Annotated in this window: 55 protein-coding genes and 1 tRNA gene (2 of these 56 running past the window's edge); 40 read left to right on the top strand and 16 right to left on the bottom strand. The window is 55.9% G+C overall.

Annotated elements, in window-relative coordinates; genetic code table 11:
- Together lptF and lptG are read left to right on the top strand one after the other, a co-directional pair.
- On the top strand, positions 1 to 1123 hold the 3' portion of the coding sequence (gene lptF / locus QGM61_RS07145; RefSeq protein ID WP_281132466.1) for an LPS export ABC transporter permease LptF. Its footprint begins 8 nt before the window's first position; 1123 of the gene's 1131 nt are visible here — the last part of the coding sequence; its start codon lies beyond the left edge, outside the window; its stop codon occupies positions 1121 to 1123.
- On the top strand, positions 1120 to 2193 hold the full coding sequence (lptG, locus tag QGM61_RS07140; protein WP_281132465.1) for an LPS export ABC transporter permease LptG: 1074 nt from the start codon (positions 1120 to 1122) through the stop codon (positions 2191 to 2193). The genes lptF and lptG overlap by 4 nt, the downstream gene beginning before the upstream one ends.
- Positions 2194 to 2230: 37 nt before the next feature.
- Here lptG and QGM61_RS07135 read toward each other — a convergent pair whose 3' ends face one another.
- Positions 2231 to 3778 (bottom strand): alpha-isopropylmalate synthase regulatory domain-containing protein, encoded by a 1548-nt coding sequence (locus QGM61_RS07135; protein WP_281132464.1) that lies wholly within the window; start codon positions 3776 to 3778, stop codon positions 2231 to 2233.
- Between the two features lie 86 nt (positions 3779 to 3864).
- On the opposite strand from QGM61_RS07135, the gene QGM61_RS07130 reads away from it, so the two are divergent.
- Positions 3865 to 4368, top strand: a complete 504-nt coding sequence (locus QGM61_RS07130; protein ID WP_281132463.1) for a hypothetical protein — start codon at positions 3865 to 3867, stop codon at positions 4366 to 4368.
- 4 nt (positions 4369 to 4372) lie between these two features.
- Positions 4373 to 4936, top strand: coding sequence for an RDD family protein (locus tag QGM61_RS07125; protein WP_281132462.1), 564 nt, complete (start codon positions 4373 to 4375; stop codon positions 4934 to 4936).
- Positions 4937 to 4952: 16 nt separating this feature from the next.
- Here the strand turns inward: QGM61_RS07125 and leuB are convergent, their stop codons facing one another.
- From leuB to QGM61_RS07110, 3 genes are all read right to left on the bottom strand, one after another.
- Complete coding sequence (leuB, locus tag QGM61_RS07120) at positions 4953 to 6068, bottom strand: 3-isopropylmalate dehydrogenase (RefSeq protein ID WP_237133646.1); 1116 nt, start codon at positions 6066 to 6068, stop codon at positions 4953 to 4955.
- A gap of 120 nt (positions 6069 to 6188) precedes the next feature.
- On the bottom strand, positions 6189 to 6314 hold the full coding sequence (locus QGM61_RS07115) for a hypothetical protein (protein WP_272907265.1): 126 nt from the start codon (positions 6312 to 6314) through the stop codon (positions 6189 to 6191).
- 95 nt (positions 6315 to 6409) lie between these two features.
- Complete coding sequence (locus tag QGM61_RS07110) at positions 6410 to 7765, bottom strand: DASH family cryptochrome (RefSeq protein WP_281132461.1); 1356 nt, start codon at positions 7763 to 7765, stop codon at positions 6410 to 6412.
- A gap of 131 nt (positions 7766 to 7896) precedes the next feature.
- On the opposite strand from QGM61_RS07110, the gene QGM61_RS07105 reads away from it, so the two are divergent.
- A complete protein-coding gene (locus tag QGM61_RS07105; RefSeq protein ID WP_237133648.1) occupies positions 7897 to 8331 on the top strand; it encodes a c-type cytochrome in 435 nt (144 codons plus the stop codon).
- A 122-nt stretch (positions 8332 to 8453) separates the two neighbouring features.
- Here QGM61_RS07105 and QGM61_RS07100 read toward each other — a convergent pair whose 3' ends face one another.
- The 4 genes from QGM61_RS07100 to QGM61_RS07085 all read right to left on the bottom strand — a co-directional run bounded on the left by QGM61_RS07100 (position 8454) and on the right by QGM61_RS07085 (position 11432).
- Entirely contained in the window at positions 8454 to 9419 is a 966-nt protein-coding gene (locus tag QGM61_RS07100; RefSeq protein WP_281132460.1) for an aldo/keto reductase, read from the bottom strand.
- A 108-nt stretch (positions 9420 to 9527) separates the two neighbouring features.
- Positions 9528 to 10154 (bottom strand): DUF938 domain-containing protein, encoded by a 627-nt coding sequence (locus QGM61_RS07095; RefSeq protein WP_237133650.1) that lies wholly within the window; start codon positions 10152 to 10154, stop codon positions 9528 to 9530.
- Positions 10151 to 10540 carry an MAPEG family protein gene (locus QGM61_RS07090; protein WP_237133651.1) on the bottom strand — a complete coding sequence of 130 codons (390 nt, stop codon included), beginning with the start codon at positions 10538 to 10540 and terminating at the stop codon, positions 10151 to 10153. Before QGM61_RS07090 ends, QGM61_RS07095 begins: the two co-directional genes overlap by 4 nt.
- Before the next feature lie 70 nt (positions 10541 to 10610).
- Entirely contained in the window at positions 10611 to 11432 is an 822-nt protein-coding gene (locus tag QGM61_RS07085) for an HAD family hydrolase (RefSeq protein WP_281132459.1), read from the bottom strand.
- Positions 11433 to 11570: 138 nt separating this feature from the next.
- Between QGM61_RS07085 and QGM61_RS07080 the strand changes: the two genes are divergently transcribed.
- Positions 11571 to 12854: an amidohydrolase gene (locus tag QGM61_RS07080; protein ID WP_281132458.1), complete on the top strand. Its 1284-nt coding sequence runs from the start codon at positions 11571 to 11573 to the stop codon at positions 12852 to 12854.
- A 10-nt stretch (positions 12855 to 12864) separates the two neighbouring features.
- Here the strand turns inward: QGM61_RS07080 and QGM61_RS07075 are convergent, their stop codons facing one another.
- Complete coding sequence (locus tag QGM61_RS07075; protein WP_281132457.1) at positions 12865 to 13752, bottom strand: glycosyltransferase family A protein; 888 nt, start codon at positions 13750 to 13752, stop codon at positions 12865 to 12867.
- A 99-nt stretch (positions 13753 to 13851) separates the two neighbouring features.
- Here QGM61_RS07075 and QGM61_RS07070 point away from each other — a divergent pair, with 99 nt between their 5' ends.
- Genes QGM61_RS07070 through QGM61_RS07060 form a run of 3 tightly spaced genes read left to right on the top strand, consistent with a single transcriptional unit; the run spans position 13852 to position 16417 of the window.
- Positions 13852 to 14298: an acyl-CoA thioesterase gene (locus tag QGM61_RS07070; RefSeq protein ID WP_237134632.1), complete on the top strand. Its 447-nt coding sequence runs from the start codon at positions 13852 to 13854 to the stop codon at positions 14296 to 14298.
- A complete protein-coding gene (locus tag QGM61_RS07065) occupies positions 14298 to 15104 on the top strand; it encodes a M15 family metallopeptidase (protein ID WP_281132456.1) in 807 nt (268 codons plus the stop codon). Before QGM61_RS07070 ends, QGM61_RS07065 begins: the two co-directional genes overlap by 1 nt.
- A gap of 29 nt (positions 15105 to 15133) precedes the next feature.
- Positions 15134 to 16417, top strand: coding sequence for a metal-dependent hydrolase family protein (locus QGM61_RS07060; RefSeq protein ID WP_237133657.1), 1284 nt, complete (start codon positions 15134 to 15136; stop codon positions 16415 to 16417).
- Positions 16418 to 16432: 15 nt separating this feature from the next.
- Here the strand turns inward: QGM61_RS07060 and QGM61_RS07055 are convergent, their stop codons facing one another.
- Complete coding sequence (locus QGM61_RS07055) at positions 16433 to 18178, bottom strand: DUF885 domain-containing protein (protein WP_281132455.1); 1746 nt, start codon at positions 18176 to 18178, stop codon at positions 16433 to 16435.
- Positions 18179 to 18325: 147 nt separating this feature from the next.
- On the opposite strand from QGM61_RS07055, the gene QGM61_RS07050 reads away from it, so the two are divergent.
- The 9 genes from QGM61_RS07050 to ccoP all read left to right on the top strand — a co-directional run bounded on the left by QGM61_RS07050 (position 18326) and on the right by ccoP (position 28100).
- Positions 18326 to 18622 (top strand): hypothetical protein, encoded by a 297-nt coding sequence (locus QGM61_RS07050; RefSeq protein ID WP_281132454.1) that lies wholly within the window; start codon positions 18326 to 18328, stop codon positions 18620 to 18622.
- Positions 18623 to 18706: 84 nt separating this feature from the next.
- Complete coding sequence (locus QGM61_RS07045; RefSeq protein WP_281132453.1) at positions 18707 to 21613, top strand: amidohydrolase family protein; 2907 nt, start codon at positions 18707 to 18709, stop codon at positions 21611 to 21613.
- Between the two features lie 4 nt (positions 21614 to 21617).
- Complete coding sequence (locus QGM61_RS07040; RefSeq protein WP_281132452.1) at positions 21618 to 22925, top strand: amidohydrolase family protein; 1308 nt, start codon at positions 21618 to 21620, stop codon at positions 22923 to 22925.
- A 121-nt stretch (positions 22926 to 23046) separates the two neighbouring features.
- On the top strand, positions 23047 to 24168 hold the full coding sequence (locus QGM61_RS07035; RefSeq protein ID WP_317622148.1) for an endonuclease/exonuclease/phosphatase family protein: 1122 nt from the start codon (positions 23047 to 23049) through the stop codon (positions 24166 to 24168).
- Positions 24169 to 24380: 212 nt separating this feature from the next.
- Positions 24381 to 24974: a Yip1 family protein gene (locus QGM61_RS07030; RefSeq protein ID WP_237133663.1), complete on the top strand. Its 594-nt coding sequence runs from the start codon at positions 24381 to 24383 to the stop codon at positions 24972 to 24974.
- A gap of 4 nt (positions 24975 to 24978) precedes the next feature.
- A complete protein-coding gene (gene ccoN, locus QGM61_RS07025) occupies positions 24979 to 26451 on the top strand; it encodes a cytochrome-c oxidase, cbb3-type subunit I (RefSeq protein ID WP_281132451.1) in 1473 nt (490 codons plus the stop codon).
- 5 nt (positions 26452 to 26456) lie between these two features.
- Positions 26457 to 27077, top strand: coding sequence for a cytochrome-c oxidase, cbb3-type subunit II (gene ccoO, locus QGM61_RS07020; RefSeq protein ID WP_281132557.1), 621 nt, complete (start codon positions 26457 to 26459; stop codon positions 27075 to 27077).
- Entirely contained in the window at positions 27074 to 27217 is a 144-nt protein-coding gene (locus tag QGM61_RS07015; RefSeq protein WP_237133665.1) for a hypothetical protein, read from the top strand. The genes ccoO and QGM61_RS07015 overlap by 4 nt, the downstream gene beginning before the upstream one ends.
- Positions 27210 to 28100, top strand: a complete 891-nt coding sequence (gene ccoP / locus QGM61_RS07010) for a cytochrome-c oxidase, cbb3-type subunit III (protein ID WP_281132450.1) — start codon at positions 27210 to 27212, stop codon at positions 28098 to 28100. Before QGM61_RS07015 ends, ccoP begins: the two co-directional genes overlap by 8 nt.
- Before the next feature lie 19 nt (positions 28101 to 28119).
- On the opposite strand, the gene QGM61_RS07005 is transcribed toward ccoP, so the two are convergent.
- On the bottom strand, positions 28120 to 30453 hold the full coding sequence (locus QGM61_RS07005) for a mechanosensitive ion channel domain-containing protein (RefSeq protein WP_281132449.1): 2334 nt from the start codon (positions 30451 to 30453) through the stop codon (positions 28120 to 28122).
- A 280-nt stretch (positions 30454 to 30733) separates the two neighbouring features.
- On the opposite strand from QGM61_RS07005, the gene QGM61_RS07000 reads away from it, so the two are divergent.
- A complete protein-coding gene (locus QGM61_RS07000; RefSeq protein WP_281132448.1) occupies positions 30734 to 31069 on the top strand; it encodes a PadR family transcriptional regulator in 336 nt (111 codons plus the stop codon).
- Complete coding sequence (locus QGM61_RS06995; RefSeq protein ID WP_281132447.1) at positions 31066 to 32001, top strand: hypothetical protein; 936 nt, start codon at positions 31066 to 31068, stop codon at positions 31999 to 32001. Before QGM61_RS07000 ends, QGM61_RS06995 begins: the two co-directional genes overlap by 4 nt.
- Before the next feature lie 41 nt (positions 32002 to 32042).
- On the opposite strand, the gene QGM61_RS06990 is transcribed toward QGM61_RS06995, so the two are convergent.
- Positions 32043 to 32981, bottom strand: coding sequence for a hypothetical protein (locus tag QGM61_RS06990; RefSeq protein ID WP_281132446.1), 939 nt, complete (start codon positions 32979 to 32981; stop codon positions 32043 to 32045).
- 2 nt (positions 32982 to 32983) lie between these two features.
- Positions 32984 to 36124 (bottom strand): TonB-dependent receptor plug domain-containing protein, encoded by a 3141-nt coding sequence (locus tag QGM61_RS06985; RefSeq protein ID WP_281132445.1) that lies wholly within the window; start codon positions 36122 to 36124, stop codon positions 32984 to 32986.
- A 272-nt stretch (positions 36125 to 36396) separates the two neighbouring features.
- On the opposite strand from QGM61_RS06985, the gene QGM61_RS06980 reads away from it, so the two are divergent.
- Together QGM61_RS06980 and QGM61_RS06975 are read left to right on the top strand one after the other, a co-directional pair.
- The gene (locus tag QGM61_RS06980; RefSeq protein WP_237133672.1) at positions 36397 to 36936 is read left to right on the top strand and encodes a YaeQ family protein; all 540 of its coding nucleotides are present in this window, start codon (positions 36397 to 36399) and stop codon (positions 36934 to 36936) included.
- 41 nt (positions 36937 to 36977) lie between these two features.
- A complete protein-coding gene (locus tag QGM61_RS06975) occupies positions 36978 to 37799 on the top strand; it encodes a crotonase/enoyl-CoA hydratase family protein (RefSeq protein ID WP_237133673.1) in 822 nt (273 codons plus the stop codon).
- Positions 37800 to 37832: 33 nt separating this feature from the next.
- Here QGM61_RS06975 and QGM61_RS06970 read toward each other — a convergent pair.
- Positions 37833 to 37919 (bottom strand) — tRNA-Leu (locus tag QGM61_RS06970).
- Positions 37920 to 38050: 131 nt separating this feature from the next.
- Here QGM61_RS06970 and queA point away from each other — a divergent pair.
- From queA to QGM61_RS06950, 4 genes are all read left to right on the top strand, one after another.
- Positions 38051 to 39109 carry a tRNA preQ1(34) S-adenosylmethionine ribosyltransferase-isomerase QueA gene (gene queA, locus QGM61_RS06965; RefSeq protein ID WP_281132444.1) on the top strand — a complete coding sequence of 353 codons (1059 nt, stop codon included), beginning with the start codon at positions 38051 to 38053 and terminating at the stop codon, positions 39107 to 39109.
- Positions 39110 to 39175: 66 nt separating this feature from the next.
- Positions 39176 to 40156, top strand: a complete 981-nt coding sequence (locus QGM61_RS06960) for a malate dehydrogenase (protein ID WP_237133676.1) — start codon at positions 39176 to 39178, stop codon at positions 40154 to 40156.
- A 56-nt stretch (positions 40157 to 40212) separates the two neighbouring features.
- On the top strand, positions 40213 to 41280 hold the full coding sequence (locus tag QGM61_RS06955; protein WP_237133677.1) for a sensor histidine kinase: 1068 nt from the start codon (positions 40213 to 40215) through the stop codon (positions 41278 to 41280).
- On the top strand, positions 41267 to 42088 hold the full coding sequence (locus QGM61_RS06950) for a LytR/AlgR family response regulator transcription factor (RefSeq protein WP_281132443.1): 822 nt from the start codon (positions 41267 to 41269) through the stop codon (positions 42086 to 42088). Before QGM61_RS06955 ends, QGM61_RS06950 begins: the two co-directional genes overlap by 14 nt.
- A gap of 26 nt (positions 42089 to 42114) precedes the next feature.
- Here the strand turns inward: QGM61_RS06950 and QGM61_RS06945 are convergent, their stop codons facing one another.
- Positions 42115 to 42591, bottom strand: coding sequence for an Lrp/AsnC family transcriptional regulator (locus QGM61_RS06945; RefSeq protein WP_237133679.1), 477 nt, complete (start codon positions 42589 to 42591; stop codon positions 42115 to 42117).
- 377 nt (positions 42592 to 42968) lie between these two features.
- On the opposite strand from QGM61_RS06945, the gene leuA reads away from it, so the two are divergent.
- From leuA to QGM61_RS06920, 5 genes are all read left to right on the top strand, one after another.
- Positions 42969 to 44654: a 2-isopropylmalate synthase gene (leuA, locus tag QGM61_RS06940; protein WP_281132442.1), complete on the top strand. Its 1686-nt coding sequence runs from the start codon at positions 42969 to 42971 to the stop codon at positions 44652 to 44654.
- 198 nt (positions 44655 to 44852) lie between these two features.
- Positions 44853 to 45428 carry an RNA polymerase sigma factor gene (locus QGM61_RS06935; protein ID WP_281132441.1) on the top strand — a complete coding sequence of 192 codons (576 nt, stop codon included), beginning with the start codon at positions 44853 to 44855 and terminating at the stop codon, positions 45426 to 45428.
- Complete coding sequence (locus tag QGM61_RS06930) at positions 45425 to 46108, top strand: zf-HC2 domain-containing protein (protein WP_281132440.1); 684 nt, start codon at positions 45425 to 45427, stop codon at positions 46106 to 46108. The genes QGM61_RS06935 and QGM61_RS06930 overlap by 4 nt, the downstream gene beginning before the upstream one ends.
- A complete protein-coding gene (locus QGM61_RS06925; RefSeq protein ID WP_281132439.1) occupies positions 46108 to 47175 on the top strand; it encodes a hypothetical protein in 1068 nt (355 codons plus the stop codon). The genes QGM61_RS06930 and QGM61_RS06925 overlap by 1 nt, the downstream gene beginning before the upstream one ends.
- Positions 47176 to 47334: 159 nt before the next feature.
- On the top strand, positions 47335 to 47721 hold the full coding sequence (locus tag QGM61_RS06920; protein ID WP_237133684.1) for a zf-TFIIB domain-containing protein: 387 nt from the start codon (positions 47335 to 47337) through the stop codon (positions 47719 to 47721).
- Here QGM61_RS06920 and QGM61_RS06915 read toward each other — a convergent pair whose 3' ends face one another.
- Positions 47722 to 48588 carry a PHP domain-containing protein gene (locus QGM61_RS06915; RefSeq protein ID WP_281132438.1) on the bottom strand — a complete coding sequence of 289 codons (867 nt, stop codon included), beginning with the start codon at positions 48586 to 48588 and terminating at the stop codon, positions 47722 to 47724.
- A 125-nt stretch (positions 48589 to 48713) separates the two neighbouring features.
- Here QGM61_RS06915 and iscR point away from each other — a divergent pair, with 125 nt between their 5' ends.
- The 9 genes from iscR to bamB form a co-directional block, all read left to right on the top strand.
- Positions 48714 to 49187, top strand: a complete 474-nt coding sequence (iscR, locus tag QGM61_RS06910) for a Fe-S cluster assembly transcriptional regulator IscR (RefSeq protein ID WP_237133686.1) — start codon at positions 48714 to 48716, stop codon at positions 49185 to 49187.
- A gap of 37 nt (positions 49188 to 49224) precedes the next feature.
- The gene (locus QGM61_RS06905) at positions 49225 to 50391 is read left to right on the top strand and encodes an IscS subfamily cysteine desulfurase (protein WP_281132437.1); all 1167 of its coding nucleotides are present in this window, start codon (positions 49225 to 49227) and stop codon (positions 50389 to 50391) included.
- Positions 50392 to 50453: 62 nt separating this feature from the next.
- Positions 50454 to 50882, top strand: coding sequence for a nucleoside-diphosphate kinase (ndk, locus tag QGM61_RS06900; protein WP_237133688.1), 429 nt, complete (start codon positions 50454 to 50456; stop codon positions 50880 to 50882).
- A gap of 35 nt (positions 50883 to 50917) precedes the next feature.
- Entirely contained in the window at positions 50918 to 52078 is a 1161-nt protein-coding gene (gene rlmN, locus QGM61_RS06895) for a 23S rRNA (adenine(2503)-C(2))-methyltransferase RlmN (protein WP_281132436.1), read from the top strand.
- A gap of 83 nt (positions 52079 to 52161) precedes the next feature.
- Positions 52162 to 53031 carry a RodZ domain-containing protein gene (locus QGM61_RS06890; protein WP_237133690.1) on the top strand — a complete coding sequence of 290 codons (870 nt, stop codon included), beginning with the start codon at positions 52162 to 52164 and terminating at the stop codon, positions 53029 to 53031.
- A gap of 1 nt (position 53032) precedes the next feature.
- Positions 53033 to 54160, top strand: coding sequence for a flavodoxin-dependent (E)-4-hydroxy-3-methylbut-2-enyl-diphosphate synthase (gene ispG / locus QGM61_RS06885; protein ID WP_237133691.1), 1128 nt, complete (start codon positions 53033 to 53035; stop codon positions 54158 to 54160).
- A 34-nt stretch (positions 54161 to 54194) separates the two neighbouring features.
- Complete coding sequence (gene hisS / locus QGM61_RS06880) at positions 54195 to 55487, top strand: histidine--tRNA ligase (RefSeq protein WP_237133692.1); 1293 nt, start codon at positions 54195 to 54197, stop codon at positions 55485 to 55487.
- A 96-nt stretch (positions 55488 to 55583) separates the two neighbouring features.
- On the top strand, positions 55584 to 56252 hold the full coding sequence (locus QGM61_RS06875; protein ID WP_237133693.1) for a YfgM family protein: 669 nt from the start codon (positions 55584 to 55586) through the stop codon (positions 56250 to 56252).
- A gap of 28 nt (positions 56253 to 56280) precedes the next feature.
- Positions 56281 to 57014: the 5' portion of an outer membrane protein assembly factor BamB gene (bamB, locus tag QGM61_RS06870; RefSeq protein WP_237133694.1), read on the top strand. The gene runs 415 nt beyond the window's last position; 734 of the gene's 1149 nt are visible here — the first part of the coding sequence; the start codon lies at positions 56281 to 56283; its stop codon lies beyond the right edge, outside the window.

Genomic DNA, 57014 nt, shown 5'->3' with positions numbered 1-57014 from the left:
GTTTCGCTACCTTGCCCGTCAACTGCTGCAGGTCACTGCGGCTGTCACACTGATCCTGTTGGTAGTGTCCTTCACCTCAAGATTTCTGCAGTATCTGGGCGATGCCGTTGCCGGGCAGATGACAACCGATATTCTGCTGTTGCTGATGTCGTTCCGGCTGCCCGAGTTTCTCACTATCATCGTACCCTTCGCGTGGTTTCTGGCCGTACTGCTCACTTATGGTCGGATGTACGCTGAGAATGAACTGGTTGTCCTGCATGCCTGTGGTTACAGTCGCCGCCGGCTGCTCGGCGTGACTACCCTGATTGCCTTGATGCTGGCGTCGCTGATGGGCCTGCTGAGTCTTTACGCTGCCCCGGCAGGTCTGCAGCAGACCGAACGATTGCGTCAGTCGCAGCAGGAACTGACCGAAATAGACCTGATCGTTGCCGGACAGTTTCAGGAGTTCAACCGCGGACAGCGTGTGACCTACGCAGAAACCATTTCCGAAACCGGCCAGGGCCGCCAGCTGAACAATACCTTTGTGGTGGTCAGAGACCCAACGCCGCCGGAAGGCGAGTCCGGTCTGCGAGTGATGATTGCAGAAACCGCCCGACCCGTGCTCGACGAGCCCAGCGGGCGTCGCTTCATGCTGCTGGAAAACGGTGTGTTTTATGACGGCACGCCAGGTCAGGCAGACTACACCATCACAGACTTTGTGCAGCAGGGCATACTGCTGCCAGAACAGGTCGGCATAGCGCCAGTACTGGAAGAAAAAGCCCTGCCGACACTGGCGCTGCTTGGTTCGGCAGATCCGGCCTATCAGGCGGAACTGCAGTGGCGCATTTCAGTGGTCCTGCTGCTGCCCATTCTGTCCTTGATTGCGGTGCCCCTGAGCAAAGTTGAGCCGCGTCAGGGGCGTTTTGCCAGACTGGTCCCCGCGGCACTGCTGTATGGTGTCTATTTCATGCTGCTGCAGGTGTCCCGTGATGCCATCGAAGAAGGTGAGCTGCCGGTGCTGGTCGGACTCTGGTGGGTACATCTGATGTTTCTTGCCGGCGGTCTGTGGCTGATGCTGCGCGGTCGGCCCAGGGTCAGCCAGGCTTCCCGCCTCGCGCCCGGTCCAGAAGGACAGCCCTCATGAGCATGCTGTCCCGATACGTTACGCGAACGGTGCTTGGCGCAATGCTGATTGTGCTGGGCCTGATTACCACGATTGATCTGATCTTCACGCTGGCTGACGAGCTGGGCAGTACCAATCAGTTTTACACAGCTGCAAATGCCTTTGCTTACGTGATGAAAACCCTGCCTACCAGCGTCTACGAACTGCTTCCCTACATTGCTCTGGGTGGCGCGATTATCGGGCTGGGTGTGCTGGCCTCCAGTCAGGAACTGCTGATCATGCAGGCAGCCGGTGTCAAGACGCACACACTGATAGGCTGGGTGATGATTCCGGTGCTGGGTGTCATGCTGTTTGGCCTGGTCCTGGGTGAATGGGTGGCGCCGACTCTGCAGCAGCAGGCGCAAAGTGATCGTGCCATGACCATGAGCGGTGGTCAGGCGATCAGCAGTGATGAGGGGGAATGGCGCAAGATTGGTGATCAGTTTATTCACATCAATGCCATTGCGCCGGGCGGGCGCGAGCTGTTCGGTATCACCATTTTCTCCCTGAACGTCGAGCGCCGGGTAGCAAGCAGCCGCTTTGCGCAGCGTGGCGAATATGTCGACACCGATGGTCAGTCCTACTGGCGTCTTTATGATGTGCAGCAGACTGTATTCGGCGACACTCAGTTACAGGGCAGTCGCCAGCCGGAGTATCGATGGGACGTTGATATGTCGCCGGAACTGTTAAGCGTATTGCTGGTCAGGCCGGACCGTCAGTCGATCAGCGGTCTGTTCCAGTTTGCACGCTATTTTGACAGCGAGGGTCTCGACAGCAGCAGCTATTACCTGGCGTTCTGGAAAAAACTGATGCAACCCCTGGCGACTCTGAGCCTGGTGCTGCTGGCGGTATCATTTGTATTTGGACCGCTGCGTGAAGCGACCATGGGACATCGAGTGTTTGTCGCCATTGCGATATCGCTGGTGTTTACCATTGTCCAGCGCACCATTGAGCCTGTCACATTATTGTATGGCATCAGCCCGTTCCTGGCGGCATTGCTACCGGTACTGCTGTGTGTGTCGATTGGGGTCGTGCTGCTGCGCAGAGTCTGACTGATCGCCAGCCAGCCAGCTCAGCATCGCTGCCCGATCAGGGGATCAGTGCATGCATACGGATGTTGATCATGCGCAGGGTGGCCTTGACCGCCGCCAGCACCTGGTTGGCGTCCACGCCACGGGTTTTTATCTCCCGCTCCTCAACCCGCCAGGTAATGATACATTCAGTCAATGCATTGGTATTGCCGCCACGTGGAATGTGGACTTCATAGTCGACCAGTGCTGGCATGACAAAGTCGCGCTTCTTGAGGATCTTGCTGATGGCATCGATGAAGGCTGCAAAGCCGCCATTCCCCGATCCTGAAGCGTTGTAGTTCTTGCCCTGAATGGTCACGCGGATACTGGCTGTACTGTCGACATCCAGGCCACTGCTGATGTAGCAGTTCAGCAACTCGATGTAACGGTACTCGCGTCGTTCGAGCACATCTGCAATGATGAACGGCAGATCGTCGGCCGTGATCAAAGCCTTGGAGTCCCCAAGCTTGACGATTTCCTGAAGCACCTTGCGCTGATCTTCGTCGGACAGTTCCAGGCCCAGCTCTTCCAGGTTATTGGCCAGTGAGGCCTTGCCACTCATTTTGCCCAGTGCATAGGTGCGCTTGCGGGCAAAACGTTCCGGACGCAGGGCAGTGATATAGAGCCCGCCTTTCTGGTCACCATCGGCGTGAATGCCCGCGGTTTGAGTAAAGACATCGGCACCAACGATGGGCGCATTGGCGGCAACCCATTTGCCGGAAAAATTCTCGACCATGCGACTCAGCATGGCGATACGGGTTTCATCGATGGACAGTCGGACATCCATTTTGTCTTTTAATACCACGGCGACTTCCGCCAGTGATGCATTACCTGCGCGTTCGCCGAGGCAGTTGATGGTGCAATGAATGGTGTCGACACCGGCCTTCACTGCGGCCATCACGTTGGCAGTGGCCAGTCCGTAGTCATTGTGGGGATGGAAATCGAAGCGTTGATCGGGAAAGCGATCCACCATGTCGGAGAGCGCCTCGAACACTTCATCCGGGGTCATGACGCCCAGTGTGTCAGGCAGCATGAAGTTGCGAATCCCAATATCGCTGACACCGGCCACCAGGCCATAAACATACTCACGGCTGTCTCGGTAACCATTGGACCAGTCTTCCAGATACATGTTTACCTGCAGACCGTTTTCATGCGCGTAGGCCACGGTCCGTCTGATGTCGTCGACATGCTGTTCCAGCGTTCTGCCCAGCTGCTCGCGGCAGTGTTTTTCGCTGCCTTTTGCCAGCAGGTTGATGACCTTGCCGCCGGCATCACGAACCCAGTTGACGCTCAGTGTGTAATCCACAAAGCCGAGCACCTCGACTTTCTCCAGCAGGCCTTCCTGCGCCGCCCAGGCATTAATATCGGCGACTGCCTGTTGTTCACCCGCAGAGACCCGCGCTGAAGCGACTTCAATACGGTCAACACGCAGCGCCTGCAGCAGTGACTTGGCAATCTGCAGCTTTTCCTTGGGCGTGAAGGAAACACTCTGGGTCTGTTCACCATCGCGTAGCGTGGTGTCCAGCAGGCGAATGTGGCGGCGTGTGTCGTTGGCCGAGTCTGTCATGTGTTACGGGTCCCGGTACTGGTCTGGACGAGAGCGGCGATTCTATCAGAGTTTAAGTTTGTGGCGAAATGACCGATAATGAGGACATGATGACAAACAAACTGAAGCTGTCAATTTTCTCCCTGTTCCTGCTGTCCGCGCTGGGTCTGACCCCGGGTGTGGTCCAGGCGCAGAGTATTTCCGGTGGCAGCACAGAACTGCTTGACGAGAAGGAAGTAGCCCGTCTGTGGCTGCCTGCCAGTTATTCGCATTTACAGAATCAGCTGGTTCTTGCAGCACGCCGCGCAGCCCGTCACGAGGATTGTCAGGAAGTGTTGTACGGACGTCTGAATGAGTATCGCACAGAACGTGATGAGCCCTCGTTTACGATCATGTGCATGAAGGATGTGCGCACCACCTTTGATCAGGTGTTTTTTGCCAGTGAGCTCGACGGCGAGTCACTGGATGAGCCGAGGCAGCAACCGACCTCCGAGGAGCTGGAGCAGTTGCGTGGTCTGCTGCAGTCAGTGGCTCCGAATCGACGTGCTCCTGGCAGCGAAGATGACGCGGACGAAGCTGCAGTCGATATGACCCCGCCGGAAGTATTCTGAACCCATGAGCGATTCCCGTCAGGCGCCGGACTCCGGCGCCGCAGTCAAGTCAGGCAAAACCAAAATCGATCGCCGTTTGCTGGATGCAGCAGAAATCGCTGAGCTGCCGCGTGCAGGGCTGCTGCGGCGTCTGGCAGCGCTGTTGTACGATATGTTTCTGGTGGCGGCTATCTGGTTCTGTTTTGGCTACGTCCTGCTGTTTATCTTCGGCTTTTTTGCGGACAACACCAGTCAACTGGTGGACGGCGAGGTGGTTACGCACCCGGTGCTTTCTGCTCTGCAGTTTGTCATGATGGTGAGTACTTCACTGGCGTTCTACGTGTGGTTCTGGTGCCGCAGTGGTCAGACGCTGGGCATGATTGCCTGGCGAATTCGGGTGCTGAGTCTGGATAATCAGCCCTTGACTGCGCGGCAGGCGGTGACACGTTTTGTTGCCGCATGGCCAGCTTTCTGGCTGGCCGGGCTTGGGTATTTTTGGATGTACGTCGACCGGGATCGGGACGCAGTGCATGACAAGCTGTCGGGCAGCAAGGTGATCCTGCTACCCAAACATGCCAGACCGTTCTGACGGTCCGGGCCGCCTGTCAGGCTGAGGGTACAGGCAGCTTTCGCAGTGCCTCGACGACGCGGTCGCCAAATGCCTGGGTATCGATCATTTTGACGTCGCTGCCGGGTTTGGACAGATCCGGAGTCGAGTAGCCGTCGGCAAATACGCTTTGCATGGCGTGCCAGACGTTACGTGATTCCTCGCGCATTCCAAAGCTCATCTCCAGCATCATCGCCACAGACCCGATCATTGAGTAAGGATTGGCGATATTCTTACCCGCGATATCCGGAGCCGAACCATGAGAGGGCTCATAGTAGGCCTTCTCGTCACCGATACATGCTGAGGGCATCAGTCCCAGTGAGCCCAGAATGCCGCCACCCTGGTCGCTGAGAATGTCGCCGAACATATTTTCCATCACCATCACGTCAAATCGACCTGGGTTCAGGCAGAGGTAGGTCGCGGCGGCATCAACCAGAATGTGTTCGATCTTTACGTCCGGGTAGTCCTTGCCAACTTCTTCAATGACCGTGTTCCACAGCACGCTCGACTTCAACACATTGCTCTTGTGGATGTTGTGCAGTACTTTTTTGCGGCTCTGTGCCGTTTCGAAGGCGACTTTGGCGATCTGACGAATCTGTACTTCGTCATACTCCAGAATCTCTTTGACATAACGAATGCCATCGGCCGTTGTGCCCGTTTCCTTCTCGCCGAAGTAAAGGCCACCGACCAGCTCACGGATGATCATGATATCAATGCCGTCACCTATGATTTCTTTTTTCAGTGGCGAGAAATGCGCAAGACCCTGTGGCAGGAATACCGGGCGGAAGTTTGCGTAGGTATTGTAACGACGGCGCAGCGGCAGCAGAGCACCACGTTCAGGCTGCATATCGACCGGGATCTTCTGTGATTCCTGGTGGTTCAGACCAATCGGACCTTTCAGAATGGCATCTGCCTCATCACATACTTTCTGGGTCTGTTCCGGAAACGGGTGGCCGCACTCAAAATAGGCGCTGGCGCCAAAGGGCGTATGGATCAGGTCAAAGGTGACGTCATTGCGCTCGGCAACGAGTTCCAGCACCTTGACCGCTTCGCGCATGATTTCCGGGCCGATTCCGTCACCGTCGAGCAAGGCGACCTTGTAATGTTGAGACATATGAATTCCTGTATATAGATTAGGGCCCGGGCGGGCCTGCGTCCGCACGGGAATTTCAAAAAGGGCGTTAATTTAACACGGCAGGAGGGGGATCGGAAGTTTGCTGACCGGCCCTGCCAATCAGAATAGCTGCATAACCTGGCGGATAAAAATCAGTGCCAGAATTACCACCACGATATACGAGACTGTATCGCTGACCTGAAAACCAAAAAACTTTTTAGGTTTGCCTTCGTTATTTTGTGCCATGTCAGATCCTGCATCCTTGTCATACATGGAGCGTAGATTACACAACATTGTCAATGCTTACTAGCACCGAATGGGGGGGATTTAGGGTAAATCTCCTACGAAACGGGCCAATCTGCTGCATCAACCGAGTCCAGCTGGGTATTTGGCTGCTCAGGTGCCCAGTGCCGCACATAGTCTCCGTGAGGGTCGAACTGGGCCGCCTGCTTTTCAATATTGAAGTGTCGACCACCGCGAGGATCCACACCCACGCCTGCGATATATTGCCAGTTGCCCCAGTTTGACGCGACATCATAATCAACCAGCTGGTGCTCAAACCAGGCCGCGCCATAGCGCCAGTCCATGCCCAGTTCGTTGACAAAGCAACTGGCTGCAATCTGACGTCCCCGATTAGACAGGTAGCCGGTCGCCTTCAATTCCCTCATGCAGGCGTTTACCAGCGGCCAGGGCGTATTGCCATGACACCACTTCTGGTATCGCTCAGGATGCAGGCAGGCATGCGGTGCTTGCTTGCGCAGGCCTTTCAGGCGGTACAGGCTGTCATGCTGTGCCAGCGCCAGCCAGTGAAAGTATTCACGCCAAAGCAGCTTCTGCAGCAGATGCTGACTGGATGCGGTGACACCGTTTTGTTCCTCGTGTCGTTGCAACATGTGTGCAGCACGGCGCACTGACAGACATCCCTGCGAGAGTGCCGCTGATAACCTGCTGGAGTTGTCCCTGCCAGACAGCGCGTTGCGTGTCTCCTTATAGGTCATCGGTAACTCTGATTCGAAGTAACGCCTGGCATGACTGGAGGCAGCCGACTCACCCGGCGGGAAAGCGAGATCCGCGCTATTGTCGGCGCCGGGGCGCTGACCGCCATTGGCTGCCAACGGCGGCAGTGTTGGCAGCCAGGCGGGTAACGGGCTGCTTTCTACAACACGCAGTGGCGGTCGGGGCAGCGAATCAGGCGTCTGAATGGGAAGTTGTGGCGGAAGATTCTGAACCCGCTGGCGAAATGCCGCAAATCCCTGCTTCAGTGTGCTCAGTTCGGTGTCAATCTGTTCGAGCTCATACAACGTATTGTTATCTACCTGCACTACTTGCAGATTGGGGAAACGAGACTGCAGATAGCTCAGAATCCGGCGCTCATCACTGCCATTCTGACGACTGCAGACCAGGCGGTTGACGGGGTGTCGGTCAATCAACTGGCTTAGCTGTTGTTCTGTGTAGCCGTACTTGATATCAAGATATTGACCGCGGTCGCGCAGGGAACGGCCCAGTTCGGCAAGCGACTCGTTCAGGTAGCGCCAGCGATGCAGGCCCATTGAGCTGATATGATAGCGATGTGGCAGAAACCATCGCTGATCAACACAATAAACACAAATTAATGCGTCGCTTTGTGAGGCCCGCAGCAGGGCAGGGTTGTCACTAAGCCGCAAATCATTCGTTATCCAGTACAAAGTTGTCGCCATGTGATCGCGCCCATCGAGTAAATTGGGGTAAAATTGCGCCGCGCGGCAAGATGCAGATCAAACCGGTGAATTTGGGTCTGTTCCGTGCAGATGTAGGGTATCACCGGTGCTTATGAATTTCAGGAGTAATTATGAAGCAAGTGTACATCCCGGTTTTAACTGTATTGGGCACCGTAGCGGTCATTGGAATCGCCTGGATGAATCTGGATCTGCCTAATCAATCACGCGTTCATGCCTGCATTGGCGACTGTTATGAACAGTATGTAGCAGACAACGGTAACATTCTCGATCAGCAGCGTGCTGCCGCTGAGGCGGCTGCCTCAGCCAGTCCAGCAGAGCTTGGTGCGGCTACCTACGCCAGCTGTGCCGCCTGTCACGGCGCCAATGGCGGCGGTGGCATTGGCCCGACTCTGGCTGGTCGCAGCCCGGACTTCATCGTAGAGGCGCTGACAGCCTATAAAAACCGGGAAGAGCGTGGTCCACAAAGTGCAATGATGTACGCGACGGCGGCAGCACTGACCGACGACGAAATGCAGAATCTGGCAGCTTACATCGGGACACTGTAAGTCTGATAAATGCCGGGCGCGATAGCCGTCTGCAGGGCAATTCTGCAGACGGCTAAGCGAAAACCCTCATACCTGTGCCGATCTCTCCCTGGCCGCAGGTCCCTTCGTTAAGCAGCTTCTCGCTATACCATCGGCAGCTCGTCGACGGTCGCAACCATGCGGCGTCGCATGGCTTCATCAGGTAGACGTCCAAGCATCGCGCCGATATTGTCTTCCATATTGCTGGGTCGACTGGTCGATGGCGTGGCGGCGGTGACCGCAGGGTGGCTGAGCACAAATTTCAGGAAGAACTGTCCCCAGGTTGACGCATCGAATTCACTGGCGTACTCAGGGACTGGCCGGTCGCCAACACGCGACCAGAGACGAGTGCGGCCAAACGGCGCGTATACCAGCACGCCTATACCGCGTTCCTGGGCCAGTGGCAGAATCGTTTCCTCAACGTCGCGGTTGTCGACGGCGTAATCGATACCGATAAAATCCAGTGGCTGGCTGCGCATGACCTCAATCAGGTGATCGTATTGTCCGGGGAAGGTAGTAGTAATACCCATGTAACGAATGCGACCAGCCTCTTTGTACTCGCGCAGAATGCCGAGCTGCGTGTCCGGGTCACCCATATTGTGAACCTGGATCAGGTCAATAACAGGTTTGGCTATGCGTTCGAAGGAGGTTTCAATCTGTTCGCGGGCAGCCTGTGGGTTTGCGCTGCCGCCATCCCGGCCGGCGACATTGACTTTGGTTGCCCAGAACAGTGAGTCATTGATACCCAGTTCCTGGGCAATCTGGCCTGCCACTTCCTCCGATGCGCCATAACCGGGAGCGGTATCAAACACACGCCCACCCAAAGAGTGCATCCGCTGCAGTACGTCCCGAACAGCGCTGATATCTTCGCTGCGTGCCACCTGTGCAAATGTGGCGGAGCTGCCCAGTCCGATGGCAGGCAGCATCTGTCCGGAAGATGGAATTGGTCGCATGATGGGTGACGCATTCTGCGCCAGCGCCAGAAAGGATGGCGATAAAGTCAGCGCCGCTCCTGCGCCAAGACTGGTACCCAGGAACTTGCGACGCGAAAGAACACGGTTATTGCTCATCAGACTACTCCGGTTTGTTTGAATGGTTGTTCAGAGACCCGCGCGAGGCAGTTTACCCAGAGGGCTTATACCGCATCAACAAAAACCGGATTGCCCGCCGGATACCAGTCAACTCCGCCGGAAGATGACACTCAGATTGTTGGCAGGCATTTCAACCGTGTCCGCCAGTTCAAGTTGATGCTGGCCTGCCAGCTGCACCACATCTTCAAGGTGCCGCACGCCCCACTGCGGATTTCTGCTTTGCAGGTCGGCATCAAACGCGGCGTTGCTGTCTGCAGTATGGCGGCCGCCACGCTGATAGGGGCCATACAGATACAGAATGCCACCAGCATTCAGCAAGGCCTCTGCATGGCGCATCAAACCCTGTGTCGCTGACCAGGGACTGATGTGAATCATGTTGATGCAGGTGATGAGGTCCAGCGCGACAGGGTCCAGTCCGGCCACTGCCAGTTGCGCTCTGGTCTGGGCAGGCTCGCCACTGATATCCAGCAGAAGTGGAGGCTGCAGCGCGTCGATGCCCTCGTGTTCGCGCCACGCGGCAATGCTCGACAGTGCATCGGGGTTGATATCGCTGGGCCACCATCGCGCAACTGGCAGTTCATGGCTGAAGAAAATGGCATGTTCGCCAGTACCCGCTGCGATCTCAAGAGCCATGTCACCAGATTTTACAAACGACTTCAGAACCTGACAGATTGGTTCGCGGTTACGCAGCGCCGATGGTGCACTCTGCCTCATGCCGGAAGCAGCGCCATAACGGCAGCCACAATGGCCCCGATGACAAGAAACAGATTGGGCAGCATGGTAAGAGCGAATCCAAGGCCACGAGTCTTGGGGTCTTTCACGTAGGCGATGGCATAAAGCTGGCGTCCGATGACAAAAATCAGGCCAAGTATGGCGGCATAAAATGCGCTGATACTGTTGGCAAACATGTAGATAGCCGGCAGAAAGATCACCAGGCTTTCCAGTGTATTCATCTGCACCCGATAGTAACGCTCAAAGGTCGGGTCGCCCTGAACTGCTGGTGCGGGCACATTGTATTTTCCCCGAGCTCGTCCAACCTGTACGCCGAAGACGATGTATTGCAGCAGTGCGACAGCGACGATCAACATTACCCATGCCATGATGGCTTCCCCTGTTGTTATGTAATGGTGGCCCGATCATAAGGTCTGGCACGGGTATTCACAAGCGCAGCTAGAGTCCAAATCGTTGGCGCAGAAATCTGGCGACACCGTCTTCATGGTGATGCCCGATGACAGCCGTGGCGGCGGCTTTGACCGGATCTTTGGCATTGCTGGTGGCGTAACTCTCATCGGCAATGGCAAACATGCTCAGATCATTGTCGCTGTCGCCAAAGCAGATAACCCGGGAGGCGCCCAGTTGCTCACGCAGTGCAGCAATTGCTGCCCCTTTGCTGGCCTCGCTGTGGTGAATGTCAATCCACTTGAGGGACTGGTCTTCCATGGCCGGTCCGGAATAGGCAACCAGCAGTGGTTCATTGGAGATGCTGTCGTTTACGAAGTCGACAGATTCATTTTGACCGATCATGTTAATGTTGGTGATCTGTACGTCGTTCGGCATGGCCTGCAATGGTTTGACCGGCGTCTCCGAGCGGGCAGCGAACACTCCCAGCAGCCTTTCCTCAACCGAGTGTCGCACTGGCGGGTGGAAAATGGCGTGCTGGTGCTGCTTGTTGATGGTATGAACAAACGGCGTCAGATCTGCCTGGTCGGCGGCCGCCAGGATGTGTCTGGCCTCAACAATGGTCAGAAAGTTGCCCAGAGAAATGCTTTCCAGACGTGGATCCCATACCAGCACACCGTTGGTATAGACATGGGGCAGTCCGAAGCCATGATCGGCGATGATATCTTTGGCCGCATGCAGGTTGCGACCGGTCGCTACCGTGTAGGCAATACCGTTGCGTTCCAGCTCGCGCAGAGTGTCGCGCGTGAACACAGATATTCTGGAAGAATTATCCAGCAGCGTACCATCGAGATCAAAAACGAACAGTTCCATAGCAAATACCGGGCTGCGGCCCACCAAGGACTCGCAAAACGATGATTGTAACAAAGCTCGCTGGATTTATCTGCCGCGCAGGGCTACGCTTTCTGGCAGTACCGGCAGATCAACAATGACAACTCAGGAGCCAGAACAATGAAACAGCTCAGTGCAGTGCTATTCCTATTCGCAAGTGCGGTTGTTAGTGCCCAGACACCGGCGCTGCCGGCCAATGTGCAGGGGCGTGTTGATGCCGTCATGCCGCAGGTAGTCGACTGGCGCCGCGACTTCCATCAGCATCCTGAACTTGGCAATCGTGAGTTCAGGACCGCTGGTGTGATCGCATCACATCTGGAATCACTGGGGATGGAGGTCACCACTGGCGTGGCACACACGGGTGTCGTTGGTATTCTGCACGGTGGTCGACCCGGGCCCGTGGTTGCGCTGCGTGCGGACATGGATGCGTTGCCTGTGGAAGAGCAGGTGAATCTGCCGTTTGCCTCACAGGTGCGCACCGAATACAACGGTCAGGATGTCGGAGTGATGCATGCCTGTGGTCATGATAATCACATGGCCATCTTGATGGGTACAGCCTCCGTGCTTGCGGGTATGCGTGATGAGCTGCCCGGTACCGTTATGTTCATCTTTCAGCCAGCCGAGGAAGGCGCTCCCGAAGGCGAGGAGGGTGGTGCCGAACTGATGCTGAAAGAAGGCCTTTTCGACGAGTTGCGCCCTGATGCCGTGTTCGGCCTGCATGTCTGGCCGATTCCGGCAGGACAGATTGCGGTTCGTGAAGGTGGCACCATGGCATCCAGCGACTCCTTCCGGATTCGGGTGCAGGGGCAGCAGACTCACGGCGCAGCCCCATGGGCGGGCATCGACCCGATTGTGATTGCCTCGCAGATCGTACTGGGCCTGCAGACGATTCCCAGTCGCCAGCTGGATGCCACGCTGACGCCATCGATTGTGACCGTGGGGGCCATTAATGGCGGTCTGCGCAGCAACATCATCCCGGATTCAGTAGAAATGATCGGCACACTTCGTACCTTTGATGCCGAGACACGCCGTCAGATCCATCAGCGTGTGGAGCGAACGGCCAAACAGATTGCAGAAAGTGCTGGAGCAAGTGCTGAGGTCGATATTTCGCTGGGTTATCCAGTTACCAATAACGATCCGGCCCTGACACGGCGCATGTCGTCGACACTGCAGCGTGTAGCGGGTGAACGATTTGCCGAGGCATCACTGATTACTGGCGCGGAGGATTTCTCCTACTATGCCAATGAGGTGCCAGGTATGTTCTTTTTCCTGGGTATTGCCGCCGATGACCCTGCCATGGTTTATCCAAATCACTCACCGTTCTTTTATGCCGATGAGCGGGCTTTGCCGGTGGGCGTGAGTGCCATGACGGCGCTGGCACTGGATTTTCTGAACGGAAATTAAGAGCAACGCACTAGCGCCGCAGCCACTGTGTTAGTTTGTGCCAGACACGCAGTGCCGGATAGACGTTGACCACGCTGTAATGAAATGGTCGCTTGACCGGTACTGAGCACTGCAGAAAATCTTCAGCTACTGGCAGTATCAGCAGGTCACGGCTGCGCATGCTGGCCACCTGCTCAGCTGTCATGGGCAAAAATGCTTTGGGCTCGGTGCCCGCCCATCGCTCTGCCAGTTGTACGGCTCGGGTTTTGTGTTTGCCCCGGTAAACGGGAACCTCTGGCAGGAACATTGCGACCGGGTGTGGCCAGATGCCCATTTTGCCAAACAGCGGAGCCGCCTGATCAGCATTGGCCGCCTCGCCTTCTACAAACTGCCAGTCTTTGGCTTTCAACCTTCCCGCATGGGCGATGACGCCGTCCACATAGCTCAGGTCGCGCTGTGTCTTCTTCTCGGGCTGATGACGGAAATACACAGGAAAATTGTCTGCCAGCTGTGTGATGCGTCGGTCGCGTCGATGGCGCCGGCCACGCAAAAACATGGGGTGCAGAAACGCAGCATCCGGGTACTGCGCAAAAAACGCCTCGATGTAGTCCTGATCCTGTTGATCGATATCACGGACCACCTGCATATCATCCTGAATAAAAAACACCAGCTCGCTGCGGCTGTTGTCCAGGGCCAATTGCATATTATTGTAGAGGCCACCATGTCGTGCGCCGTCCTTGACCTGACCCAGCATGAGCTCAACACCGGGCGGTAAAGCCGACAGATAAGCTTGTGTGTCCGGACAGGTGCTGCGATCATCGACAATACAGATGCGGCTGTCTGGTGCGTGTCGCAACAGCGAATCGACACAGTTTTTAAGGAAGTCGCCGCGATTGTAGGAAAATACAAAAATGTCCATGCAGGTCCAGTGATTGGCAGTGATTTTAGGCTGCGGCCATTTTACGGTGAATGGCGCCTAATTGCAGTCCTGCATGAGTAAATACAGGAGTGTTGCATGCTGAAGTGGGACCATCCCGCGCCTTTTATGCACGAATTGACGGTTACCCGTGCCGATATTGATGAGCTCGGGCATGTCAATAACGCAGCCTATGTGCGCTGGCTGGAAGCCTGTGCCTGGCGTCACTCCGAGTCACTGGGTCTGTCATTGGCAGAATATCGCGATCTGGATCGCGCCATGGTCGTGTTGCGTCACGAAATCGATTATCTGGCGGCGGCATACGAAGGCGACGAACTCGTGGTGGCCACCTGGATTGTAGAATCGGACGGGCGGCTGAAGCTGAGCCGGCACTTTCAGATTCAGAAAGCTGACAGGGGTGACACGCTGCTGCGTGCACGCAGTGCATTCGTGTGTATTGAGCTCAGCACTGGCAAGGCCAGGCGCATGCCGCAGGAATTCGTCAGTGGCTACGGCCAGGCGATGGTCAATATCAAAGGAGAGCCTTGATGGCATCTGGAAACAGCAGTATCACTAAATTAAGCCGCCGTGCCGCTCTGGCGGTTGGCATTGCCTGTCTGGGCTCAACGCTGGCACATGCACAATCTGCCCAGCAATTGCCGGATGGATTCAGTCTGTTATCAGAGCTGGCACCGGATATTCAGCAGGATATCCGGTATCGAGGCAACAACAATTTTCTTGGGCGTCCGGTTGCCGGCTACAGCGCCAACGAATGCGTATTGAGTACTGAAGCTGCCAATGCCCTGGCCGAGATTCAGCCACACCTTGCCGCGCTGGGTTTTGGGCTCAAGGTTTACGATTGCTATCGGCCCCAGCATGCCGTGGATGACTTTGTTGAATGGGCTCAACTGGTGTTTGATCAACGCATGAAGGCCAGCTATTACCCGGATGTGCCAAAGGCGGAATTATTTTCGCAGGGCTACATTGCCGAGCGCAGTGGTCATAGCCGCGGCAGCACGGTTGATCTGACGCTGGTACCGCTGGACAGTGAACAGCCAGAGGTCGATGCACTGGCCCGCGACTACGATTGCCGGGCACCGGTTGCCGAGCGGGTGCCGGACAACAGTCTGGATATGGGCACAGCCTATGACTGTTTCGATGCCCTGTCGCATACATTCAATCCTGCGGTAGGTGATGCGGTGCTGGCGCGCCGTCGCATGCTGGTCAATATCATGAACACCGCAGGATTCGATAATTACGATCAGGAATGGTGGCATTTCACCTTGCGGGACGAGCCCTTCCCGGAGCAATATTTCGACTTCGCGTTGCCGCAGCATACTGGCACAGAACAATAATCAATAACCACAGAATCGGACGCAAAGATATGAATAAACTTATTTCTGCCCTTGGCATTGTCATCACGACCCTGAGCGCACAATCGGCGCTGGCCCAATCGACCTACATCCATGCCGGCAGCCTGTGGGATGGCAGTGGTGCAGATGCTCGCCAGCAGGTCACACTTATCGTGCAGGACGGACGCATCAACGCCATCGAAAACGGGTACCTGCAGCCGGGCGCCAATGACACACTGATTGATCTGTCTGAGCGCACGGTGCTGCCCGGGCTCATTGACCTGCATGTGCATATCGAAAGTGAAACCAGCCCGACTCAGGGACTTAATCGATTCACCAAAAACCCGGCAGATATTGCCTTCGACGCGGCGGTGAATGCACGCAAGACTTTACGCGCGGGCTTTACAACAATTCGTGAGCTGGGTGGCAGCGGTGTCAATATCGCTTTGCGCGATGCCATCAATCAGGGCAAAACCGAGGGTCCACGCATCATCACCGTCGGTAAAAGCCTGGCTACTACCGGTGGTCACGCTGATCCGACCAATGGCTGGCGCGATGACCTGATGGGTCATCCCGGACCGGGAGAAGGTGTGATCAACAGTGCTGAAGATGCCCGTGAAGCGGTTCGCCAGCAATATAAAAATGGCGCCGATCACATCAAGATTACCGCGACAGGCGGTGTATTGAGCGTGGCGGCCTCAGGTCAGAATCCGCAGTTCATGGAAGACGAACTGGAAGCGGTGGTTGCCACTGCCCGCGATTACGGTATGCATGTCGCGGCGCACGCGCATGGCAAAGAGGGCATGCTGCGCGCCATTCGGGCTGGCGTGCATACCATCGAGCATGGCACCTATATGGACGAGGAGGTCATGGCGGCCATGGTTGAGCATGGCACCTGGTATATTCCGACGATTTCGGCGGGCAAATATGTAGCCGAACAGGCGGAGATTGAGGGGTACTACCATCCGCTGGTGGTGCCAAAAGCACGTGAAATTGGCCCGCTGATTCAGGGCACCTTTGCGCGTGCTTATGAGTATGGAGTCAATATTGCCTTCGGTACCGATGCCAGTGTGTTCCCGCATGCAACCAATGCCATCGAGTTTCAGTACATGGTCGAGGCGGGCATGCCTGCCCGCGAAGCACTGTTGAGTGCAACCTCAGTCGCAGCTGGCGTGCTGGGTCTGGAGAATGAGATAGGTACGCTTAAACCCGGTATGAGCGCCGACCTGATTGCGGTCGATGGCGACCCGCTCAGCGACGTGACTGTGCTGCAGCAGGTCGACTGGGTTATGAAACAGGGTCAGGTCTACGACTGACCTTGCGTGCGCCGGTCATTCTTCCATCAGTTCAATGATGGCAGGGACCGGCGCATTGCCGTAACTCAAAAATTCGTTGTGGAATGCCTTCAGATCAAAGTCGTCACCCTGACGCTCCTTGACGCGTTCACGATAATCGTAAATCTCAGCATAACCAGTAAAGTAAGAGGTCAACTGAACCTGTGACAGCCGGATACGGCGCCATTTGTTCTCTGCTTCAGTCTGCTCCTGGAAAGCCTCATTCAGCATCATGTCCATGGCTTCGTCTTCAGTCATGCCCAGTACATGCACGGCATAATCCATGATGGCATTGGTGACGACGCGCAGGTTCCATTTGCCGTACATCAGCCACATCTCCGGCTCCTGATTGCCCCAGCCTTCCTCCAGCATCATGCGCTCGGAATACACGGCCCAGCCTTCTATCATGGCGCCATTGCGCAGCAGGCTTTTGATCAGGCCGGACGACTTGTTACCGTGCACGAGCTGCGTGTAATGACCTGGCACAGCTTCGTGAATGTTCAGAATCTGCAGCACCCAGTGGTTGTATTCGCGCAGATAGCTTGCCGCCTGTTCTTCGGTGTAACCATCCAGTGGCGTGACGTTGTAGTAAGTGTCTGCGGTCGGGTTGAATGGACCCGGCGCGCTGACAGAGGCGCCGGCACCACTGCCGCGCATGTACTCCGGTGTCTCCCGCACAACCAGGGGACGGCTGGGATCCTGATCCAGCAGGTCGTTCTCAGCCACAAACGCGGTCAGTTCCGGAATCTGCCGGCGGATTTCCGCAAAGAACTCGTCTCTGGCGACATGTCGGTCAGACAGCAGATCAACGAGCATGCCTATGCGCTGCAATCTGTCGTCAGGCATTGCCGTATCGGGGAAGTAGCTTGTCCAAAGCTCGCGTGTGATCGCGTCCATGTCGTCATGCAGTCGCTCTTTTTCGGCGAGGGCCCGCTCGTACATTTCACGCGCGGTGAAACCGGATTGTATATCGTAGCGAAATTTTTCTTCGTAAAGTTCGGCGCCGATGCGAAAACCGCGAGCCTCCGCATTGTCTGTCAGCAATTGCTGCAGCTGTTCCAGTTCGGTAATAAAGCCGTCCACCGTTTCCAGCGCCTGCACCCGAAGCTGTTCAAATCTGTCCTTTTCAGCCTGTTCCAGATTGGCTGCCATGACACGCTCACGCAGTGACTCACCCAGCAGATTGCGGGTGCCCTGATTCTGCGTAATAGCCAGTTCGGTGTGGGGCAGCGTCGGATCACTGATATTGGCGCGGGCGGCCCTGTAGTACTCGGGCACCTGCTCCAGTCGCGCCATTATCGTACGCAGACGCTCCTCTTCCGGGGCGTATGGCGTCGTGAGTATCAGGCCGATCGGACCCGCAACATTGTAGCTGGAGGGATCCCATTGCCAGTCACGAAACGCTGTCAGATACCACTGCATTGACTCCAGTTCATTGCGCAGCAGAGCCTGGTCAATGCGCTCGGAGGCGGTCAGTGTATCCACAGGGTACTCCGCCAGCTGCGCCAGTGCCTGTTCAGCAAAAGCCACGTCATCGGCGAAGCGCGCAGGCGTCGGCAAGGTCACCAGATGCGCATTGTCGTAGCGCCCGGCGTACAGAGCCCACTCTGGGTTGCGCTCCAGCATTTTCATCATTAAAGACTCGCTGAATTGGCTGAATGACGCATTGTCAGCGTCACCGGGTTGCGCGACGCTCAGTGCACTGTATGCCAGCAGGATTGCAGCCAGGGTAATGGAACGCATAAGGGGGTCTCCGTAGGCCAGAAGTCGAGAGTCGATGGATTCCGAGAATAACACAACAGTATGAATCACGGACGCTGTCGCATCAGGTGATGCAATTGAGGGCAAGGATTTTCCAGCTTCGTATAGGACTGCCCGCATGTTTTGGTTATGATCAAAGGCATGAGCACTCACGCACCTGACAGCAAATCCCGCGAATCAGCCCGGCGCGAGCCCACGCTGGATGGGCGGCGAATTGGCCTGAGCGAACTGAACCTTGGTGTTGAACCGAAGCGGGGGCGATGGCAGCGATGGCTGTACGCGTTCTCGCAGTTTCTGGCGGGTATGTACACTGGTGAAAGCTGTGCGGGAACGCCGCACAGCGAGCGCAGCACTTTCCGTCGTGATAAAGACAATGCACAGGCAGAGCCTGAGTCTGAAGACTCCGCCCGCGACAAACGACTCTGATATCCGAACGACGCAGTCAATAAACTGATTTAACAGTGATTTTTTACAAGCGCGGAATAAGCAGAACAACAGGAGCACATCAAAATGAGTCTTACGATACTGGTACGGGCGCTGGGACTTGCGGCGTTATGCCTGACGGTGACAAGTGTCGCGCAGGAAACCGCCACCCCCAATGGCGTGGTCGATAATCGACGATCCGCCATCGCCTTGAGCGGGGTGACAGTGTATGTGGGCGAGGGTGAGTACCGACCGGATGCGGCAGTGCTGATACGTGATGGCTCCATCGTTGAAGTCACCAGCGAAGATGACATACCGGAAGACTATTTTGTGATGCCACTGCCCGGTCGCTACGTCTATCCCGGGTTTATCGACCTGTACAGTGGTTATGGTTTGCCAGCGCCGGCTCGGCCAGCCGGAGGTGGCGGTGCCGAAGTGGTTGAATCCGGCCCCCGTGCGCTGAATGTCAACGATGCCATCAAATCGCACTACCGAGCAGTCATGGCGTTCGAACCGGCACGTGACGACCAGATTCCGCTGCGCCGGCAGGGGTTCACGACGGTAGCCAGCTTTATGGCCGATGGCATTGCCCGTGGTACTTCCGTTCTGGTCAATCTAGACCACAGTAACGCCAATGAAGCCGTCCTCGCGTCTGATGTGGCGGCCTACTACTCACTGAATAAAGGCAGCTCCAGGCAGACCGTACCCGTCTCGCTGATGGGTGCCATAGCACTGCTGCGTCAAACTTACCTGGATGCTGAGTGGTACGCTCAGCATGATCCACGCCCATTCGCCGATGAGTCACTGGAGGGCTGGTTGCGCACGCAGTCGCTGCCACAGATCATGGAAGTGGACGACTGGCACCAGGCACTCGCCGTGCACCGTGTTGCTGAAGAATTTTCCACCCGGTATATCCTTAAGGTAGGCACTGACGCCTATCAGCAGGCTGCCCGACTGGCAGCCACCGGGGCACCACTTATTGTCTCTGTCGACTATCCGGAAACACCGGAGGTCGCCGATCCTTTTACAGCGGATGATGTGTCATTCACAGAGCTCAAGCACTGGGAACTGGCGCCGTACAATCTGCGCCTGCTGCACGAGCAGGGCATTCAGATGGCCATTACCCGCGCCGGATCCGGTGATGAATTTATTGCCAATCTGCGCAAGGCGGTTGATGCCGGGCTGCCGGAAGAGGCGGCCATTGCTGCACTGACCAGCGTTCCTGCGGCACTTATCGGTGAACAGCAACGGCTTGGCCACATCGGCGCTGGCGCGCTGGCCAATCTTGTCGTCAGCGATGGGCCGTTGTTCGACACGGATACCCGTCTGCTTGAGACCTGGGTAGCCGGCTCGCGCTATGTGGTATCCGAGCCATTGACCGAACAGGAAGGTCGATATCAACTGGCAACGCAGTCAACGACAGTGGATCTGGCGCTGCGTCTGGCTGATGGTCGTCTGCGCACACAGGTGCTGGACGGCAGCAGCGACACGGCACTGGAAGGTGCAAGCGCCAGTGTCACGATTGCACAGGATCTCATCAATCTGACGCTGCGCATGCCCGGTGAAGAACAGACCCTGCGTCTGAGTGGCTGGCCGACCCAGGATGGCTGGGAAGGCAGCGGCTGGACGCTGGCGCGTACCGGACAGTTGCCGGCCAGCGAGGAGACTGATGCTGCTGAAGAAGCGGAGATGTCGACAGAGCTGCCTTCGCCGGTTATCTACCCCTTTGCTGCCTATGGCAGCGAGACTGTGCCGACCCAGCAGGCAACGCTGATACGAGGTGCAACAGTCTGGACCAACGAAGATGCTGGCACGCTGATAACCGATGTATTGCTGCGGGATGGACGTATCGCGGCGGTAGGTGAAAACCTGCAGGCCGGTGATGCGGTAGTGGTTGATGGAACCGGCATGCACCTGACGCCTGGCATCATAGATGAACATACCCACATCGCTTTGTTCGGAATCAACGAAGTGGCGACCAATTCAAGCATGGTGCGCATGACAGACGTCGTGGATTCCCAGGATGTAAACATCTATCGCAATCTGGCAGGTGGCGTGGTGGCGGCGCAGCAGCTGCATGGCTCTGCCAACCCGATTGGCGGGCAGTCCTCACTGATCAAAATGCGTTGGGGCGGAACACCTGAGGAATTGCAGATTGAAGATGCACCGGGATTCATAAAGTTCGCACTGGGTGAAAACGTCAAGCGCAGCACCAACCCAGCGTCCATTCGTTACCCGCAGACCCGCATGGGCGTGGAGCAGGTTTTTGCCAATGCATTCAGCCAGGCACGTGAGTATGAATCGCGCTGGCAGCAGTGGAACGCGCTGTCCAACAGTGCACGCCGGGATGCCATCCGGCCGCGCCGCGATCTTGTTGATGAAACCATGTTGGAAGTTTTAAACGGCGAACGTTACGTGACGGCGCACTCCTATGTGCAGTCGGAAATCAACATGCTGATCCATATTGCGGACAACTTTGACTTCACCATCAATACCTTCACGCATATTCTGGAGGGCTACAAAGTGGCCGACAAGATGGCTGCACATGGTGCCGGAGGTTCCACTTTCTCGGACTGGTGGGCCTACAAGTGGGAAGTGCGTTATGCGATTCCCTACAACGCCGCACTGATGCAGCAGGCCGGAGTAGTAGTTGCCCTGAATTCCGATGATGCCGAAATGTCCCGGCGCCTGAATCAGGAGGCTGGCAAGATGGTCAAGTATGGCGGTGTCAGTGAGTCTGATGCATTAAAGATGATTACGTTGAACCCAGCCAGGCTGCTTCATCTGGATGATCGGATGGGCAGTATCCGCGTAGGCAAGGATGCCGATGTTGTGTTGTGGGATCAGCATCCATTGTCCGTCTACGCGCAGGCGCAGACTACCTGGGTTGATGGCATCCCGTATTTCGACCGCGAACGTGACCGCGAGCTGCGTCAGTACATGGCCAGCGAACGAGAGCGCATCATCAATGTCATCTTGAGTGAACAGGAGTAATCGCATGAAAATCATAAACAGAGTAGTGCGCGTTGTACCTGTTGTGCTGGCCGTTTCAATGCTGCAGGCGATTGTTCCGCGGCCGGCCCCGGACCAGTCAGAGCCCATAGCCATCACCGGTGCTGTCATACATGTGGGAGATGGCACGGTGATCGAGGACGGCGTACTAGCCTTTGACCAGGGAGTCATCACCTACGTTGGTACTGATGCCAACAGTCCGGCATTTTTTAATCACCAGGTGATAGATGTAGAGGGGCGTCATATTTATCCCGGCTTTATTTTGCCTAACACGTCTCTGGGCCTGTCCGAGGTCAGCAATATCCGGGCAACCAATGATGTGGTGGAAACAGGGGATATCAATGCCAGCGTTCGTTCGGCAATTGCTTACAACACCGACTCAGAGTTGATTCCGACATTTCGTTTTAATGGCATCCTGACTGCACAGATTACGCCACAGGGCGGTCTGGTTTCAGGCAGCTCCAGCGTAATGAAACTTGATGGCTGGAACTGGGAGGACACATTGCTCTCTGCTGATGGCGCCATGCATATGCACTGGCCCGCACGAACCCGGCGTCAGCGTAATGAAATCTCCGGTCAGTTCGAAACCGTGGACAACGAGGACTACGCCAATCAGGTACAAGTGTTGCACGCACTGTTTCAGGATGCGATCACCTACACAGGTTCGCCGGTGAATCTGAATCTGGCCGCCATGCAGAATGTTCTGTCTGGCGAGGCGAAACTGTTCATTCACGCCAACGACGCACGTGACATCGTCAACAGTGTTCAATTCGCCAGGGACTACGAAGTGCCAGAAATTGTCATCGTTGGTGGCCGCGATGCCATGAAGGTCAAGGATCTGTTGCTGCAGGAATCGGTGGCAGTGATCTACGAGTCAGTACATGGTTTGCCCGCGCAGTCCTGGTACGACGTTGACGAGCCTTTCAAGGTCCCATTCCAGTTGCACGACGCCGGTATTCTGGTGGGTATTGGTGGTGGCGAAACAGCTCTGGATTCGCAGCGCAACCTGCCTTTCTTTGCCGGAACCGCCGCCAGCTATGGGTTGGACAGGGAAACCGCACTGGCCATGATCACGGAGCACAATGCGCGAATTCTTGATGTAGATGACCGCGTGGGCACGCTGGTCGTGGGCAAAGATGCAACGTTTTTCATCGCGGCTGGTGACGCGCTGGATATGCGCACCAATCAGCTTGATGAGGCCTTTATTCAGGGCAGGTTACTGGAGCTGCAGGGCATGCAGCAGGAGCTGTACGAGCGGTTCTACGAACGCTACGCAGGTCAGCCTATCGAGTAATCAGTGGTTCATCGGTGCAGCAAGAGAGGCGCAGTCTCCACGCTGCACGGAATAATTGATCAGGACAGGCCGTCAACAGATTAGCGTCTGAAGGAAGGGCGTGGCTCCATGGAGGTAGCGGTTGTTTATTACAATACTGGCATGGTTGATGTTTGGCCTGTCCATTCTGTTGTGTCTGGTTTCCACACTGGGTCGCTTGTCACATTATGAGTGGTGGATTCGCGCCTGCGAGTTTCCCCGCGTGCAGATCGCTGCTGTGGCGTGCATCCTGGTGGTCGGCGGCCTGTTGCTGGACAGCACCCAAACGCTGGCGGGTGTGGCGTTGTCGCAATGGACATGGGCGCTTGGCCTGATTGTGATGATCTATCAACTGTCGCGCATTCTGCCCTGGACAAGGTGGTGGCCTACTCAAATGGAGGACGCTAATGGAAAAGTGTCTGGCGAGCACTGCGTAACACTGCTGGTCGCAAATGTGCTGACGCCCAATCGCAATAGTGAAGGCCTGATCAATCAGGTGAAGCAGCATCAACCCGACATTCTGCTGGTGGTAGAGTCTGATCTGTGGTGGCAGTCGAAGCTCGATGAAGCATTCGGCGACTGGCACTCGATTGTCCGTGTTCCCCAGGACAATCTGTACGGTATGCATCTTTACTCCAGGCTGCCGCTGGAAGACGCCAAAGTTCATTACCTGATTGAAGATGACATTCCGTCGATTCGGGCCTGGGTAAAACTGCCGGGTGGCAAACGCGTGCGCTTCTACGCGCTGCATCCCCGGCCGCCGGCGCCCAATGAAAGTGAGGAGTCATTGTGTCGTGATTCCGAGCTGTTGCTGGTGGGTCAGCAGGTTTATCGCGACAAGGAGCCGGCGATAGTTGCCGGTGATCTCAACGATGTCGCCTGGTCGCGAACCACACGGCTGTTTCGCCGCACCAGTGGCATGCTTGATCCACGGCGGGGCAGGGGCATGTTCAATACATTCCACGCTGGGTACTGGTTCATGCGCTGGCCCCTCGATCATGTGTTCTGCACCGAACACTTTCTGCACAAGCGCATGCAGCGACTGGACTACTTCGGGTCTGATCATTTCCCGATCCTGGCGACTCTGTGCTTCCGTCCATCCGAGTCAGATCGTAATGACAAACCCAGTGCGAATGGCGAAGAGCGTGACGAAGCCCGCGAAATTATCGATGATGGCAAACAGCTCAGGAAAAGTCGTGGACTGGGCGATTCAGCCCTCGGGTAATACTTCTGACAGGTAGTGCGGACTGAACCCTGCAAACGTTTCGAGTCGTTCCAGATCCGGGATATGAGTTGGACTTTAGTATGTCGCCATGATCCGGCTGAATGAGCGATAGTTGACATGGATCAATGCTTGCGGCACGGTGTCCGATACAATGGCGTGGATAACTTCTTGGCAGGCTGGTTGTGTCCAATATGCAAGGAACCGTCCCTACAATGTTGCCGCTGCGTGCTCTGGTTATGCCCAGAGAAACCTGTCGGCAGCTTTCATCGAGTGAGCCAGGCGCACTCACGATTCTTTTTCGTTATGCGATCTGGCTGTTGCTGATGCCGCCTGTATTTGCCTGGCTGGGCGCCTACCAGTTTGGCTGGCGCCTCGGTGCGGATGAACCGCTTATGCTGCCGGCATCCAGCCTGGCACTGATCAGTGCGGGGTACTTTGCTGCACTGGTGTTCGGGTTTGTATCCACGGCGCTGATCAGCCAATGGATGGCAACCACCTATGGTGCAAACCGCCACCTCGGGCGGCATTTTGCATTCGTCACAATGGTTGGCGCGCCATTGGCCTTCGCCAGTCTCGCCCATCTTTTTCCGCACGTGTTTCTCAATGTTGTCATTCTGATTCCCGCGATGATGTGGAGCATGTACCTGTTGTATTCGGGCATTGCCACGGTGCTGGAAACGGTTCCGGAGCGTGGCATGTTGATGGCGTCGGCGCTGGTGGGCTGGTTGCTGGTGGCGGCGGTGTCACTGCTGGGTTTGAGTATGTGGTTGTGGGTGGCCGGCATCGGCCCCTCATTGGGAGTTTGACCGGATGGCAGCTGTTTACGAAGAAGGTATCAGTACTCTGAAGGCTGTACAGGCAGAAATCTATCGTGACAAAGTTGTGTTGCGTCTGGTGCAGTTTTCCATTGTCTGGGCGATCGTGGCGATGGGCGCTGGGGTTTACATTTCGGCGGAGCTGTTGTGGCCCTGGCTGGATTTTGGGCAGCCCTGGCTTTCATTTGGACGTCTGCGTCCGCTACATACCAATGGCGTCATTTTCGGGTTCGGCGTTTCTGCGCTGATGGCGACGGCATTCTACAGCGTGCAACGTACCAGCCATGTGTCACTCTTTGCGCCTCGATTGGCCTGGTTCTGTTGTTACGGCTGGCAGCTGACGGTGCTGCTGGGTGGTCTTTCGCTGCTGGGTGGCTGGACATCCAGCAAGGAATACGCTGAGCTGGAATGGCCGTTTGATATCGCCATCGCGATACTGTGGGTGTCATTTGGGGTTGTGTTTTTTGGTACCCTGGCAAAACGTCGTATCCGACCCATTTACATCTCCAACTGGTTCTATGGCGGTCTGATCATCGTTATCGCCATGCTGCACATCGTCAATAACCTGGCTCTGCCGGTGACGCTGGGCAAGTCCTACTCGCTGTATGCTGGCGCGCAGGATGCCGTCGTTCAATGGTGGTACGGTCACAATGCTGTTGGCTTTTTGTTGACCGGCGGCTTTCTCGGCATGGTCTATTACTTCCTGCCCAAGCAGGCGGGTCGCCCGATCTGGAGTTATCGACTGTCCATCGTTGCTTTCTGGGCCTTTGTCTACACTTACATCTGGGCAGGCCCCCACCATCTGCATTACAGCGCCATCCCGGAATGGGTGCAGTCGCTGGGTATGGTAATGAGCATCATTCTACTGGCACCCTCGTGGGCAACCCTGATCAACGGCATCATGACCGTCAGTGGCGCCTGGCAGAAGCTGCGCACAGACCCGGCATTGAAGTTTATTGTGCTGGCTCTGGCATTCTATGGTCTGGCAACTTTCGAAGGGCCAATGATGGCAATTCGCAGTGTCAACGTGGTTAGTCATTTCACGGACTGGACCATCGGTCATGTGCACTCCGGCGCACTGGGCTGGAATGCGATGATTACCTATGGAACGTTCTATTTCCTGATACCGCGAATGGCAGGTAGAGCCCTGTACAGCACATCGCTCGCCAATCTGCATTTCTGGCTGGCTCTCGCTGGAACCATGCTCTACATCATGTCGATGTGGGCGGCTGGTGTTTCCCAGGGGCTGCTTTGGTTGAACCTGGATGAAACTGGCGAGCTGCGCTTCAATTTCACCGACATCATGGCAGGGATGGCGCCGTATTACGGACTACGCCTGCTGGCCGGCCTGATTTTTCTGCTGGGCACCTGTCTGATGGCATGGAATCTGTTCATGACCATCAGGGGGCGGGACCCGGTTGAGGTCACCGCACCCGACGTTGACCCGCTTTACGAGGTAAAACGATGACAGGCATGTCGCTCCACAAAAAGCTTGAAGAAAATACCGGACTGCTGATCTTCGGCATACTGGTTGTTTCTGCCATCGGTGGGCTGGTCCAGATTCTGCCGGTGCTAAACCAGGAGTCGCTAGAAACCCCAACCGGCAGCACAGAGCCATACTCTGCTGTGGCACTGACAGGGCGCGACATCTACATTCGGGAAGGCTGCTCTGTATGTCATACACAACAGGTCAGGCCTTTGATTGCCGAGGTTGAACGCTACGGGCCCTATTCACGGTCGGGCGAATTTGTATATGACCGTCCCTTCCTGTGGGGTTCTAAACGCACCGGACCGGATTTGCACCGCCTGGCAGGTAAATATTCCGATGACTGGCACCGTGTCCACCTTCTTGACCCCAGGTCAGTTGTTCCGGAATCGATCATGCCGGCCTACCCCTGGCTGGAAGATGCCCCGGCGTCTGGAGTGGGTGATATTCAGAAAAAGATGCAGGTCCTGCAGCGGCTGGGTCACCCTTACACGCAGGAGCAGATAGAGGCGGCCCCACAGCAACTGGAAGGGCTGACGGAGTTGGACGCGCTGGTTGCCTATCTGCAGCAGCTTGGAATTGCCGTTTCACGCGTGGAGGTGCCATGACACTTTTTATATTTGTAGGCGACATGCTGGTCATGTTTTTTATGGTGACCATGATAGTGTGGCTGACAGCGGGCGTGGGTAAATCCAGAGCACAGGAAATCAGCAGAATCCCGCTGGAGGATGAGAATTACAATGGCTGATATGCCCGGAGATTTTTGGAGTGGCTGGATCATGGTGCTGACGCTGGTGTCGGCAGCCGTGGTCGGGTGGTTGATCTGGAGCGTGTATTTTTCACCGACGCCACATGAGCCGGAAGAAGAATTAAACGAACCCGTTTGGGACGGCGATATGCGGGAGGGCAACGCCCCGGCACCCATGTGGTGGTTCTGGCTGATTCTCGGCGCCACCGTATTCTCTGTCGGTTACCTGATGCTGTATCCGGGGCTCGGCTCCTTCAGTGGCATGCTGAACTGGTCGCAGGACGCCCGGGTCAGCAATGCCTACGAGCACTATCAAAACCAGTTTCAACCAGTCCGTGAGGAGATTCTGGCCACCTCGCTTGATGATTTGCAGTCCAGCTCAGGGCGCATGAATACCGCCTCGCGCCTGTTTGCCCGTGAATGCGCAGCATGTCATGGACGTGATGCCAGCGGTCAGCTGTCAATGTTTCCTGATCTGACCGATCAGGAGTGGCAGTGGGGCGCCACTGCCGAGCAGGTGGAACAGACTCTGAGGAGTGGCCGTCGCGCTTCCATGCCTGCATGGTCAGGCGTCGTGGAAGAAAGCCAGCTAGAACCCCTGGTCGATTATGTAATGGCGATGGATGACAGCGATTCTGACCAGATGCCAGGGCGTGCGGTTTACATGACCTACTGTGTCGCCTGTCATGGCGCACAGGGAGAGGGTAATGTTCTGTTCGGCGCGCCCTCCCTGCGAGACGATGACTGGCTATACGGCGGCGACCGCGCGAGCGTGCTGGCATCCATTACCGCTGGTCGGGCGGGTGTAATGCCAGCATTTAATGATCGCCTGAATGACGCGCAGATTCGCTTACTGGTCGCATGGTTAACACGCGAGCAGTAAGCCTGCCGGATACTGTGACCTACTGGTTATCCTCATCATCGAAGTCTTTGCCTTTTTTGGCATTGGTCTCAGCGCGCTTGTCATCAACTTTTTTAGGTTCACTGTTGTCACTGACAATTTTCTGCTCACCAATTGAGTGGATGGTGATCGGCGCTGCCGGCGCATTCCCTTCTTTGTCTTCGCCAAAATAGAGCGTCATGTGTGGGAACGGGATCTCTATGCCAGCTGCATCCAGACGATACTTGACCAGCCGGTTGTAAGCGCGTCCGATGCGCCACTGAGATCCCGGGAGAGTCTTGATGCGGACACGAACGTTAACAGAGCTATCAGCAAGTGCCGTGACACCGTGAACTTCCAGGTCCTCCAGGATATCGTTCTTGCAGTCATCATCGGCCATGAGCTCTTCGAATGCTTTTCGCAGCTCTACTATCACTGTATCGATATCTTCACGATAGGCTACTCCGTACTCACCAACATGATAGGCAAATTCACGCATGTAGTTGGATACGGTATCTACCGATGAGAATGGGATCAGGTGATAGGTGCCGGATAGATCGCGCAGCCCCAGGGAGCGGATGGTGAGTTTTTCCGCGACGCCGGTAATACCGGCGGCTGTTACGACATCGCCGTTATTGATGGCGTTTTCCAGCTGAATAAAGACACCGGTAATGATGTCCTGCACCAGCTTCTGGGCACCAAAACCAATGGCCAGACCCAGCACCCCGGCACCCGCGATCAGAGGGCCTATATTAATACCGATTTCTGACAGTACGACCATCAGGGTCATCACAACCAGGGTGATCGACACAGCATTGCGGAAGATCGTCAACAGGGTTTTCTCACGCGCGCTGGGTCCGCCACGGGAAGAATCAGGGTTCAGTCGCTGCTCTATCCAGCTAGCCAGGGCAATCCATACACCAAGTGCCAGCAGGATGATCAGGGTTACAGAAATGGCTGTACCCAGTGTGTTGATGCCGGCATCCGATGCCAGCCATGCGGGCAGGTTGAACAGGCTCCAGGCGTCCGCCACAAAGCCGAGCACAACAATCAGGATGACCAGTCTGACACCCTTCATGATCGCAGGCAGGAATCCATTAAGCCGGTCTTCCAGCAAGGGGAAACGTGCCCTTGTTTCATCACTTAACTGGAAGCCACGACCCAGCAGCTGACCCAGCACCACTGACAGGAACAGGCCCAGACCGATTGCCACCAGCGTCTGCAATGAGGCACGCAACATGAAGGGCAGAGCATCTTCGGGGCGTGCGATGGTCACCAGTGTCATCGCTGCCAGATAGGCAATTGCAACCACGAACCAGCTTTTGCTCAGCATGCCCAGCAAGACGCGATTGAATGTCATTTCTGCATTCTGGGAAAGCTCTGTGAGTTTATCGGTGATGCGGGTTTTGTTTTGCAGAAGAATGGCCAGTGCGTACAGGAACGCCAGCAGCATCACAATCAGGGCAGTCAATTTGCCGACGGCAGGCGTAAGTAATTCATTGGCCAGCGGCACCAGAAACAATATGCCGTAACCGATGAAACCAACCAGCCTGGACAGCCAGGCGTGCCAGTAATGCGCCTGTTCGGCGCTCAGCGGCAGCATGCGAAGACCGTCATTTCGGGCGGCAAACAATACTCTGATCAGTGCGCGCGTGATTTCGATGATCAGAAACGCATTCAGGAACAGCGACTGCTGAATGTCCATTTCGCCAGAGTTGCCAGGTACAAACAGCGCAACCAGGTAGCCGCCCACATAGGCGAGTGGGATCACTACAAGATCCAGCAGGGCGGCACCACCCACGGCAATTGATTTGTGCAGCATACGACTGCCGCCGGTATCTTTCAGTGCCCAGCGATCTATCGCGGTGAATACCGGTCGAGCCATCAGTCTCAGCACAAGGAATAGCGACACAGCCGCCGCGATGACAAGCAGCAGCCCCATGGCATCACTGGTCAGGTTGTCGACCTGCACAGCCTGCTCGCCAGTGACCAGGTCAGTTATTGACTGGAAAGCCTCCATGGATTCAGCGACCAGATTCTGTGCCAGCTCACGTGTGGCGCCTGCAATTTCCTGCACCGGAGAGCCAGAGGCTTCTTCCTCGGCTGAAGATTCATCTGTTGTCGGATCCTCGCCGGCTGCCAGGGCACGCAAGTCACTGATTAGCTGCTCTCTGGCTTGCTGATCCTCGAGGATATCTGCCAGGTAGGCATAGGAATTGTCAGTGCCGGAGTCGTTCTCGGTAGCGGTTTCTGCGGCCGTTGACAGCGCCGGCTGTGCGTTGGCGAGGCCAGCGACCATCAGTATGCAGAAACTGGCAATGATGGCGATTATTTTGGCCGGTGTCAGATGCGTCACTATGCGATCTCCATGTGGTCGTTGTTTTCTATGTTGCAGATGCTGAACAAGCCTAAGGTCTGGCAGGCCAATTGGCAAATCTGCGGCGTCAGGTAATGCGCTTGACAATACTGTGTGACGTACAGCATTATTACTGTGTCGCGCACAGTAAGCGAATGCCGGGCTCTGCTGACGCCTTAAAAATCAGTAGAAGCCGGGTACCAGGTTAAGTACGGATCTCTCGCGAGCTGGATCATGTAAGGCAGCAGCCCTGAGGCAGAGTCCTTTAGAGAGGTAGCACATGAGTGAAGATCGTTTGGAGGCCATGCGCCTAGAATTGCGACGCGGCAGCCTGGCATTGATTGTCCTGACTGCGTTGCGTCATGAGCACTATGGCTACTCGCTACGTCAAAAACTGCAGGCTGACGGACTGGCCATCGAAGAGGGCACCCTGTACCCGCTGGTGCGCCGGCTTGAGAGTCATGGCCTGCTGGATAGTCGCTGGAGTGATGAACAGGGCAGGCGGCGACGTTACTACAGGATGTCGGTAGATGGACAGAAGGTTCTCAATGCATTGAAGCAGGAATGGCAGACACTCAATAAGGTCATGCACACCGTACAGGAGTCATCATCATGAACTGGATCGATCGCTACGTGGCAGAAATCAAGCGCTACCTGCCAGCAAAAAATCGCGATGATGTCGCGGAAGAACTGCAGTCGTTACTGGAAGAGGAAGTGCTTGAACTTGAGGCGGATCGCGAACGGCCGCTGACTGACGCGGAGTGGCATGACCTGCTGCGGGAGTTTGGACATCCCATGCAGGTAGCTACACGCTATGGCGCCAATGGTGCACTGGTCAGTGCAGCTTTATATCCACTGTATCGCAAAGTGGTCACTTATCTGCTGGCTGCGACTGCACTCATTTATGTGGTTGCAATTGTCTGGAGCATCGTGGCGGATGTCACATGGGGGGTGATGACTGAACAGCGTGCTGTCAATCTGGGGTTTGGCTTCAGTGAGGCCTGGTCATTTGCTGTGAACTGGCTGGTGTTCATCACGCTGGGATTTCATATTGCGGATCGCTACCTGGTAAATGCCGGCACACTGCAGCGATGGAATCCGGATTCGCTGCCACCAGCAATGGCCGAGCGCGAGACGCTGCTCTCGAGCATCCTGGTCAGTATTCTGGTGGCGGTATGGCTGGTCATACTGCACCGGCTGTCACCAGAATTCAGTGCGGCGGTATTGTCCGGTGAACAGGATAATCGTTTTATCACGCTCATCGGCTGGTTGAAAATTCAGGCGGTAGTGGTACTTGCCGTGTATCTTGTTCTACTGTTCAAACCTCACTGGACCAAGGGCAAGCGCGCAATGATCATGGTGGCAGACGCACTGACAGCATTTGGCATCGCGCTTTGTCTGTCAATGCCCGCGGAGGCCCTGCTGCAGGCATATCCACAATTGCCAGAAGGTCTTTTGCGCGTCAGCACAATCGTTCTCTGGATCTGGGTTATGGGGCTGCTGGCGGATCTACTGGTGCAGGGTTACAAAGTGGTACAGCGGCGCTGACGTATCAGCGCCGCCTGGTCCATGAACCCTGATCGCTCAGATCAGCCCAGCAGAGTCGAAGGTAGTTCCGGAATGCGCGCCACTATGACTTCACGTCGTGCCCGACTGATGCCATAAATGATTCGCTCGCCTCGGGCACTGCGGTCCCAGGCCCATGACTGACCTTCAAAGGGGACATCAATGGTGGTCACATACTCAAGCGTGACGCCCTGTTGGGGCAGACGCACTACATAAAGTTCGGCCGCGTCGTGGCCGGTCACATACAGTAACCCGTCGTCGCCCCAGTCTCCGCCGGAACAGGCACTGTCGCCCCAGGTCGCAACGATCTGGGGTGGGAACAGCCATGACTCCAGCATTTGCCAGTTATCGTCGAACTTGCCCACGTGCGTCCAGCGCTGATCAAATCCCGGAGTGGTTCCATTGTCGTTGTAGTTGGCAAAACATGCCCACCAGAATCCCTGGTGCCGGACTGCCCAGGTCAGTGATCCAAGGCGGATGCCCAGGCTGTAGGTCGCCACGGGCTGCAGGCTGTTTCTATCGTAGGTTTCCAGTGAACTGGCCATAGGCAGTTGCGGAAAGTTTGAGTGTGCCACAACCAGTTCATCTCCATCGACCCAGCCTGCATTAAGATGGATGATGGCGCCGTCGCGAGGCCCCATCCATTCACCGACCAGTGCGCCTGTGTCCTTGCGATGCTTGACCAGTGCATGATTGCCGATACCGTAGAAGTGATCTGCATCGACTGCCACGCCCTGATTGGCATGGCTGATTTGCCAGCGTTGCAGTTCGTCAGCGACCAGACCGTGTTTGGTGAGCCCAGGGTTTGCTCCAGCTGCCGCGTCAGTAGACGCAGCAGCGGCAGGGCGGCCCAGACTTGATACTCCGGTACCAATGGCGAGCGCACCTGCGGTAGCGCCCAGTGTCAGCAAGACCTGACGACGAGTGACAGTCGCTTCGGGCATTGAGTTGTCATTCTGCATAATCAGAACCTCCGGGTAAGCTGAATGTTCCAGCTGCGGCCGGACAACAGTGACTGACTGACAGATGGGTCATAACCAAAATTGTCTGAGGACAGCGGTGGTTCTTTGTCGGTCAGGTTGATGACACCCACGCGCACGCGCGTGTCGCGCAGCAGGGGCGAGGCAGTGTTATCGAATTGGTAACCAACAGTCAGGTTGTAGGTGACGAAGCTGTCGATTACACGGCGATAAACGGTTCTACCCTGCGTAAAGAACGGCTCGATGTAGTCGGGCTGACCCAGAGACTCATACACGGCCTGGGTGGTTGTTGCCCCAGTGTCATGTGTCTCACCTACATGATAGATACCCAGGCCCGCATTCCATGCGCCATTGCGCCAGAAGATATTGCTGGTGCTGCGCCATTTCGCCGCACCATTGCCATACAGCTGGTTGTTGACGGTTGGTTCGACGTTAGCTGGCGCCAGTGTATCTTCAGCCTTGTTCAGGTAGGCCCACTCGGAACTGAAAACCATGTCACCAAACGACAGGCCTCTCAGTTCGTACCGGAAGCCAAAGTCGACACCACTGTGTTCGCTGGTCGACAGGTTCAGGAAGGGGCGGTTGCGCGAGAAGATGCGTCCGGCAGGCGCCACAGGGTTGTTCGGGTTTGCTGCGTTGTAGGCGGCAAACGCTGCACGGTCTTCGGGTGTCAGCGCAAAACGCTCGACATCGCGATCGCCTTTATAATTTGCAGTGCCACTGCCCAGATCAATCTGGTCAGCAGGCACACCTGCGGCCAGCTGTTGCTGAGTGTAGGCGCGCAACAGTGCGGTGTCACTTTCATTGATCTGAGCCACACTACGCTGGCCCAGCAGATTGCTGCGACGAATGCGCCACCAGTCGACATTCATGGTGAGACCATCCATAAATGGCGCATCGAATACCAAGCCTACCGTGTCACCCTTGGATTCCTGGGCCTTGAGGTCCGGGTTGCCACCAAAATAGGTGCGCATGACGTAGGGGCCTTCATTCAGTGCGGGGTTGCGGTAGGCGTCAATATCGCCAGCACCAGCGGTGATGGTCCAGCGCGGGCTGGTATACAGAGCTGCCAGACTGGGCGCCATGAATCCTTCATTGCGCGAGGCGCGCAACATCAACCAGTCAACAGGTTTCCAGTTGATACCAACTTTTGGTTTGGTCGTGTTACCAAAGTCGCTGTACTGTTCAGTGCGAGCCGACACATTGAGTTCCAGTCGGTTCATCAGCGGTATGTCAGCATCCTCATTAATCAGCGGTATCATCACTTCAGCAAAGGCGCTGGTGACGTCACGGCTGCCAAATACATCAGGGCGTGGCGGGTGTAGCAGGAAATCATTGTTGGTAGTATCCAGTCCCGAGCTTGCAGGGTTCTCACCACTGAAAGGGGGGCGGATGTCTTCCAGATCTTCGCGACGGTGTTCAACGCCAAACGCAGCCATGACATCACCACCCCACCAGCTGAACAGAGTGCCTGAGGTCTTTGCGTCGAAGCTGGCGATATAGCTTTGTGCTTCGCGCGCAAAGGTGTCGCTGAATGAATCTACGGTCGCCCGCGGATTGTTGTAGGGTGCGTCGGCGACGACAGCGTTGCCCTGGACCCGGAATGTGTAACCGAATGGGTTGTAGGCATTGGCATCCGTGCGGCCAATGGCGTCCTGAAGCAGGCTTTCGCGCACGTCAGGGTAGGCTTCATCATTGCCGTTGACCTGGTTGTAGAACAGTGATGTTTCCCAGGTCCAGGTAGCGCCAAACGATCCCTTCAGGCCAGTAGCAAAGCGCACAACATCGGATTCAGTTGTGATCAGTTCTGGTGACAGTCCAGCCAGCGTCATCTGTGTGAAGCTGACGGTACGAGGCTGCCCGGTCAGGCGTGGAGTTCCATCCGCATTCGCTGCACCGGTGGGATGATAGAAACGGGAGCCGTAAGGGTTGTAGGGATTGTCGATCGGCATGACCATCAGCTTGTCTGAGGTTGGTGCATTTAATGCCAGTGGCTGACGTTTCATGGTGGATTCAGCCATGTAATAGCCAGCTTCGGCAAATACGGTGACAGAAGGGGAAATGTCGTATTCACCAGCCAGATAGGCATTGCCGCGCTTTACTTCAGGTGACGCGAAACCAAACTGATTCAGGTCCAGGTAGAATTCGGGATTATTGGCGCGTGAGGGGCCACTGCTGGTCAAAGTTGGTGTGCCGTTCACCGGTCGGAAGTAGTTATTGGCTGTGCTGCTGCCAACCCGGAAAGTGGGCCAGTAGCCGCGCGCCGAGCGTCCATCAAAGCTGCCACCCAGGTTGTTGAACGGGGCTGGTACCTTGTCGCTGTTAAAGGAGGTACGGCTGAAATCCCGTTCACTCAGGGCAATGCTATCCCGGTTCAAAGCTTCAATGCTGCCGATAAAACGGCCGCGACCGTTAGCCAGGTCGGTCGAACCAAAGGTCAGTGCCAACTGTGTGTTCTCACCGCCGCCGTGTTCAGTGCCGCCTTGCTGCAGCGATACTTCAACGCCATCAAACTCGCGCTTCATGATGTAGTTGATGACACCGCCAACGGCGTCTGAACCATAAATTGAGGATGCACCATCGCGCAGCACTTCAATGCGCTCAACCCCTTGTGTTGGCAACTGGTTCACGTTGACTGCCTGCGACAGGCCCGCCGTCATCGGGTTAATGGACATGCGTCTGCCATTGACCAGGACCAGTGTTGCAGTGGCACCCATATTGCGCAGATTGATGTTGGCGTTGTCGCCGCGGGCGCCAGACGACCCGAGGCGGGTCTCGTTTTCTGGCAGGTTTACCACCGACGGTAACGAGGTCAGCAGGTCAACGGGCAGAACAGCTGCCCTGACCTCCATGGCTTCTTCGCCAATAACTGATACAGGCACGGTGCCATCGTTTTCTGCACGGCGTATGTTTGAACCGGTCACCACCACTTCCTGAATTTCAGGAATGGCGTTGCTTGTCTGGGTTTGTGCTATGGCTGCAGAACCCGCTCCAAGCAGCAGTCCGGTCACACTAAGCTGCACTAGCATTGCCAGTGGTCGTTTGCCGAAACCTGGAATATTAAGGGATTTGCTGGTCTCCACAGAGACCGGGACTTCCGCCATGTGTGGGAATGGCTTGTTCATGTTATAGACTCCAAAGGCGTGGTTGAAATAGCCTGATTTCTAATTTCCGAAGAGGGCCGGAAGTAATGTTTTACGATCCGGCTGGGTGCCGGACGCCATGGAGATTAGCCTGACTTGGTGACAGATCAGTGGCGGTTATGTGGCAGCTCAATGAATTTTTTGTGAATGACAGATTGGTGACGGGAAGGGCGATCGCAACTAGGGACAGTCCAGACAATTAAAGGTATTATTCGGGGCAGGACACTTTCGTTCGCAGCACTGGCAGACAATTCATGGCAACAAAACCCAGTATTCACAAATTCACGATTGCCCTCAGTGATCTGGACAGGGAATATTATGATTCCCTGAACCTGACGGTTGCCAGGCACCCGTCAGAGACACTAGAACGCATGCTGGTCCGCGTGCTGGCTTACTGTCTCAATGCCAGTGAGCAACTTACTTTCTGCAAGGGGCTCAGTGACACAGATGAGCCTGACGTCTGGGCAAAAGACCTTAATGGCGGTATTGCGCTCTGGATCGATGTGGGTGAGCCAGCTTTCGATCGCATCAAGAAGGCCAGCCGTCTGGCGCGCGACGTCAAGGTTTATGCTTTCAACACTAAATCTGCTGTCTGGTGGAGCCAGCATCAACAAGAGTTCGCCGGGCTCAGGGTATCGGTCAGTCGATTCCCCTGGGCGCCTCTTCAGCAACTGGCCGAGGTCTTGCAGCGAACCATGGATATGTCAGTAACCATTTCCGGTGGAACCGTCTATGTCGCTGCCGAAACAGGCGAGTACGAGTTTGCGCTGGAAGAGCTGCAGACAGTTAACTAGATCAGTCATTCATCCAGGCAGAATCAGTAAGGGGCCAGGTCATGCATATTGAGGGTATCAGGGAAAACAGAGTCGCAGTGAGTCTGAGTAACGGGGTCGCCCATGTGCGCTTGAACCGACCGGACAAGCGCAACGCACTGGACGATGATCTGTTTTTGTCATTGGCGGCGGCTGGCGAAGCATTGAAAACCATGTCAGGACTGAGAGCTGTTGTTTTGTCCGGAGAAGGCGAGTCGTTCTGTGCCGGGCTCGATTTTGCCTCGTTCAAGGGAATGTCTGAGCGCGACGGAGAGACGTCCACAATCGGCACCATGGTGTCCAGTGACAGCATCACGCATCTCGCCCAGCAGGTCTGCTGGGTATGGCAGGAAGTGCCGGTGCCTGTAATCGCCTCACTGCATGGACATGCGCTCGGCGGCGGCATGCAGATCGCACTGGGCGCAGATATTCGGATTGCCCACCCGGGCACCCAGCTGTCAGTCCGCGAAGTCTACTGGGGCCTGATCCCCGACATGACAGGTACACTGATGCTGGGTAGTCTGGTGCGGCCGGATGTCGCGCGCGAACTGGTATACACAGCACGTGTGCTGACGGCAGCGGAAGGGCATGGCCTGGGACTGGTCACACGGCTGTCAGATGAGCCTTTGGTGGAAGCGCAGGCGCTGGCTGCAGAAATTGCCAGTCGCAGTCCGGATGCGGTCAGAGCTGCCAAGCGTTTGCTGACACGACAGCTCAGGCAGCAAGCTGCAGAACAGTTTGCGGCCGAACGGGAAGAAATTCATCGCCTGATTGGTTCAGCCAACCAGAACGAAGCAGTGGCGGCCTACTTTCAGAAAAGAGCACCGAAATTTCAGGATGTCTAGATAGTCTGTGGATCGGAGCAAGCAGAAGAAAGATGGTACCGGAGGCCGGACTCGAACCGGCACGCTTTTAAGGGCATCGGATTTTGAATCCGACGTGTCTACCAATTTCACCACTCCGGCAGGATGTGTGCTTGTGCAGAAGGGCGCCATTATAACAACATTGCAACATCTGACAATGGCTGTTTCGCAGCCTCCTGTGGTGCTGTCAGAGCTTGGCAAGCTTCGACGAATCGGGCAAACTTGCCGCCCTTATGAAACTATCCGACTTTGATTATCAACTGCCTGACGAGCTGATCGCTCACTACCCTGCGGCCAATCGCAGTGGCAGTCGCATGCTGTGTCTTGATCGCAACAGCGGCGCTGTTTCCCACCACGTGTTCAGCGACATTGTGAGCATGCTGCAGGCCGAGGATCTGCTGGTATTTAACGATACCCGGGTGCTGCCCGCTCGCCTGCATGGGCAAAAGGCAACCGGCGGCAAGGTTGAAGTTCTGATTGAGCGGCTGCTGAGCGAACACGAAGCGCTGGCTCAGGTGCGTGCCAGTAAATCACCCGGCCCCGGTATGCAGCTGATACTGGAGGCAAGTGACAACGATGCCGGGCTGACTGTGGAAGTGCTCGGTAGACAGGGCGAATTTTTTCATCTGCGCTTTCCTGCAGATGCACCGGCAGTTGATCTGCTGGATCGCTACGGCCATATGCCACTGCCGCCCTATATTGATCGACCTGATGAGCAGGCGGACCAGAGCCGTTATCAGACAGTTTATGGGCGCAATCCGGGCGCCGTCGCGGCACCCACGGCTGGGCTGCATTTTGACGACCCCCTGCTTGATGCAATCAAACAGCGAGGCGTCGACATGGCTTTTGTCACGCTGCATGTTGGTTCGGGCACGTTTCAACCGGTGCGTAGCGAAAATGTGCTTGAGCATCGCATGCACAGTGAGTGGATTGATGTGCCGGCGAGCGTCTGCAGGCAGATCGCGGCATGCCGTGCCCGCGGCGGGCGTGTCATTGCCGTTGGCACAACGTCGGTTCGCAGCCTCGAATCGGCAGCGCTGAAGGCGGGCGGCGACATCGATGTGGAGCGGACGATAAATCCCTATCAGGGCGATACGGATATCTTTATCTACCCTGGCTACCAGTTTCAGGTAGTGGACGCGATGATCACCAATTTTCATCTGCCGAAGTCGACGCTGATGATGCTGATCAGTGCCTTTGCGTCGCGTGACAAGGTCATGGCTGCCTACGCTGAGGCAATCAGCCAGCGTTACCGCTTCTTCAGTTACGGCGATGCCATGTTCATTCGGTAGTGGTATACTCTGCCCCCTCTAATCTTCAAGTAACACCTTAAATACAGACTTTACAAGGGTTTTATCATGGCTAAAGCACCCGTTCGCGTTGCTGTCACCGGGGCAGCAGGACAGATCAGTTATTCATTGTTGTTCCGTATCGCTGCAGGCGAGATGCTGGGCAAAGATCAGCCCGTCATCCTGCAGTTACTTGAGATTACACCGGCACTGGAAGCGCTGAAAGGCGTTGTCATGGAGCTGGAAGACTGCGCGTTTCCGCTGGTTCACGACATCGTTCAGACCGATGACGCCAATGTTGCATTCAAAGACGCCGATTACTGCCTGCTGGTAGGCGCACGTCCCCGCGGCCCAGGCATGGAGCGCAAAGATCTGCTCGAAGCCAACGCTGCGATTTTCTCGGCACAGGGCAAGGCCATCAATGACAATGCCAGCCGCGATGTTAAAGTGCTGGTTGTTGGTAACCCGGCCAATACCAATGCGCTGATCGCATACCGTAACGCGCCAGACCTCAAACCCGGTCAGTTCACGGCCATGACTCGTCTCGACCACAACCGCGCCATCGCGCAGCTGGCCGAAAAGACAGGTAAGCACAGCACTGACGTTGATGGCATCATCATCTGGGGTAACCACTCCGCTACGCAATACCCGGATATCAACCACGCTACAGTGGCTGGCAAAAAGGCGGCCGACCTGGTTGACCAGGACTGGCTGGTAAGCACCTTCATCCCCAATGTTCAGCAGCGCGGCGCCGCCATCATCAAGGCGCGTGGTCTGTCCTCAGCTGCATCAGCGGCCAATGCGGCCATCGAACACATGCGTGACTGGGCCCTTGGCACCAATGGCAAGGTGGTTAGCATGGGCATTCACAGCGATGGCAGCTACGGTATCGCCGAAGGCCTGATCTACTCATTCCCGGTCACCTGCGACAATGGTCAGTACACCATCGTACAGGGTCTGGATATCAGTGATTTCAGCCGTGGCCTGATGCAAAAAACCGAGAAGGAGCTGGAAGAAGAACGCAACGGTGTTGCGCACCTGCTTCCCTGATTCCGGGCTGGCGGCGGTGACTGTATGAGTCATCGCCGCATTCTCGAGTCCGCAACATGAACATCCGCATTAACTGGCGTCGTGAACTGCGTTTCTGGTCCTTTCAGTTGTTGGGCTGGATGACGTGGATCGTGATGCTGGTGCTGCGCGACCTCACATTTGTTCCTCGCGAATACATTCTTGAGCGCGTCAATGTTTTTGTCGTTGATGCCCTGATAGGCATGGCGTTGACCACGGCGCTGCGTTATCTGTACCGAAGTGTTTGGGATCGGCCGGTGTATGTCCGTTTTCTGGCGGTGATGCTTGGCTGCTGGCTGGCCTCGCAGGCCTGGCGACCCATCAAGGTGCTGATTACCGATTCCGATTTTGGCGCCAGTGTGGATCTGACCGGTTATGGCTGGAACACGTTCAGCAACTGGCTGCCGATATCCATGTCACTGCTGCTGTTGTGGAGCATGCTGTACTTCATGATGAAGTATTATCAGCTGTTCCATTACGAGCGCGAAAAAAGTCTGCGCTCAGAGTCTCTGGCGCACGAAGCACAGCTGCGCATGCTGCGCTATCAGCTCAATCCACACTTTCTGTTTAATACACTCAATGCCATCTCGACGCTGATTCTGGTGCAGTCGACCGACCAGGCCAATGCGATGGTGACCCGTCTCAGCAAGTTCCTGCGTTACTCACTGGAGCACGACCCGCTGGACAAAGTCACGCTTGAGCATGAGCTGGCCAGCGTCAACCTGTATCTGGATATAGAAAAGGTCCGTTTTGAAGAACGCCTGCGGGTTGAATATGATCTGGCCGCTAGCGTCCGTCAGGCACTGGTACCCAGCATGCTGCTGCAGCCGATGGTCGAAAACTCCATCAAATACGCCATTGCACGTCACGAAAATGGCGGTACCATCTGGATCAGCGCGTCGCCGTGTGATCGCAATAAGCTGTGTATTACGGTTGCCGACGATGGCCCCGGTGCCGTGGGCGATCCGACGTCCATTGGGGTAGGATTAAAAAATATCCGTGACAGATTGCAGGAGATTTACGGTGACGAGCACCAGTTTCTGTTCTCTCCACAGGATCCAAAAGGATTTAAGGTAACGGTAGTGATTCCCTATGAAACCAGATAATTCCAAACAGTTGATACGTGCCCTGGTTGTTGATGATGAGGCTCTGGCCAGGCAGGGTCTGGAACTGCGTCTTGCTGACATCGACGGCGTCGAAGTCGTCGGCAGTTGTCAGAATGGTCGCGAAGCACTGGAGATGATCGCCGAAAAGGAACCCGATCTGATGTTTCTGGATATTCAGATGCCGGGTATGACGGGTTTCGACGTGGTTGAGCAGCTTCAGCAGGATAATATGCCGCTGATTGTGTTTGTGACGGCCTATGACGAATACGCAGTGAATGCCTTTGATATTCACGCGGTCGATTATCTGTTAAAACCCATCGAAGTCGAGCGTTTGCAGCAGGCTGTCAACAAAGTGCGGGAGCGCCTGGATCATGGGCGCGACGATCAGGAGAAACGCCAGCTTCTGGATATTGTTATCAGTCTGACGGGCAAGTCGGAACAGGCCATCGTTGAGCTGATGAGCAGCGGCAATCCGATGATGCGTTATGGCGAAAAACTGGCAATCAAGGACGGTTCATCCACGACCTTTGTGCCGGTGCGCGATATCGACTGGATTGATGCTGCCGGCGATTACATGTGTGTACATGTGAAAGGCGATACGCTGATCATGCGTACGACCATGAAAGAACTTGAATCACAACTCGACCCAAGCGTATTTCAACGTGTTCACCGCTCCACGATCGTCAATCTTGATCGGGTAGAGAAAGTGTCCTCACATATCAATGGCGAGTTCCATCTGACCCTGAGCTGCGGTACCTCGCTGAAAATGAGCCGCAGCTACAAAGACAAGGTCAAACACTTCTTTTGATGCCAGTCTGAGCTGATTTACGCCTGTCATCCTTTCAGATGTGTCAGGGGCAGGGCCGTGGTATCAAGTACTTTGCGCATGATGAAGCTGGAGTGGACATCGGCAACTCCCTCAATACGGGTCAGGGTGTTGAGCAGGAACTCCTGATAATAGTCCATATCCGGCACCACCACTTTTAACTGATAATCTGCCGATTGTCCGGTGATCAGCAGGCATTCGATGACTTCAGGGTGTTTCAGGATCTCGGACTCGAATCGCTCAAAGCGATCCGGTGTGTGGCGATCCATGCTTACCTGCACCAGCGCGCTGAGTTTAAGGCCCAGGGCAGAGGCGCTGAGTATGGTGGACTGACGTTCTATCAGGCCCTCATCCTGCATCCGTTTAACACGGCGTGCGCAAGGGGTTGCCGACAGGCCAACACGCTCTGCCAGTTCCAGATTGGTAATGGCGCCGTCTCGCTGCAGTTCCTGAAGAATTCGTCGATCCAGCTTGTCTAAATCCATGGTATTTCGCTTTGCGTGGTGAATATATCCTCAATAAAGCATAATTGTAGTTATAAAGTCCAATAATATCGAAATATGGCGTAAATTAGTGGTGGAATCACTCAAGGCATCCGACTATTCTATGCAACATCCGGCCGAACATGATTCGGAGTCCAACCCAGACAGAATGATCCTTCTGTCGGGTGCCAGGCCAGATGGGCAGTGATGGAGTCGAAGCTTAAACAGAGCACCGCTCAGCCACACTGACATCCTGACGCCACCAGCGTCAGTTCGCCTGCCGGAACAGGGCACGGACCCAGTAAGATGGATTTCACACTGGTAGCAACAGCAACGGGCAATCGCGTCAAGCGTTAGAAAAAAGCAACTGGAGTCACCGCATGTCGGAACACAATCGATTCGATCATCGTAAATACCCTGCATTCACACCTGTGGGTCTTAAGGGCCGTACCTGGCCGGATCAGGTGATCACAACTGCGCCTCGCTGGTGCAGCGTGGATCTGCGCGATGGCAATCAGGCCCTGATTGAGCCAATGTCAGTAGCGCAGAAAAAACAGATGTTCGACCTGTTGCTGGAGATAGGATTCAAGGAAATTGAAGTAGGATTTCCGTCAGCGTCACAGCCCGACTTCGATTTCGTTCGTCATCTGATCGAAGAAGACCGCATTCCCGATGATGTGACGGTGCAGGTGCTGACCCAGGCTCGGCCTGAACTGATCGCACGCACCTATGAGGCATTGAAAGGTGTCAAGCGTGCGATTGTCCATGTCTATAACTCGACCTCGGTAGTACAGCGTCAGAAAGTATTCAAAACCGACAAGCAGGGCATTATTGATATCGCAGTCCGCGGGGCCAGCGAAGTTAAACGTCACGCGGCTCTTAATCCAGAAACCGAGTGGGTATTTCAATACTCGCCCGAAAGTTTTACCGGTACCGAGGTCGACTTCGCAGTGGATGTCTGCAATGCCGTCATTGATGTGTGGCAACCGACCCCCGACTCACCCTGTATCATCAATCTGCCGGCCACTGTTGAAATGGCAACGCCCAATGTGTTCGCCGATCAGATTGAGCTGTTCTGCCGCAAGGTTGACCGGCGCGACTCGGTCATTGTCAGTCTGCACACCCACAATGACCGTGGTTGTGCAGTCGCCGCTGCCGAGCTCGGCGTAATGGCAGGGGCAGATCGTATTGAAGGCACCTTGCTGGGTAACGGCGAGCGCACCGGCAATATGGATATCATCACCATGGCGATGAATCTGTACAGCCAGGGTGTCGACCCGCGTCTGGATTTCAGCGACATGGACAAGATCTGCACCGTCAGCAAAGCCTGTACACAGATCGATGTGCACCCGCGCCAACCCTATGCTGGAGATCTGGTGTTTACGGCATTCTCAGGCAGCCATCAGGATGCCATCAAGAAATGTCTCGACCTGTATAAAGAAGGCGAAACCTGGGAGATTGCCTACCTGCCGATAGACCCGCGGGATCTCGGTCGTACCTACCAGGATGTGATTCGGGTCAACAGTCAGTCAGGCAAGGGCGGCGTCGCTTACGTGCTGCAGAGCAAGTTTGGTTTCAACCTGCCGCGCTGGCTGCAGATTGATTTCAGCCGGGTGGTCCAGAAGGAGGCGGAAACATCCGGCCAGGAGATTGCGCCGGACAAGATCTGGACCTTGTTCAAGGACACCTACCTGAGTAGTCATCAGGATGTACAGCTGCAAAATTTTAAATTTGAAAAAGTGGGCGATCGTGAACGCTTTAAGGCGGTACTGAACTGCTTTGACAAGGAGCTGGATATTGAAGGTGAAGGCGACGGTGTTGTTGATGCATTCGTTGAAGCCATCAAAAAAGCCACCGACATTGATTTCGAAATCATGGAATACGGTGAGCACGCTCTGGGTCAGGGTGCTGATGCTGAGGCGGTTACCTACATTCAATTGAAGAATGGTCTGGAGCGTTACACTGGTGTGGCCATCAGTCGGGACATTGTCAGCTCCTCGCTCAATGCGCTGCTGCGTGCTGCCGGTCAACTGATTGACGAAGCGCGGCAACGCAACGCTGCCTGAAATTTACCGGGCTCTTTGCCCGTTTAAACAGACGCTCGTGGTGCTATTCGTTGCCGCGGGCGTTTTTGTATGTACACAGCCTTGCGGTTCAGTCCGGCAGGGCATCATCACTGTTCATTGCATGCCAGTTCGTAGCATACTTCTCTCCGGCACAAGCCAAACTTTTTCTTCCTCCACTGCGACCAATCCAGCAGGCACATGAAACAGACAATCCAAGACACTAGTGATGAGGTTCTCATTGCTGCCGCGCTGGACGGCTCGCTGACAGCCTGGAATGCACTGGTTCGCCGCCATGAAAGGCAGGTGTACAACTTCAGTTTGCGGTTTACCGGCAATCCGGACGACGCCAGGGATCTGATGCAGGAAGTGTTTCTGGGTCTGTATCGCAACCTGGAGAACTTTCGCGGCCAGTCACAACTGACTACCTGGCTGTTTCGCATAGGCCACAACAAGGCGGTTGATATGGCCAGGCGGCGGCAGGCTGGACCTGTTGTGACGACGCTGGATGATGAGGTGCATGCCGAAGTGCCTCAGGCAGATGATGAAGCTGAGCTTCCGGATCGTCACTTGCAGGAGCAACAGAGTAACGCTCGCATCCAGCGTGTGTTGCAGCAACTGCCAGTTGAACAGCGCCTGGTTGTGGAGCTGAAAATTTTTCAGGAACTGACGTTTGATGATATTGCCGAGATTGAGTCTATTTCCGCCAACACGGCAAAAACGCGCTTCTACGCGGCCTTGAAGAAACTGAAATTCTTACTGGAGAGCACGCCATGAGCTGTGATCAGACCCCCCATTTAATCGCCGACTATTTCGACGATCATGCGGATGCGGCACGCCGGCAGCAAATTGACCAGCATTTGCTGGGCTGCGCTGACTGTCAGCAGGCGGTTCACGAGCTGTCACCGGCGGCAGTCATGCTTGCGCAATGGCGCGATGAGCCAGTGCCGCAGTGGAAACCTGCCAGGATCATGCAGCAGGATAAAGGTATGGCGTCGTCGCCGAATAGTCGGCATGACGAGGGCGGTCAACGACCGGCCGCTGAATCTGCCGGCCGGGCGCGCTGGTTGCAGTGGGGGCCACTGGCGGCGTCGCTGGTCATGGCCGTCGCGGTCGTGTTCCAGGTGCAGATCAACGTAAATGACCAGGGCTGGCAGCTGAGTTTTGCGGGCAGAGATGGCACAACGATGCAGACTCAGTCTCTCGACAACTATCTGGCCGATTTTGCCGAGCAGCAACAGCTCGCCAATCAGCAGATGGTAGAACAGGCCCTGGCACAGTTCGGCGAAACCAGTGCCGACAGTCTGGTTCAGCTTGTGCAGTACATCGAACAACAGCGCGAGCAGGACATGCGCCAGATGGAGGCAGGATTCAGGCAGCTATTGAACCGCAATTACCAGACAGTCAATTCCGTGCAGCAGCTGGCATCGTTTGTTCAGTATCAGGAGGCTCAGTAATGGAACCTATCTTGCGACGGCCTTTGACATCGGTGGCCCTGCTGGCGGCGCTGACTCTGACTGCTGGCAGCATCGCGGCACAAAACTCTCAGGATGTTGCAGCTGGTCATGACATGCGTCGCCCGGTTGACGTGTTCAGTGGTGTGCTTCGCGAAAGTCTCGACCTGAACCAGCGTCAGGGAATCTTCAGCCCCCGCAATGGTGATGTCACCGGGCGATATCTGCAGGGGCAGGGCGTAGTGTTGCAGGTGACCACGCCATTGCAGCGCGGTGGTTGGCCCGAGACATCCATGGACACGCTCAGTCAGTCGCTTAGCGAGCTTGGTGAACAGCTGGGTGTCATGCTGGAGCGCGGCGTTGTCGAGCGTCCCGACTTCGAGGCAGTGCGTGATGCCATGGCGCTCAGCCTGCGCACCGACGAGGTGGCACAGTTCTATCGGGAGCGTTTGCAGGCATTGTCGTCATTCGAGCTTGAGCCTGCCATTCAGCGCTCTCTGTCGGAGGCGGCAACCGTAGTGCAGCAACTGCAGCAGGCTGAGCTGCTGGATGCTGATGCGGTTCTGGCAATTGCCAGTGAGCTTTCGTCCCTGCGGGCAGAACTGAACACCCAGCTGGACCGGGCCATGCAACTGCGCGACGCAGTGCGCGAAGAGGCAGTGCAGGCGCAGGCGCTGCCAGATGACGCCACGCTGGAGCGCTGGCAGTCCATGCGTGAAGAAATTGAACAGCAGATGCTGGCGCTGGCTGAACGGTCACAACAGCAGATGGCCGAGTTGCGACAGCGACAGCAGGCACTGCGTGATCAGCAGCAGCAACAGTGGCAGCGCGATCTGGCTGCATTCGAGCAGCGACTGTTTGGCACTGTGTGCGATTATGCTGCTGGCCTCAGGCAGCTGCCGTCCGGTGAACACCTCAGCCTGGTTCTGGTTGGCACGGGGCAGCAGTTGGATAGTGGTGAGCGGCTGGATCGTATCCATGTCATCGATCAGCAGGACCTGCAGCGATGCCAGCAGGGCGAGTTGACCGGTGAAGCCCTGGCGCAGCGGGCATTGACCTACGACTATTGACGCAGAAGTACTCGATGAATTGAGCTCAGGCGCTGTTAGCCGCCAGAGTAATCTTATAGAATGGAATCACGCAGCGTTTTCTCGCTGACGCAATAACAATAAGCCCTGATGCAAGGAGTCCTCCACAGCATGGGGGCGCTGCACAACAAGGAGAATAAAATGGAATGCCCCAAATGTAATGCCAAAATGATAGAGCGATCTGTTGAGGTGCTGCATGGCACCGTAGTGATCGATCAGTGTTCCGGTTGTCAGGGCCTGTGGTTTGACAACGGTGAGGCAGAGCAGCTTAAAAAGTCCTGGATGTCTGATTTTCTGGACAGTGGCGATCCACGTGTAGGCAAAACTTACAATCGAGTCCGTGATATTCAGTGCCCGCGCTGCGGCAAATCCATGCAGAAGCTGAACGATCGCAAACAGCCCCACCTTGAATACGAGGCCTGCGAAGAGCATGGCATGTTCATGGATGCCGGAGAATTTACCGACTACAAACACGAAACCCTGATGGATATCTTCAAGGGTGTGATCGCAGCGATCCGTCGTCGCTAATCAATCTTCAGCCGCGGGTCTGGCGAATTGTGTCCATCTTGGATGTCGCCAGATCCCCTGGTCCCTGCATATCTCGGGTAAGCGTCTCACCTTGCCCAGATCCATCCACGTGTGCTCGGGTGAGTGGAAGTCGGAGCCGACAGTGGCCCACAGCTTCCGCTCAGCGGCAATGACCGACAGATTTTTGAGCATGTCCTGGTTGAGGTTCGAGTAGCTGACCTCCAGGGCGTCGCCACCCGCGTCAACAAACTCATCAATGAGTCGTCGAAATTTGGGGCGGCTTAGCGGGTAACGATCCGGGTGTGCTAGCGCTGCGACGCCGCCCGCAGCCTGAATCGCCTCGACTGCTTCTGATATTGAGCACCACTCTGCCGGCACGTACGCGCGTCCGCGCTTGGCCAGGTATTTGCTGAAGGCCTGCTGCTTGCTTTTGACAACACCCTGATGCACCAGAAACTCTGCCACATGTACGCGGCTTACCGCAGTGCAGCCCAGTGACTGCAGCCAGGTCTGCAGGCCACAGTGGCCGGCACGCTCAAGCTGAATACCAATCTTCGCAGCGCGTTCCTGCCGTCGTTGCTGCTGTTGTGCCAGCAGCTCAGAGAGCGTGGCGTTGTTGATATCCACCATCAGGCCAAGAACATGCACCTCCTGGTTGTCCCAGCGTGTGGAAATCTCTGTGCCGGGGATGATATCCAGCTGATCCGGTACATCCACCGCACCCGATGCAATCTGCAGGTGGGCATCCACACAGTCATGGTCTGTAATGGCCAATTGCTGGATGCCAAGCGATGAGGCGCGTTGCAGCAGCGTGGCGGTATCCAGATGGCCGTCAGAAAAGCGGGTATGTGAGTGCAGATCTATCATGGCGTGCAGACTACGCCAGCTGCTGGCCGGTGTAAACGCTCCCGGCCGAATAGTTGATTAAATTACTGTGGTATTCCATAATCGTTAAACAGCTGGCTACCCATTCTTTATGGATTTTTTAGCGTATGCGACTGACCACAAAAGGCCGCTATGCCGTGACCGCTATGTTGGATCTGGCTATCCATGCGGGTCGCGAGCCGGTGACCTTATCGGACATTTCAATGCGGCAGGACATTTCTTTGTCCTACCTTGAACAGCTTTTCGCCCGCCTGCGGCGGCGTGAACTGGTGCAAAGCGTGCGCGGCCCCGGTGGTGGTTACCGACTCGGGCGCAGCACCGCCGATATCGCAGTCGTGGATATCATCGACGCTGTGGATGAGTCGGTTGACGCCACTCGTTGTCAGGGGCAGGGCAACTGCCAGCAGGGCGAGATCTGTCTCACACATCATCTGTGGGAGGATCTGAGTCAGCAGATTCACACGTTTCTGGGCGGTATCAGTCTGGCCGACCTGATGAGCCGTCATGACGTTCAACGCATAGCCGACAGTCAGGATGAACGGCGGGAAGTGATCGTTCGCGACATGCGCCTGTCGTCCTGATATCAGCTTGTAATCAGGGTTGTATTCAGGAGAGTTGATGAAATTACCCGTCTATCTGGACTACGCCGCCACTACCCCTGTTGATCCCAGGGTAGCCGATCGCATGGCTAAATGCCTGACGCTGGATGGTCAATTCGGCAATCCCGCCTCACGTGCGCATCTGTTTGGCTGGCAGGCAGAAGAAGTTGTCGAAAACGCCCGCCGCGATGTGGCAGATCTGCTGCACTGTGACCCTCGTGAGATTGTCTGGACCTCGGGCGCCACTGAGGCAGACAACCTCGCCATCAAGGGTGTGGCGCAGTTTCATGCCGATCGCGGCAAACACATCATTACCTCTGCCATCGAACACAAAGCCGTCCTGGACAGCTGTCGATACCTGGAAACTCTTGGTTTTGAGGTCAGCTACCTGAAACCTGATGACACCGGGCGCATTGAGCCGGCGGCCCTGGCTGAGGCCATCCGCCCGGATACCATCCTGGTGTCGCTGATGCACGTCAACAACGAGCTGGGAACGGCCAACGATGTTAATGCTCTGGGTGAGGTTTGCAGAAGTAAAGGCGTTATATTTCATGTGGATGCGGCACAAAGCGCGGGTAAGCTGCCAATAGACCTGGGCCAGATGCCCATCGATCTGTTGTCGCTGTCGGCGCACAAGATTTACGGACCGAAAGGTATTGGCGCGCTGTATGTCCGTCGTGAGCCCAGGGTCGATCTGGTCGCGCAGATTCACGGTGGTGGCCATGAGCGGGGTATGCGCTCGGGCACGCTGCCGACGCATCAGATTGCCGGCATGGGTGATGCCTTCCGGTATGCTGCAGCAGAACTGGAGGCAGATCACCGACGCCTCACCGCGCTGCGCAAACGGTTTCTTGAAGGGCTGTCGAAGCTGGATGGCTGGAAGCTTAACGGTCATCCGGAGCAGCATGCACCCGGCATCATCAATGTCGCATTTTCCGATGTGGACGGTGAGTCACTGCTGATGGCGCTGCGTGGCATCGCCGTATCGTCCGGCTCTGCCTGCATGTCGGCGACCATGGAGCCTTCCTATGTGTTGCGTGGCATAGGCGTACCTGACGAGCTGGCCCAGGCGGCGCTGCGCTTCTCGGTAGGACGCTTCAGTACCGAACAGGACATCGATACGGCCATCGCAGCCGTGCTGGAAATGGTGCCTCGTCTCAGAGCTGTAGAATTACAGCCACGATAACCAGTATAATGCGCGCCTTTTATACACGCGACTTAAGACGCGAAATGCTGTGGAGCTGAACAATGGCAACTGAACGTACATTATCAATCATCAAACCTGATGCAGTCGGCAAAAATGTGATCGGCGAGATCTACTCCCGATTCGAGAAAGCCGGCCTGCGCATCGTTGCTGCCAAGATGGTGCAACTGACCGACGAGAGCGCTGGCGGTTTCTACGCCGAGCACAAAGAGCGCGGATTCTTCAAGGATCTGATCGCGTTCATGACCTCTGGCCCGGTCATGGTTCAGGTGCTGGAAGGTGAAGGCGCAGTGGCCATGAACCGCGAGCTGATGGGTGCCACCAACCCTGCAGAAGCCAAGCCAGGTACCATTCGTGCTGATTTCGCCAAATCCATCGATGCCAATGCCGTGCACGGTTCCGATTCTGCACAGTCTGCGGCGCGCGAAATCGCCTACTTTTTCAATGACTCAGAGATCTGCCCGCGCGGCTGATTAGCAGCGGCACTGAGCGATCCGGGAAATCACTGATGAGCGAAACGGTCACTAAAACCAATCTTTTGGGACTCAGCCTGCCCAAGCTGCAGGCTTACTTTGTCTCCATGGATGAGAAACCGTTTCGTGCCGTGCAGGTGATGAAGTGGATACACCAGCGTGGTGTCACCGACTTTGATGCGATGACAGACATCAGCAAGAGTCTGCGCGACAAACTCAAGACCAACGCGGAGATCCGCCTGCCAAACGTTGTTCAGGAATACCTGTCCAGCGACGGCTGTTATAAATGGATCGTTCAGGTTGCCAGTGGCAGCCGGGTGGAAACAGTCTATATTCCTGAGGCTGGTCGAGCTACGCTGTGCATTTCTTCTCAGGCAGGGTGTACGCTGGACTGCAGTTTCTGCGCAACCGGCAAGCAGGGCTTTAACAGTAACCTGACCACGGCAGAGATCATCGGTCAGCTCTGGTGGGCCAATCACCGTCTCAATGGTTTTGCCGAACCTCGCGCAGGCGCCGGTAAAAGCAATCGGGCGGTCAGCAATATTGTCATGATGGGCATGGGTGAACCTCTGCTCAATTTCGACAATGTCATGGATGCACTGCATCTGATGATGGAAGACAATGCCTACGGTCTGTCCAAGCGTCGTGTTACGGTCAGCACCGCAGGTGTTGTCCCTGCCATTGACCGAATGAAAGATTATACCGATGCATCGCTGGCCATTTCGCTGCACGCACCCAATGACGAGCTGCGCAACCAGATTGTGCCGGTTAACAAAAAATACCCTATCCGGGAACTTCTGCGCAGTGTTAAGGACTATATGGCTAGTCTGCCGGATAAACGGGTACCGGTTGTTGAGTACACGCTGATCGCCGGCGTCAACGATCATCGTCAGCACGCCAGAGAGCTGGCGGCGTTGCTGAAGGACTTTCCCTGCAAGATCAATCTCATCCCGTTTAATCCGTTTGAGCAGTCGGATTACCGTCGGCCAAGCAATTCGTCGGTCAACACGTTCAGGGAAATCCTGCAACAGGCTGACTACACTGTTACAGTGCGAACCACGCGTGGCGACGACATAGGTGCGGCCTGTGGTCAGCTGGTTGGCGAAGTGGCTGACCAGACCAAGCGAAGTGCACGTTACCGCAAAGCGGCCGAGTTATCGGCCGCCAATCGGCTGGATGTGCACAACGTAGTCTGACAACTGATCGCACGCCGGTGCAGGTATCAGGTCAGGCGCCGAGCTAACATGGTTCTCAATAAACAGGTCCCAAATAGGATTCAATGAATACACACGACGAAACATCGGATCAATCCGGTCTGTCTGAAGAGCAGGTCGAGCCACCATCCTCGGCTCCCGCCCAGACGCCCGGCAATCTGCTGAGAACGCAGCGTGAAACGCTGGAGCTGTCTCTGAAGCAGGTATCCGAACAATTGAATCTGACCATGCATTACATCAATTGCATGGAATCCGATAGCTACGACAAGCTGCCGGGTGATGTGTTCGTAAAGGGATATATCCGCAGCTATTCGCGCGTGCTGCAGCTCGACCCAGAGCAGATGATCGAGCTATACAATGAATTCACCAATAAAAAGGCTGCCCGTAAAGAAGAAGCCATCAAGCGCTACACGCGGCGGCGTCGTGACAAAAACCGGCCATGGATTATCGTCTCTGGCATAGCTTTTGTGGTGATGGCAGTCGCGTTGTGGTTCATCAATCAGAGCGATGAGACACCGCCTGTCGACAATGCCCTGATGGATGAGGCCGTGCGCAATGCGGTCAACGAAACTGAAGTGGGCAATGCCCTGATTGAAGATCAGCCAATAGATGAAGTGCCGGTGTTCAACAGCCCGGTAGAGCCGGAAGCGGCCAGTGACGCGTCAGTCATGGCTCTGGCATGGCCAGGCTCTGACGAACTGGAGATCATCTTCAGCGACGAAAGCTGGGTAGAGCTGGAGCACCGTGGCGGTGAAGAAAATTATCAGGATACCCACCAGCAGGGTGAAAAACTAAAGATCACCGGCACCGCGCCATTTTTATTGAATCTTGGCAACGCCAGAGCCGCGTCGGTTGTTTATAATGGTCGCGCGCTGGATATCAGCAATAACATTCGCAGTGATGACTCGGCCCGACTGAGTGTGGGGATGCAGTAACATGATGAGTGAATCGCCAATCAAACGCCGCAAAAGCCGCCAGATCATGGTGGGGCGTGTGCCTGTGGGTGGTGGTGCTCCGATTTCCGTTCAGAGCATGACCAATACGGAAACCTGTGACGTGGACGCCACCGTAGCCCAGATTCAACGGCTGGCCAATGTAGGTGCTGACATCGTCAGGGTCTCGGTGCCCAGCATGGAAGCGGCCGAAGCCTTCCGCCAGATCCGGGCTCGTGTAGACCTGCCACTGGTGGCGGATATTCATTTCGACTACAAGATCGCGCTGAAGGTCGCCGAATATGGCGTTGACTGCCTGCGCATCAATCCCGGCAATATTGGCAGCGAAAAGCGCATCCGGGCAGTCATAGACGCTGCGCGCGACAAGGGCATTCCGCTGCGCATCGGTGTTAATGCCGGCTCTCTGGGCAAGACGCTGTTGCGCAAGTACAAAGAACCGACTGCCGACGCCATGGTGGAATCGGCTCTGACGCAGATCGACATTCTCGACAAACTTGATTTCCAGGACTTCAAGATCAGTCTGAAGGCATCGGAAATATTCATGACCCTGCAGGCATACCGCACACTGGCCAGCCAGATTGAACAGCCTCTGCATCTTGGCATCACTGAGGCGGGCGGTCTGCGCTCTGGCACCGTCAAGTCGGCAATCGGTCTGGGTGCACTGTTGATGGACGGCATCGGCGATACCATCCGCATCTCGCTGGCGGCCGATCCCGTGGAAGAAATTCGCGTCGGCTTCGATATTCTCAAGAGCCTCGGGCTGCGCAGCAAAGGCGTCAATCTTGTGGCCTGTCCCAGTTGCTCACGGCAGAACTTTGATGTCATTGGTGTCGTGAATCAGCTTGAAGCCCGGCTTGAGGACATTATTACGCCCGTGGATGTTGCGGTCATCGGCTGTATCGTTAATGGACCGGGCGAAGCCAAAGTGGCAGAGATCGGCCTGACCGGTGCCAGCCCCAACAACCTGGCCTATATCGATGGCAAGCCGCACCACAAGGTGGACAATGCGACCCTGGTGGATGAACTTGAGGCCATGGTGCGGGCGCGAGTGGCAGAGAAACTCAGGGCCGAGGCAGAGCAGGCGCCGGCAGGCATCATCGCTCGCGGCTGATGAGCAGACTGGACAAGGAGTCGCTGGAAAATCTATGAGCAAGATCCAGGCAATTCGCGGGATGAACGACATACTCCCCGCAGACACGGCATTGTGGCAATACATTGAGCAGGTGGTCTCGCAGATCGTCCAGGGCTACGGATATCGCGAGATTCGATTCCCGGTGCTGGAGCAGACCCAGCTTTTCAAACGCTCTATCGGCGAAGTGACCGATATCGTTGAAAAGGAGATGTACACCTTTACCGATCGCAATGGCGATGAACTCAGTCTGCGCCCTGAAGGCACCGCTGGCTGTGTACGCGCCGCCGAGCAGCACGGCCTGCTGTACAACCAGCAACAGCGCCTCTGGTATCGTGGTCCGATGTTCCGCCATGAACGTCCGCAGAAGGGACGGTACCGTCAGTTTCATCAGGTAGGTGTCGAAGCCTTTGGCATGACCGGCCCGGATATTGATGCCGAGATCATTCTGGTATCTGCCGCGCTGTGGCGTGCACTGGGTCTGCAGCATGCTGTCAGGCTGGAAATCAACAATATCGGCACTTCAGAAGATCGCAAAGCCTATGGCGCGGCGCTGAAAGCCTTCCTGCTGTCACATGAAGCCCAGCTTGATGAAGACAGTCAGCGGCGACTGCACAGCAATCCCCTGCGCATTCTGGACAGCAAAGTGCCCCAGACACAGACGATCCTGGCAGATGCTCCTAAACTGTCTGAGTATGTTGCGGAAGAAACAGCGGTTCATTATCAGACACTTAAATCGCTGCTGGATGCCAACGGCGTGGCCTATACTGAGAACCCCAGGCTGGTGCGCGGGCTGGATTACTACAATAATCTGGTTTTCGAATGGATAACGGATGAGCTGGGTGCCCAGGGCACGGTCTGCGCTGGTGGTCGTTATGACTCGCTGGTCGCGCAGCTGGGTGGGCGTGGTACGCCGGCTGTAGGCCTGGCCTTTGGTATGGAGCGCCTGGTGCTGCTGCTGCAGAGCGCTGGCGAAGTGCCTGCCTCCCTGATGCAGCCGCTGGATGTCTATCTGCTGGGCTCAGAGGGAGTGCCGCAGTCCGCGCTGATGATGCTGGCGGAATCACTGCGGCGGCAATTGCCCAGACTCAGGCTGGCAATGCATTGTGGCGGCGGCAAGTTCAACAGCCAGCTGAAGAAAGCATATAATAGCGGCGCCAGTGCAGCTGTCATCATTGATGCAGTAGAAGGTGATGGGCTTTCGGCACGGCTGCGACGACTGGACGATGCCGGCGATACCTTTGAGCTGGATGAAGCTGGTCTGCTGGTCGCCCTGCGCCGCCTGGCCACGCCAGACGCAAGCGCTTGACAGCAGGATAACGGTAGGACACGATGCCTGCCTTAAATTGAGTATGCCCGCACTGCGAAGCAGTGGGGTCGGATTGGATTGGACAGGAGCTGGTTTGTGGCTTTAAGTGCAGCAGAAGAAGAAACCCTCGAATCGCTAAAGCGCTGGTGGCATGAAAGTGGCCGCCTGCTGGCTCTGGGAATAGCAGTGGTCGCCGCCGTTTATTTCGGCTGGCAGTTCTGGCAGAGCAGTCAACAATCGGCCGCTGCAGAAGCGTCCGCTGTCTACGACCGCCTGTCGACTCTGGCGGTCACCAACCCGGGTGAACTGATACCGGCTGAAGGACACGACGAAATCCGTCAACTGACAGCAGAGCTGAAGAACGAACACAGCAGCAGCGTCTATGCACTTTACGGTGCGCTGTTTGCGGCCCGGCTTGCGGTCGAAACGGATGATCTTGCCACCGCACGCCAGGAGCTGGAATGGCTGCTGGCAAACACACAAAGCGGCATGTTCAACAGCACCGAGCCAACCCTGATCCGGCTGGCACAGCTGCGTCTTGGACAGGTCATGCTGGCCAGTGGCGAAACAGATGAAGCCCTGGCGCTGATCAGTACTGTTGACGGCCAGGCTCTGCAATCCGAATTTGACGAGTTGCGCGGTGACATTTACCTGGCGCAGGGCAATCATGAACAGGCACTGGCGGCTTACGAGTCTGCCCAGGGCGCTGGCAACATGAGCCCGGTGTTGCAGATGAAAATGTCCGAACTGCAGGGCAGCCGTTGATTAATCCATCGATTCAGGCCATCAGACTATGACCCAAGCCATAAAGCTGGCGCTGTTGCTTACGCTTGCCGGAGTGATCAGTGCCTGCAGTCTTTTCTCTGACGACGAGACCGAACAACCGCGTGAACTGACTGACATCAATGAGCAGTTTGAGCTCGAACGTGTCTGGTCAGTCAATGTTGGCGATGGTCAGGGTGAGGGCTACAACCGTCTGGCACCCGCCATTGATGGTCAGAACATTTATGCGGCCAGTGCCGATGGCACAGTGATGGCGATCAATAAGGAGACAGGGCGCGTACTGTGGCGCGAGCGCACTGATCTGCCGATTACCGGTGGCGTTGGCGCAGCTTCTGGCTTGGTACTGGTGGGAACACTGGACGCCCGCGTGGTGGCCTTTAATCAGAGTTCCGGTGAACAGATGTGGACCACTGCGGCGACCAGCGAAGTCCTGGCCGCACCCCAGACTGACGGCCTGCGCGTAGTTGTCCAGACCATTGATGGGCGGTTGATTGGTTACGATGCACGCGATGGTGAGCGGCTGTGGATTTACGAGAACACGGTGCCGGCTCTGTCACTGCGTGGCACCAGTAAGCCGCTGATCACCGGTAATCGGGTGATTGCCGGCTTTGCCAACGGCCTGATTGCGGCAGTGGATATAACCAATGGCAACCTGCTCTGGGAAGAGCGTGTCGCCATTCCGCAGGGGCGGTACGATATTGAACGGATCATAGACATCGACGGTAACCCGACGCTGTTTGGTGG

The sequence above is a fragment of the Pseudohongiella sp. SYSU M77423 genome (assembly GCF_029911965.1).
Taxonomy (GTDB): Bacteria; Pseudomonadota; Gammaproteobacteria; order Pseudomonadales; family Pseudohongiellaceae; genus Pseudohongiella.
This window is presented reverse-complemented; position numbering and strand designations above follow the sequence as displayed.

Coding starts and splice junctions, on each gene's coding strand:
- leuA (WP_281132442.1), top strand. CDS start 42,969: ATGTCGGAACACAATCGATTCGATCATCGTAAATACCCTGCATTCACA.
- QGM61_RS07085 (WP_281132459.1), bottom strand. CDS start 11,432: ATGGAACTGTTCGTTTTTGATCTCGATGGTACGCTGCTGGATAATTCT.
- QGM61_RS07040 (WP_281132452.1), top strand. CDS start 21,618: ATGAAAATCATAAACAGAGTAGTGCGCGTTGTACCTGTTGTGCTGGCC.
- ccoP (WP_281132450.1), top strand. CDS start 27,210: ATGGCTGATATGCCCGGAGATTTTTGGAGTGGCTGGATCATGGTGCTG.
- queA (WP_281132444.1), top strand. CDS start 38,051: ATGAAACTATCCGACTTTGATTATCAACTGCCTGACGAGCTGATCGCT.
- QGM61_RS06930 (WP_281132440.1), top strand. CDS start 45,425: ATGAGCTGTGATCAGACCCCCCATTTAATCGCCGACTATTTCGACGAT.
- QGM61_RS07050 (WP_281132454.1), top strand. CDS start 18,326: ATGATCAAAGGCATGAGCACTCACGCACCTGACAGCAAATCCCGCGAA.
- QGM61_RS06955 (WP_237133677.1), top strand. CDS start 40,213: ATGAACATCCGCATTAACTGGCGTCGTGAACTGCGTTTCTGGTCCTTT.
- QGM61_RS06905 (WP_281132437.1), top strand. CDS start 49,225: ATGAAATTACCCGTCTATCTGGACTACGCCGCCACTACCCCTGTTGAT.
- QGM61_RS06925 (WP_281132439.1), top strand. CDS start 46,108: ATGGAACCTATCTTGCGACGGCCTTTGACATCGGTGGCCCTGCTGGCG.
- rlmN (WP_281132436.1), top strand. CDS start 50,918: ATGAGCGAAACGGTCACTAAAACCAATCTTTTGGGACTCAGCCTGCCC.
- QGM61_RS06915 (WP_281132438.1), bottom strand. CDS start 48,588: ATGATAGATCTGCACTCACATACCCGCTTTTCTGACGGCCATCTGGAT.
- QGM61_RS07055 (WP_281132455.1), bottom strand. CDS start 18,178: ATGCGTTCCATTACCCTGGCTGCAATCCTGCTGGCATACAGTGCACTG.
- QGM61_RS06960 (WP_237133676.1), top strand. CDS start 39,176: ATGGCTAAAGCACCCGTTCGCGTTGCTGTCACCGGGGCAGCAGGACAG.
- QGM61_RS07135 (WP_281132464.1), bottom strand. CDS start 3,778: ATGACAGACTCGGCCAACGACACACGCCGCCACATTCGCCTGCTGGAC.
- QGM61_RS07000 (WP_281132448.1), top strand. CDS start 30,734: ATGAGTGAAGATCGTTTGGAGGCCATGCGCCTAGAATTGCGACGCGGC.
- lptG (WP_281132465.1), top strand. CDS start 1,120: ATGAGCATGCTGTCCCGATACGTTACGCGAACGGTGCTTGGCGCAATG.
- ispG (WP_237133691.1), top strand. CDS start 53,033: ATGATGAGTGAATCGCCAATCAAACGCCGCAAAAGCCGCCAGATCATG.
- ccoN (WP_281132451.1), top strand. CDS start 24,979: ATGGCAGCTGTTTACGAAGAAGGTATCAGTACTCTGAAGGCTGTACAG.
- QGM61_RS07075 (WP_281132457.1), bottom strand. CDS start 13,752: ATGGACATTTTTGTATTTTCCTACAATCGCGGCGACTTCCTTAAAAAC.
- QGM61_RS07045 (WP_281132453.1), top strand. CDS start 18,707: ATGAGTCTTACGATACTGGTACGGGCGCTGGGACTTGCGGCGTTATGC.
- QGM61_RS06920 (WP_237133684.1), top strand. CDS start 47,335: ATGGAATGCCCCAAATGTAATGCCAAAATGATAGAGCGATCTGTTGAG.
- QGM61_RS07095 (WP_237133650.1), bottom strand. CDS start 10,154: ATGAGGCAGAGTGCACCATCGGCGCTGCGTAACCGCGAACCAATCTGT.
- ndk (WP_237133688.1), top strand. CDS start 50,454: ATGGCAACTGAACGTACATTATCAATCATCAAACCTGATGCAGTCGGC.
- QGM61_RS07015 (WP_237133665.1), top strand. CDS start 27,074: ATGACACTTTTTATATTTGTAGGCGACATGCTGGTCATGTTTTTTATG.
- QGM61_RS06980 (WP_237133672.1), top strand. CDS start 36,397: ATGGCAACAAAACCCAGTATTCACAAATTCACGATTGCCCTCAGTGAT.
- QGM61_RS06890 (WP_237133690.1), top strand. CDS start 52,162: ATGAATACACACGACGAAACATCGGATCAATCCGGTCTGTCTGAAGAG.
- leuB (WP_237133646.1), bottom strand. CDS start 6,068: ATGTCTCAACATTACAAGGTCGCCTTGCTCGACGGTGACGGAATCGGC.
- QGM61_RS06990 (WP_281132446.1), bottom strand. CDS start 32,981: ATGCAGAATGACAACTCAATGCCCGAAGCGACTGTCACTCGTCGTCAG.
- QGM61_RS07030 (WP_237133663.1), top strand. CDS start 24,381: ATGTTGCCGCTGCGTGCTCTGGTTATGCCCAGAGAAACCTGTCGGCAG.
- QGM61_RS06995 (WP_281132447.1), top strand. CDS start 31,066: ATGAACTGGATCGATCGCTACGTGGCAGAAATCAAGCGCTACCTGCCA.
- QGM61_RS06935 (WP_281132441.1), top strand. CDS start 44,853: ATGAAACAGACAATCCAAGACACTAGTGATGAGGTTCTCATTGCTGCC.
- QGM61_RS07130 (WP_281132463.1), top strand. CDS start 3,865: ATGATGACAAACAAACTGAAGCTGTCAATTTTCTCCCTGTTCCTGCTG.
- QGM61_RS06950 (WP_281132443.1), top strand. CDS start 41,267: ATGAAACCAGATAATTCCAAACAGTTGATACGTGCCCTGGTTGTTGAT.
- QGM61_RS07065 (WP_281132456.1), top strand. CDS start 14,298: ATGGCATCTGGAAACAGCAGTATCACTAAATTAAGCCGCCGTGCCGCT.
- QGM61_RS07100 (WP_281132460.1), bottom strand. CDS start 9,419: ATGAGCAATAACCGTGTTCTTTCGCGTCGCAAGTTCCTGGGTACCAGT.
- QGM61_RS07125 (WP_281132462.1), top strand. CDS start 4,373: ATGAGCGATTCCCGTCAGGCGCCGGACTCCGGCGCCGCAGTCAAGTCA.
- QGM61_RS07115 (WP_272907265.1), bottom strand. CDS start 6,314: ATGGCACAAAATAACGAAGGCAAACCTAAAAAGTTTTTTGGTTTTCAG.
- QGM61_RS06945 (WP_237133679.1), bottom strand. CDS start 42,591: ATGGATTTAGACAAGCTGGATCGACGAATTCTTCAGGAACTGCAGCGA.
- hisS (WP_237133692.1), top strand. CDS start 54,195: ATGAGCAAGATCCAGGCAATTCGCGGGATGAACGACATACTCCCCGCA.
- QGM61_RS07080 (WP_281132458.1), top strand. CDS start 11,571: ATGAAACAGCTCAGTGCAGTGCTATTCCTATTCGCAAGTGCGGTTGTT.
- ccoO (WP_281132557.1), top strand. CDS start 26,457: ATGTCGCTCCACAAAAAGCTTGAAGAAAATACCGGACTGCTGATCTTC.
- QGM61_RS07110 (WP_281132461.1), bottom strand. CDS start 7,765: ATGGCGACAACTTTGTACTGGATAACGAATGATTTGCGGCTTAGTGAC.
- QGM61_RS07105 (WP_237133648.1), top strand. CDS start 7,897: ATGAAGCAAGTGTACATCCCGGTTTTAACTGTATTGGGCACCGTAGCG.
- QGM61_RS06985 (WP_281132445.1), bottom strand. CDS start 36,124: ATGAACAAGCCATTCCCACACATGGCGGAAGTCCCGGTCTCTGTGGAG.
- QGM61_RS07090 (WP_237133651.1), bottom strand. CDS start 10,540: ATGGCATGGGTAATGTTGATCGTCGCTGTCGCACTGCTGCAATACATC.
- iscR (WP_237133686.1), top strand. CDS start 48,714: ATGCGACTGACCACAAAAGGCCGCTATGCCGTGACCGCTATGTTGGAT.
- QGM61_RS06975 (WP_237133673.1), top strand. CDS start 36,978: ATGCATATTGAGGGTATCAGGGAAAACAGAGTCGCAGTGAGTCTGAGT.
- QGM61_RS07060 (WP_237133657.1), top strand. CDS start 15,134: ATGAATAAACTTATTTCTGCCCTTGGCATTGTCATCACGACCCTGAGC.